Here is a 57671-nt window from a genome sequence, read left to right as displayed (position 1 = left end):
CCAAAGATCTCCTGGAAAGTCTTGGTGCCCCACAGCACAAAATCACTGATGTGACTGAGGCTATCCTGGCAACACACATGCCGCAAAAGCCCAGGAGCCGCATCAGCCAGGTTTTATGTGATGCTGATCTTTACCACCTTTCGACTGAGCAATGCCAGGAAAAATCAAACATGCTGCGTGAGGAATGGAAGGCCTTGGGAACGAAAGAAATGTCTAATGAAGAATGGGTGAATTCAACCATCCAATTCATGGACCAGCACAATTATCACACAGCCTATGGCCAAACTGTTTTGGAACAGCATAAACGACAGAATATTAAGAGGTTAAAGAAGTCACTTAAACCGGAAATCAGTCCGAAAAAGTATAGAAAACTAGAAGAGGAAGTTGAAAAACTTCGGGGCAAACTGGAGAAAGAAAGAACCCTAAAACCTGATCGCGGAATTGAGACCATGTTTCGTACCACCTCGCATAATCACATTATGCTTAGCCAGATGGTCGATAGTAAAGCGAGTATCCTGATCACAATCAATTCTATTATACTTTCGGTTGTTGTTTCTGTACTGATTCGCAAACTGGAAGAGAACTCTTACCTGCTCATACCAACCATATTGCTCATCACCGTATGTTTAGCAACAATGATTTTTTCAATACTTGCCAGCCGTCCGAATGTCTCTTCAGGTAAGTTCACGCGAGAAGACATTAAGAACAAGCAAACCAATTTGTTATTCTTCGGAAACTTCCACGCCATGAAAGTAGAAGATTACGAATGGGGCATGAGAGAAATGATGAAAGACGCGGACTATTTGTACGGTAGCTTAATAAAAGATATTTACTATTTAGGAAAAGTGTTAGGACGAAAGTACCGTTTTTTAAGAATTGCCTATAGCATCTTCATGTATGGATTCGCGATAGCAATTCTATCTTTCATCATCGCGTTTCGGCTATCGGCCCACGCCAGCCTGTGAACGTTTTTTAAGAAAGCAGAAAATACAGATGCCTAGCTGGACGGCTACTGTAGAGACAATCGTTAAAAGTAGTTCCATATTCAGAGTGGTTGTTGATACTTCGAAATTACCGCATCGAGGCAGAGCATTCGTCACCAATTGTTTATTTGACTTATAGTCGCGATGACCTAACCAAATATTCCTTCGAATGGATTTGAAAAAGAGGCTTGAATTGGGACGTTCTGGGACGCAAACGAGTGAAATAGTTGAATATGTGAGTGGTAAGCCAAAGCAATTTAAAGAATTGCTCGAAGTGTTCATGGAAGGTCGCTATCGCCAGTCCCAAACTGCTGCCATGCCTTTAACTATTTGTGTAAAACAGTGGCCCTATTTAATTGATCCTCACATTAAAACATTGATAAAAATATTGGGACATTCAAGCACTCCTCCCGCCATTGTTCGCAACATTATAAGGTTGTTCCAGGTTTTTGACATTTCCAAAGCGTTACCAAGGGGCAGGCCGCAAATCTTTGCTTCAGTTATTTGCTGGATGCCAATGCGGCGATTGCTATTCGAGTCTACGCTATGACTGTACTCAGTCGCATTTCAAAAGGGCAACCGGAAATGGAGCGAGAGTTGAAGATTATTTTGGAAGATCAACTTCCCTACGGAAGCGCGGGATTCAGAAGCCGCGGGTTAAAGATTCTTGAATCTATAAAATCTTAAAATCGTTCATTTTCAATCTTTACCTCATAATGTTTCAACCGTATATGAAGGGTGATCAGTGGCGTGACGTCTTTAAAAATCTAAATTAAGCAGGAAGCATGGACACCATGGAGCTAACATGGAGCTATCATGGAGCTAACATGGACGAGACACGCCTATGCCACTCCGGAACCAATATAGTCAACGGGCTGTCAGCAACTTTTGGATCAGGTCATCCGCCAAACGCTGATCATCGGCTTGGGCCAACTTCCTGAATTGCTTGATGGCTTTAATGGCCTGATCAAATTCTCTGTTCATGGCAAATGTTAGCCCTAGATTGAAATAGCTATTGGGGAATGCCGGTTCCAGCTGGATTGAAATTTCATAATGCGCCTTGGCAAGAGAGAAGTTACCTATTTCGCCATAAAGATTTGCCAAGTTGTAATGAGCTTCAAAATGACGCGGATCTAACTTCAGACATTTGGTAAAACTGTCAATGGCTTTGGCATGGGTTCCCTCCATACACTCTATAATACCTAGGTTGCAATAGGCATCAGCCAGCGAGTCGTCCTGTTCAATAGCTTGGAGATACCCAACTTTTGCGCGTTGTTTATCGCCTTGTTCATCAAGCATTAACGCCTCTTCAAATGCAGTGAGCTGGTTAAGTTTAACTACTTTGCCTCCTGTAAAAAGATTCAATTGACCGCTCGGGTCACGGCGCGGCTCTTTCCTTTTTCGAACCCGTTGAGGTCCAAATTTCTCCGGCGTAGGAATAGGAAATTTGATGATCTTTGCCATGCTCATGCAAAGTTAACTGTTATCTGTTAACAGCAATTGATAATGTTCTGGTTCAGCGAACGAAAATTAACTCGCTTTTCTTCGAACTGTTTTAGCAGGCTTACCCGTTTTTTCTTTTTTGGCCGCTGCACCTTTTGCTTTTTCCATCGGTTTTTTGGCTGCATCTATACTCGCCTTCAAGGCCGTCATGATATCGACAACTTTGGGTGCTTCTTCTTCAATAGAAACAATTTCTTTACCGGCTACTTTGGCATCTATTATTTTCTTGAGTGCGTCGTAATAATGATCCTTCATTTCAATGTTCGAAAACTTAGTGGTCATCGAATCAACCAACGTTTTGGCAAGCTTTAATTGCTCTTTGTCCACCTTTACATCCAAAAGCTGAGGAACCTCCCGCATGTTTCGAACTTCGTGCGGATAGCGTAACCGATACATTACCATGCCACCTTCATGCGGTGAAATCAACACGGGCGTCTCTCGATCACGCAGCACAACTTTACCTACCGCGATCCTTCCAGTTTCTTTTAATGTTTGACTCAACAAGCCATAAGTTTTCGCAGCCATATCACCGTCGGGCCCGATATAGTAGGGTGCCTCATACAATGTAGGGTGAACTTCTTCCTTGTTCACAAAACCTTCAATTTCAATTACCTTCTCGCTCTTCAGTTTTACCTTATCCAGGTCTTCCTGTTCAATAATTACATATTGACCTGGTTCATATTGATATCCCTTTACAATTTCATCAGTCTTTAAAGTCTGACCGGTAACCTTATCTTTCTTCTCATAACTAACCGGGTTATGACCTTCTTTCGAAAGCAAATTAAAACTGATCGTTTGACCGGAGTCAATTGCATTGTAAATCCTAATGGGAATGGTGACTAGCGAAAATTGTATGTGTCCTTTCCAGATTGCTCTCATACACTTGAGTTAGATTAAAAAATGAATCAGGTGCAGCTAAGGTATTGAAAATCTTTTAAGTAAAAAAGTGTTGAGGTGTGGAAATAAAGTGTTGAGGTGTTGACGTTCGAAGTGTTGAAGTTGCCCCGCACAGTGTTGAGGTTCGAGGTGTTGGCGTTACCGTATAACCTCGCAGCCTACGTCTTCATATTTACCAAGGTGTACCGTGAAAGATGTAATCGCTATACAAAGTGTGAGGTGTTGAAGTTCGAAGTGTTGAAGTTGACTATAACACATCAAAACTTAAAACCGCTAATTTACCACGTTGTATTGATCTTCGCTTTCAGGTCGTGAAGAATAGTGTACAATCCAAAGTAGGTACGATTTAGATACACTGCTTCTCCTACTCCGCGCGCTCGTTTTGATTCCCGGAGTTCTTTCATCGTAGAAAGTTTTTCGCCAAATGAATAAAGTTCATTGAAGTAGGCATCGTCTGCAAAGTCAAAAGTTTCCGACTGAAAAGGCCTACCCAAAAGTTCGACCAACTTCATGAAAATTGCAGTGAAAAATTCCTCTTCCTTTTTAGTATCCTGTGGGTGTATGAATCGAAGGTCGCGAAAAGTCTTTTCCCGTTTTTCCAGATTCGTCAATACATCAACTTCAAGTAGCTGAAAATAGATTTTATAAAATTCTTCAGGGATAACTTTAACACAGCCGAAATCTATAATACCCAATTGATAATCGTTCGTAATAATGAAATTGCCCGGATGCGGATCTGCATGCATAGCTTTCAAGGTATGCATTTGAAAATGATAAAAGTCCCAAAGAGCCTGACCAATTTTGTTGCGCTCGGGCTGAGGAATCGGACCATTTAACAATTCGCCAAGAGGCTTTCCCTCGATCCAATCCATGGTTAGAATCTTGTCGGACGAATACGCAGGATAGTAAGTTGGGAATATGATATTTTTAAGATGTTTGGTCCTGGCGGATAGATCCATGGAGCGTTGGAGCTCAAGCGCATAATCAGTTTCTTCCAGCATTCTGGACTCCACTTCCTGAATAAATTCATCATACTCAACAGGATTTAACCTGAACATTGTCAATGCAATAGGCTTGATCATTGCCAAATCAGATTTAACACTATCGCCGACCCCGGGATATTGAATTTTAACGGCCAGTTTCTTTCCTTTTAGCAACGCTTGATGGACCTGACCCATTGATGCAGCGTTCGTGGCTTTGGGGGTAAACGAATCAAAAATTTCGGTTGGTCCTTTTCCGAAATATTTTATGAAGGTCTTTACAACCAAGGGATATGAGAGTGGGGGTGCGCTGTATTGTGCCATGGCAAACTTTTGCTGGTAAGCTGTCGGCAGAATATTTTTATCCATGCTCAACATCTGCGCAACTTTTAACGCCCCACCCTTTAACTCACTTAATGAATTATAAATATCTGTAGCATTATCCAGGTGCAACTCGTCGCGGTCGGCCTCACCGTTAATAAGCTTTTTACCGTAGTGTTTCAGGTAGTTAGATCCAATCTTGGCTCCGGTGGATATAAATTTAGATGCCCGTTGTACTTTGGAAACGGGAATACGATCGTATTCTTTCACGCAGTGTGTTTATTTAGTTTTGTTTTGATACAGAAACTTGGCAAAATCAATCGCTGAGTCAACCGCTCCTTTACCGATAAGGTCAAATGCCAGGTTAACCGATTTCTCAATGGCAGCATCGGTTTTTTCAAAACCGGGACTGCTATCTTCCTTCCAGAATAATAGTATAAAGCCAAGGTGTAACCAGAAAAGCTGGGGATATCGTTTATCCAGAATTGGCCTGTTTGCTACTTCCCCACTTCCTTTTGCTGTATTTAATACTGATTCAAAAAAAGACTCGAATTCCGCTTTAAAACCTCTAACATAGGCTGGTACCAATTCAAACTTTTTGGAATGTTCCAGTTGAAACAGCACATAACTGCGGTTGGATTTCAATTCCTCCAGTAACGTGAAATAAAATGCCAGAATTTTTTCGCGGGTGATAAAAGTATGGAAAGCTTTGTCGCTTTTCAGACGACCGATAGTTTTATCGATAAATCCCTTCCAAATATGATTTTCTAAACCATCAAAGGAACCAAACAGGTTGTAAAACTCTTCCTCTTTTATACCGAGGTCGACACAAAACTTGTAAACTGATACAGGTCTTGTTCCTTGTGTTAACACTGCCTCGATGTATGATGATTTGATTTTATCCTCCAACGTCTTGCTGTCGGATTTACGGGCTGGTTTCTTGGTAGTTTCCATGACCCTATAAACCGTAAATGAGTTGAAATGGTTTGCACTTTGCTTAGGATAATTTCGTTAATTTCAAGATCATGAAATCTTTCTGTCGAAATTGCCTGAACCTAAAATACACGGTCTGCGGAATGAAGTATATAACATTGCTCTTAGTGTACCTGCTTGTCAGTCAAACATTGTTAGCGCAAGACAAGCGGAGCGATTCAAGAAGCTTGTATGAACAAGCAGAGGCTGCGCATCATGCAGGTAATTATAAACTCGCGTTGGAATATCTGAATAAATGCTTGAAAGAAACACCGGGCTTCGCGGATGCATACTATACCAGGGCCTCAGCCCGTGAGCAATTGAAAGACTTGGCAGGCGCTAATACGGATTACAATATTTATCTCGAGTTAAAGCCCGATCAGCCGGAGGCACTTTTGAGCAGGGCTACAGTCCGCTATCAACTCGGATTATACGAGCAATCAAAAACTGATTTTCTGAAACTGCTGACTTTGCCAGCAGGCGAAACCCAGACCGTCTTTTACAATCGATCCGCTGCCCGGGCCGGATCAAATCAAATCATGACGGCGCAAGGGTCCATTACGCCCTTGATATTGAATTACCTAGGACTGGTAGAAACCAAGCTGGGCAATTACAAACAGGCTATTGTGTGGTTAGATTCGGCGATACAATTACAAGAAAAAAATGCTGATTACTTTGTTAACCGCGGAATTGCCAAAGAGAGTATCAACGATTCTACCGCTATGCAAGATTACATGAAGGCAGTCACTTTGCGTCCAGACCACGCGGTTGCGTTGCACAACATCGCTGTTTTAAAACGCAAAAAAGGCGAAACAGTGTCCATGGAAGATGATCTCGAGAAAGCAATTGCAAGTGATTCCAGCATGTTATACCCATACCTGGAACGTGCCTATCAGCGCATGGAAGGTGGATATTACAAGGGCGCTTTGGAAGACTATAACAGTGCGCTGAAAATAGAAGATAAGGATCCTGAAATTTGGTTGAACCGAGGTCACGTAAAAGAAAAACTAAATGATTTGAAAGGTGCCTACACTGATTATACAAAAGCAATTGAGTTGGATGAAAAATTTGACAAAGCCTGGCTTAACCGCGGAAACGTATTGAGCAAACAAGGTCGTATTGAAGATGCTATCGAAGATTACTCCGTAGCCATCACACATAACCCGGATTATGCTGCTGCTTTTTACAATCGTGCCATCGCCAGACAACGGGCAAAGCAATTTGGAGAAGCTTGCCTGGATTTACGAAAGGCAGAATCACTTGGACTTGCGGTCAGCGAAAAAATGCAAAAGGAAATCTGCAAGTAGTTTTAAATAGTCAGGTCAGGCCGCATGCGGATGAACACTGGCTCGCGGAACATTTTATCAGGTGTGAGCTTGGAATAACTTACTTCCGCCATAGCATGGGGCTCGAGCCAAGTGGACACTTTCTCATCTAACAGCTTGCCAACTACATCGGGTCTTTTGACAGCTTTAATTTTTTTTAATGTGGAAGCTATTTCTTTTGCTGTGTCGTCATCGAAGCCTGTGCCCACTTTGCCGCGATAGTGCAATGTATCACCCACTTTTTCAGCAATGTGCATGGCACCAAAAGTTTGACCTCTGTCTCCCTTACCCTTTGTAAATCCGATAATGTAGCATTCACAGGCCTGGCGTACCTTCACCTTTATCCAGCAATCACTTCGCTTTCCTACGGTGTATTTGCTGTCTTTCTTCTTTGCCATAATACCTTCCAGGCCATGACCTTTGGCTGCTTCAAATAACGAATGACCATCGTCCACATGTTCACTGAGACGGTATGGTGTATCAGGGCGGATGGCGTCGGCTAACCATTCCTTGCGCTTTAATAATGGTTCATTGACCAGCGATCTGCCGTCGAGATAAAGACAATCAAAAACATAACAATGGACAGGATTCGTTTTGGTTAATTTTTTAATGGCGGCTTCCCCCGTACTCATCAGTCTGTTGATCACCTTTTTAAATATCGGTTTTCCAGAAGGATCAAGCGTAACGATTTCAGCATCAAACAATCCGTTGGTGGCTCGGAACGCTTTTTCACCGATCAGCAGTTCAGGAAATTGACCTGTAACATCATTCTGATTCCGCGTCCTGATTTTAATCTCTCCGTCTTCAAAAGAGATCAATGCCCGAATTCCATCCCACTTGAGTTCATAAATATAATCGTCACCAACGGGCGGCTTATCCGTCGATTCAGATAACATGGGCATCACTTCATCTTTTAAGAAATCCACCTGTGGCTCGTCGACCCTTTCCAACAGCCATTCTTTCTCTTTCGTTTTATGAATGCGGTACTCGGCGGTGATTTCTTTACTGTTTAGCCGAAAGTAGAAGCCGTCTTTTTTGTCTTTTGTGATTTGATATTTGCCGAGTGCATAGATCCACATTTCGCCGGCACCGTATTGGCCTTTCGGGATTTTGCCATCGAAGGTTAAGTATTCAAGGGGATGATCCTCCGTTTGCACTGCCAGCCGTTTTACTCCGGGATGTGGCGGTAACCCCTTAGGGACAGCCCACGATTTTAAAACGCCATCTTTTTCAAGACGCAAGTCATAATGCAAACGGGATGCATGATGACGGTGAACCACAAACCGATGGCCTTTGTCTTCAACTATTTTTGCTGAAGGCTCCGGCGTTTTATTGAAATCACGCTTTTTGGCATAGGCCTCCAGTTGTTCAGGAGATTTGTGTTTCGGATTTGGTTTTGATACACTTTTTTTTGGTTCACTTTTATTTCTCTTCGTGTGTAAAGGAACAGCATATGCTTCAAATCCTTCCCACGCATCCCCGTCATTTGAAATTTTTTCTACGGCGTTATGGATATTATAATCCAGCGGACTTTCCGCATCCTTTAGTTCATCCCAAGTAAGCGGCATGGATACAGGTGCGCCTTCTCTACCCCGAAGACTATACGGCGAAACGATGCTTTGTCCTGAGCGGATTCGAAAAATATCCACCAGTACCCGGCCCTTGCGTGCATCTTTTTTGATTTGGAGGGTCACTGTGTTCGGGCGTTCTTCAACAAATGGTTTTGCAATAAGGTCTGCAGCTTCAAATACAGAATGAAAATCCCATGATGCTTCAATGGGACAACATATGTGTAGTCCTTTGCCACCTGTAGTTTTCACATAGGGCGTGTAGCCGTACGATTCTATGTACGCTTTGAGTTCAAATGCGATAGGAATTAATTTCTTGAAAGAATATCCCTCCGGAGGATCGAGGTCAAACACCATGTAATCAGGACATTCAAAATTCGGTTGCCTGCTATGCAGTTGATGGAGTTCGATGGCTGCGAGATTTGCCAGCCAAACCAGGAGCGCAGGTTCCGTAGCGATGATATAATCTTTTGCCTCTTTGCCGAGGGTCACAAATTCTATCCATGACGGTGCCCACTCCGGCCGGTTTTTTTGGTAAAAGCTTTCTCCATAGATACCATCCGGAAAACGGATTAAAGTCAGGGCGCGGCCTTTTACATACTTCAACAAAGTCGGTGCTATTTTCAGGTAATATTCAATTACTTGCGCCTTTACAACATGATCATTTGGAAAAAGGACCTTATCAAGGTTTGACAGTTCAACCTCGCGTTTCCCTACTTGAGCCCATTGTGATTTTCGTTTAGCCATTCAGGCTTTCTGATAAAGTATGTTGTTCTTAAAATTAATGAATCCACAACATACTACACCAACTAATAATCCGCTAATGCCGCTAACCACTACGTTACCCAAATTGTAATCGGAGGAATGAATAAAAAAACGAATTCGCAACACGGCGATACCAATTGCAAACACCAAGAGCCAATAGCTAATTTTAGGTGCTACCAAGGCTACATCCTGCACAGGTTTTTTAAAAAGAATGTACAATGTAACGATGGTCATACCCACTGCTGTACTAACTTGTTGAAGAACATAGAAAAGTGGATAGTTCGCTCCTTGAAAAGGCACTGACGTTGATTGATAAATTTCAGCAAATTGTCTCACGAAAAACCTGTTGTTGTGGGTAAAACTATCCCAAAAGATATGAGATGCTGCGCCTATCAATGCCGATGTCAGAAAAATCAACCAGTTTTTTTTCAGATAGTCGAGAAAGTTTAACTGCACCGTATCCTGAAATCGTCTTTGCAAAAACAAGGGCAGGTTTCCGATAAAGTTCGCTTTCACGATCTGATGAAAGACGATGGCGAGCATGATGGTCACCGGCAAGTCAAAATAGAACAGGCCGGCTTTTGTATGACTGTGCAATCCACTCACACTCATTTTAAAAAAGTACTCAAAATCAGGACTTAAGCTCCCAATGATTAATCCAGTCGCAGAAAAATACCTTGACCTTATAAAAGGCAAAATAATTGCAGAGTGAGCTGGTGTAAATGGCATAGCAAAACAAAGTTAATACTATCGTTGTAAGTCAGCCAGTGAAGACTTTTACTCTACAACGTCAGCAACTCTTTTGTTACTGAGGAATATCATTCCGATAATAAAACAAACGGCCGCCACGATAATGGGGTACCATAATCCTGCAAAGGTGTCTCCTCCTGGTGTCGCCGGTGATTTACTGCCCTCATATAAGGATGTTGCAATAAAAGGCGTCAAGCCACCAAAAATTCCGTTCCCTATATGGTAGGGTAATGACATGGAAGTATAGCGTATGCGGGTAGGAAAAAGTTCGACGAGGAAAGCAGCAATAGGCCCATACACCATGGTTACCATGACAAGTTGGATCAATACAAGACCAATCATCAGCCAGAAAGATTCACTACTCAGCAGCACTTCTTTTTTCGTTTCGGTTTTTGATTTAATCTGGCTGTCGCTTCCTGGAACAGTTTTAACCGTTCTATCGATCACAGTGTTGCCTTCAGCATACAATTTAATATGCGATTGCGTTATAATAGAATCTCCTTGTGCTGTAATGACCTTTGATTTTTCAATTCGGCTTTGATCTACAATTTCCTGCTGGCCCGAGACGTCTGCGAGCCCATACATTTGTTTATAAATAGGCCGGTATAGCAGCACAGCCGCAAGCATACCAATCATCATAATCATCTTTCTTCCTATCTTATCAGACAGCCATCCAAAATAAATAAACAATGGTGTCCCAATGAGAAGCGCTACAGCGATAATATTCCGCGTCTGAACAAATTCGACTTTACAAGTCGCTTCGATAAACGTCATAGCATAAAATTGTCCGGTATACCAAACGACGCCCTGGCCCGCCGTTGCTCCGAACAGTGCAATAAGAACGAGTTTAAGATTTTCCTTTTTACCGAAACTTTCCTTGATAGGATTTTTAGAAATTTTTCCCTCAGCTTTAATTTTTGTAAACAATGGAGATTCTTCCATGCGTAATCGAATAAATACGGATACCGCTACCAATATTGCCGATACGAGAAACGGAATACGCCAACCCCACACATTAAATTCTTCAATGCCCATAGTCTGACGCACCGCCAAAATGACACCAATAGAAACAAATAGGCCAAGGGTTGCAGTAGTTTGAATGAAACTCGTGTAGAAACCTCTTTTGGATGCAGGCGCGTGTTCTGCTACATAAGTTGCCGCGCCACCATACTCACCGCCTAATGCCAGACCTTGTAACAAGCGAAGAATTAAAACCAATATAGGTGCAAATATTCCGATCGTACTGTATCCTGGGATGAGGCCAATGGCGAAAGTCGATCCGCCCATAAGGATGAGGGTAATCATGAATGTATACTTTCTGCCCACCAGGTCGCCTAGGCGCCCGAAAACAATAGCTCCAAAAGGCCGGACAATAAAACCTGCAGCGAATGTTGCTAACGTCGAAAGAAACGCGGCTGTCGGATTTGTCTGGGGAAAAAACTGTTCTGAAAGAATGATGGCAAGACTTCCAAAGATGTAAAAATCGTACCATTCGATTAATGTCCCAACGGACGAAGCTGCGATAACAAACCAGAGCTTTGATTTCTCCTGGCGGGTAAGGACGGTAGTTTCCATTTACGTTACACGATTGTCAAGTTGGAAATATAAGTAGAAATAAACCTGTTGCAAACAATAGTTACCTGAGGATAAATGTTAACTGTTGTCTTCTTAAACATTAACCATGACACACCCCGACAGACTCCAAAAAAAGAGGCTGTCAAAGCGCATCGCTTTACAGCCTCCATAAGATCAAGCCAACAAATAAATTCTATTCTACAATCAGTTTTTTCGTCAAGACGTCACCTGAAGCAGCAATCAACTTGAGAACATAAATGCCTGGGTCGAGGTCACTTATCGATACGACGAAATCCCCATTATCGGTATCAAAGCTTTCTGACTTTTTTAAAGTACCCAGGTTGTCATAAAATTTCACTGCATACTTTCCTGCCGCGAGGCTTTCATTGGAAATAGTAATGTGGTCAGTGGCAGGAACCGGGTAGGCACTGATGTGATAGGTTGTGTTCTCGACCTCCGGTATCATGGTTTGGTTCTCTGCAACACGCGGCGACTCGTCTAGTGGAACACATCCTTTTGTGCATGGTGTAGCATCAACGTTCATACTGCCGTGTCCCTTCAATGGTAACCGGCTTCCTTTATATCGCAGTGTTCCCTTATAGGCAAAAGATCCACTTATTCCACGATCCTTATCCCATCCGTTGGCACCCTCGCCTAATTGGAATCCAAGTTTGAAATTAGCTGGTGCATGAGTAAGCTGGAGTTCACCAGAGAGTTCTCCTGTCCCTTTCAAATAGCTTTCGCCCGAAAGCTCCCAGAACGTCCAACGGGTATGTGTTCTTTTTGCCGTTAATATTGCCTCAAGTGTAAGGGCACTATAAGTGCGTCCCTTGTTGCTCCAGGCATTCCAATCGTGTTTGTTTACAAGCTTCAGGTAAACATCAAATCCCATCTTCTTATTTTTGGTATTGACGATGTGGCCTTTGATGTAGGCGGTCTCTCCCTTGTCTACCAACTGCGCAGGACCGTCCCATATGTAATACTGTATCGTTCGGTCAAGCAAAGTAAACGACCAGGGGCAACTCAGGCAAACCGGAGGAAATGGCCTCCATTCTTCAAGCCAGTAAATATCGAAGTTGGGAAGTATTATGCCACCGCGTTCATACGCGCCCATGTCGACGTTGGCACCAAGGATTCTGTCGGCAAGCGCGAAATCTATTGTTATTCCCGCAAGACCGACAGCGAGATTGTTTCCTTCGTTAACTGCGGGCGATGTATTACTTAATCGTAAACCATCATCTCCCGTAGCCGGAACATTATCTGCTCCATCTGGATCGCTTTCATTCACGAAATCAGGATCTTCGTCAATATTATTTCCACCATCCGTTCCGATCGTATTATTCCATCCACCACCGCTTCCACCCGAGCCTTCAATCAAAGAATAGGCAACGATATTGATTCCGCCGGAATTATGAACTTCGGGACCCTGTACTGTCGCTCCATCGTTCCACAGAATAGAATTTTCAATCCTTGAATTTAGAACTTCAACCCCCATGTGAAGGTAGCCATCATTGTAGATGGCGCCGCCCCTGGACCCAGCCTGATTTGCTGTGAAAGTGCAGTTGGTAAATGTTGGCTTCAATTCAGGAACAAATGCTTCGTCATTCAAACCTATTACTCTGGTAAAGTTTGCAATCGCGCCGCCATCATGTTGTGCTTCATTGCCAGAGAAAACACAATTCACATATTTAGGCCTAAGTTGGCCGGCGTCACTCAAGTGAAGCGCAGCGCCACCCCATGCTGCAGTATTTCCATTCGCAACGTTGTTATAAAATCCGCAGTTAATAAATTTTGGCTCCGATGCACCAAGCGTTGTATTTTGTGGCTCATTCGTTGACATATAGACCGCGCCACCACCACCGCCTTCAAAAGCACCCGTGGCATTTCCTGTTGCACTATTACTATCAAAAATACAATGGTTAAAAATGGCATTGGAAGTTGTCATCGCCACGGCGCCACCGGAACCTGGCCTTGTTTCCCCTGGCATAATCACGGTAACGCTATTGCTAAGGAATTTGGTTGAATCTATTGTAATATGGTCGCCTACTAAATAAATCGCACCACCACGTCTGTAGGCTTCATTAGACGTAAATTCCGAACTAACAATGTGCATTTGATAATTGCCTGGCTGAAAGGATCCCAAACTGATTGCACCACCGGCAAAATTTGATTCATTGCTGATGAACTTACAATTCTCGATGAGTGATAGCACAGCACCGCCTGCTAAACCATTTGTGTTATAGATCGCGCCACCTTCTGAAGATGCATAGTTGCCCCGAAAAGTAGTATTCTTGATGGAAGGACTGCTGGCATTTATCACGCCGCTTAGTCTGTTATACCATGCACCGCCATCCTGATTGGCATCGTTGACATCGCCTGCAAATTCGGCCTTCCCTCCGGTTACAATGAATCCATCAAGCGAAGTAGAGCCATTGACGTTCTCCGTATAGATAACGTGATAAGCATTACTGCCTGCCAAATCACCGGTGGTCTCCGCGATATAATTACCGTCAAGGTTAACGTCATTATTATCGATGTCTCCACTGAGAATGGTGACGTTACTTTGCCAATCACGTTCCTCTAAGGTTGCCTCTGTGCCATTGAAGCCTCCGTAAAGTGACACGCCATCAGGAATGCGGAAGGTAGCTTCACGGGCTTCAAGTCCGCCGTTTAAATTAACATCAACCTGGGTTGTAGGTTTATAGACACCCTGTGCAACCCAAATTTGATCACCGTTAACGGCTGATGCGAGGGCGCTGTTAAGAGAAGTATAGGCATTCGCCCAACTGGTTCCGTTGTTCGAGCCAGCGGCCAACGGATTAACATAAATGATAGCAGCGTTCGAGATAAAATAAAAACAGCAGCATACACACAGCAACGCTGTGCGTAGCAAAAGTCTACGATTATAATTCATGTCAGGGGTTGGTTTTAAAAACAAATGTAAAAGAGTGCCCGAGTCTTGTAAACGATCTCAGTCATTACCTGTTGATGACTTTAGGCTTGATCTGCTAAAAGCCTCCATGAAAATGGGGATAAAAAAAATTCGCGCGCAAGAGTTCTGTTCGTGCTCCAGATCGTCAATGATGATTCATCTCGCCGTGCGAGCCGTACCACGACTCCTGAAGCTCATGAAAAAGATCGTGCAGCTTGGTAAGTGATTCCCCTATTGCTTTATCATCGCCCGCCTTTACGACGTCAACGAACGTTGCAGCATCAACTTTTAATTGATTTATTTTAAATTTCACTTCATCATCTTCCTCGAATTTTTCTGGTATAGGAGCTTGTGCCCACTTGTCAGCGGCTTCCATCAACTCGGCAGCGTTTTGTTTTGCTGGCTCCAAATTCGACGAATCTTTATAGGGATGAAAGGCTTCAGCCATCACCATGTGAAAGTCATCCATTTCTTTCCAATCTTCACCCATTGCCTCATGATCTTGATGATCGTTGCCAGATTCTTTATTCTTGGTCGAGCAACCAAATGCCATTATTAACGACAGCGACAGTACTGGAATGAAAAGATTTTTGGTCATGATCAAAATAGTTAGTTACAATATTCAGGTTAATGAAATTATTCTTTTGGTTTCCTTTTGTATCTCCGGTTCCCTTCAAGCTTGGTGACAATTTGTTTTAACACATCAAAGTAGAGTGTGATAAAAAGAACAACCGTCATCGACCAGATAACAACAATGTTAAAATATAACGTGTTCCAGTAAACGCCACCAAAATGTTTTGTTGGCTGGTAAAGATTTGCTGAAAAATCTAAAACATGTTTAGGCTTATGATCGTCTTGAAAGATGGGATAAATCTTTTGAATTAATGCACCGTTGTATTCAAGAATTCTTTGTGTGGCAGAAACATTCATGACCGCATCCGTAACTGCATCATTCGTATAATTCATTCTGTCTGCCTCGTACAATAGATTCTTTGTAGGGGTCGATGTTAAATCAGCAACACGCCGATCTTTTTCTTCGGTTGCTTTTTGCAGTTTAATGCCATAATATTTTCTAAGTGTAGAAAGAAAAGCTGCCGTGCCTTCATAGGCTGTAGAATCAAATTTTCCAATGGTTAAATTATCGAGATATTTAAAATGTTCTGTTCCAATAAATTTCAATTCGTTACCAATTTCGCTTTTTAACAACGATAGCGCTGCTGTCATCTGGGTATTGCGTGAATTTCTCCACTGGGACCGGTTATGTAGACAATAAGCCAATTTGGATTCCAATGCCGGTATGTAGTATATGCGTTTATATTCGGCGTCTCCTATTGTTTTATCCAGATCATAAAATTTCTTTTCAAATTTATTGTCACGGAATTGCGTCACCATAAACGCTTCAAAAGCCCAACGGGATGCCATTATCTCGCCCGCCAACGGTACCCCAATGGGCTCGGTTACACGCGGATTGAATTTATCAAAACTGATAACAACACCACTTAGTAACAATTGAGGAATGATCAACAACGGAATAAGAATATAAATGGTGACTGCAGAATTAAAAGATGCAGATATATTTAATCCCAGCATATTGGCAAAACATGAACAAGTAAAAAGAATTACCCAATAACGCGCTTCCTGCAGCGGAATTTCCAGAATGCTGTTACCCACTAATATGAATAAAAAGGTCTGGATAGCAGATATAAAAAACATGACAGCAACCTTCGAAACAAGATAACTGCTCCGGCTTAGATGCAGAAATTTTTCACGCTTAAGGATTTTACGATCTTTAAAAATTTCTTCAGCACTCATGGTAAGTCCAAAGAATAGGGCCACCACCACACTCATAAAAAAATAGACGGGTATATTCTTATTGTGGTAGAAACTATAGGCTCCGGTGCCTTCCGTCGTATTGTAATACTTCACCATAAAGGCTATGAAAAAAGCAAGTACCGGACCTTCAAATAGGTTGATGTACAGGTATTGTTTGTTCGCAAGCTTGGCAAGAACGTCTCTGGTGATGAATATCCGAAGTTGCTTCAGCCAATTGGGAATTTCCTGCACAACAGGCAAGGTTTCCCTGACATGCTCGATCTTTGGTGGCTTAATTTTCTGTTTGAAATATTGATACCACTGACCTGGCGAAACTTTTCGTGTTTGCGTTAACCTGCCATATTCATTAACAACGCGGGTCTCGATGATGCTAAAAATTTGTTCCGGATTGATGTTACCACATTCGGGGCAAGCGCCTTGGGTCTTATTGGCGGCGTTGATGATATCCCTAAAATAGATAACAGATTCAATCGGGTTTCCATAATAAATTTGGAAACCACCGACATCCATAATGATCAATGTGTCAAACATTTTAAATATGTCGGAAGAGGGTTGGTGGATAACAACAAACACCATTTTTCCACGCAAACTCAATTCCTTTAACAAGTCCATGATGTTTTCAGAGTCCCTCGAGGATAGGCCTGACGTTGGTTCATCAACAAAAAGGATGGTTGGTTCACGGAGTAGTTCCAATCCGATATTCAATCTTTTCCGCTGGCCGCCGCTGATAGTTTTTTCCAGCGGAGACCCTACTTTCAAATTTCGTATTTCAGTAAGTCCAAGGCTTGACAATACTTTCAGGACGAGTTCTATGATCTCATTTTCCGAATAGTGTCCAAAACAAAGTTTTGCAGCATAATACAGGTTTTCAAAAACGGTTAATTCTTCAATCAGCAAATCATCCTGAGGAACGTAGCCGATAATGCCCTGCACATCGTTGGGCCTCTCGTGAATATCAATTCCGTTTACAAATACCCTTCCACTCGATGGTTTTTCTGTTCCGTTAAGTACATTCAGCAACGTAGACTTTCCCGACCCGCTGGCTCCCATCAAACCGATTAGCTTGCCTCCTTTTTCCGCGATGTTTATATTTTGGAGGCCCGCTCTCCCTGTTTTAAAATGATAGAAAATGTGGTCGGCGGTAAATGTTATCTTCGTCTGGCTTTCATCGGTAAGAAACTTGCCAATAATATCGCTGTAATAAATAGGCCCTACCTTATCACCCCGTATAGTGCTACCGGTCGGAAACACATCAATTTTCCGGCTTTTAAGGATAATGCTGTTAAGATAAAGTGTTGTGATGCCGAGGTATTTGATAAAGTAAATCTCTGAGTCTTGCAGGCGGATGATAGCAATAAGACCCGTGAGATCCTTTTCAATAATCCGAGGTCCCGGATATTCTCCTGATCCTTCATCGATGATTAAAACATTCTTTGAAGCAAGATCATCAATGTCTTTTCCGATTACAAAAGATTGTAATGCCTGAACATCTGCCAAAGGAATTTTCAGCGACTGCCCGATATAAAAAACGAGATTTGCCTGTCGTTCGGAAATATGCTCATCGGCATATACAAGCTCAATAGTCTTCACAATCAACACTACCTTCTGTTGCATGGTCAACGCCTGGTTAACCTGCTTCACAATTTGCATGATCTTCGCCCAGTCGTCAACGAACTGCTGTGTGTCAGCATCCACGTTGGTCAAATCCTGTCGCTTATCGATTTGTGTGGAGGAGGCAAATTCATCAAACAGTTTTAGATAGTAATTGATGGAATCTCTATTCAGATGGAGACTCAGGAATTCTTTAATGTTACTGCGTTCGGCTTCCGTAACATGTTCACGAGCAACAATAGCAAAAAGTTGTAAAATCGCTTTGAGTAATTCTTCACTCATGAGGTTTCTTTATGGCTCGCTCAAAAATAAAGTTTAAAATATGAATTAATGAGCGATTCCAGCAAACCTAAAAATAAAAAAGGCAGGTAATCCTCCTGCCTTTTTTATGATGTCAAACGTTTATCAGCCCAACTTAGTCGTAATCAAATCGCTTAGCACAAACAGTCCTTCCCGGAGGTATTCATCATCCATCTCCATCAGGTCTGTTGGTGTACCTTCTTTACCCACGATTTTTGTATTTAATTTGTTCGCTGCCTTTTTCTTCTCAGCTTCCTCCATTTCTTTCTTACGGGCCACTTCATTCAATGAGACTCTGGTCTCTTTATAACTTTTACTGGTTTCTTGAGTTTCACTCACAAAACGTTGCAGCGATGCATCAGACTTCAATCGATCCTCATAAGATTTTGTGAGATTCGTTATGACCTTGTCATTGATCATCGGGGTCTTTTGATATAACGTGCCTCTGATTTCATCCCATGGCAGCGCACTTGGACTAGAGCTTTCTCCAAACTGTTCGGGGCTTAGCGGTGTAGGTAATTTAATATCTGGCGTAACGCCTTTGTGCTGAGTGCTGCTTCCAGTTACTCTGTAAAATTTCTGGAATGTTATTTTGAGTTCACCAACCTGGTTATTAGGGTCATTGATAAATCGGTTCAAATTGATGACCGTTTGAACAGTTCCCTTGCCGTAACTGGATTCACCTACGATTACACCGCGGTGGTAATCCTGGATGGCACCGGCGAAAATTTCAGAAGCTGAAGCGCTGAAACGATTTGTTAACACCACCAGCGGACCATTATATATCAAAGAAGGATTGTCGTCGGTTAACGTTTCAATTTTATTCGCGGAGTTTTTCACCTGAACGACGGGCCCATCTTTTATAAATAGTCCTGTTAAGTCAATTGCTTCTGTTAAAGAACCGCCACCGTTGTTTCTAAGATCCAACACAATTCCTGCTACATTTTCAGCCTGAAGTTCCTTCACTAGTTTTTGAACATCGCGCGTGGTACTCGTATAGTTGGGATCACCCTTTTGATAGGCTTCAAAATCCATGTAAAAAGTCGGTAAGGTAATGACGCCCAATTTCTGATCTTTACCATCCTTTTGATAGTGAATTACACTTTTCTTTGCTTGTTGATCCTCCAGTTTGATTTTATCCCGAACGATCGTGATCATTTTTGAAGGTCCGTTAATACCGGTTTCAGCTGGCAGGATTTGTAGCCTTACCGTGGTGCCTTTGGGACCTTTAATTAATTTAACAACTTCATCTATTCTCCAGCCGATTACGTCGACGACTTCGCCGCTGGCGCCTTGTCCTACGCCAATAATCCTATCGCTCACATGAATGAGGTCGCTCTTTTCAGCAGGCCCACCGGTAATTATTTCAGCAACTTTGGTATAGTCATTTTCCGTTTGCAGCCTGGCGCCAATGCCTTCCAACGACAAACTCATTTGTTGCTTAAATAAGTCAGCTGCTTTTGGCGACAAGTAATTCGTGTGCGGATCGTAAGATTCGGTTACCGAATTCATGTACATGCTGAAAACATCTTCGCTATTAAATTGCTTGATGGATTTGGCAAATCGCTCGTAGCGTTCTTTCAATGTCTTCTCAATGTCAGGCTGTGACTTTCCAGCTAATTTTAAACTGAGTGCCTGGCTCTTGATCGCCTTCCTCCAAACTTCATTCAACTCAGCCTCCGATTTACACCAGGGTTCTTTGTCCCTGTCAGTTTCATAATATTCTTCGACCGAATAATCAAATTGCTGGTTGACGAGTTGCGTCATGATATAATTCATTCTTTCGTCGAAGCGCTTTCTGAATGCATTGTAAATCAGATAGGCAACTTCAACATTTTCAGCGCGAATAAGGTCGTCCATCTTTGTACGATACTTTTCAAACTGCTGTAGGTCGGCCGTTGTAAAATACGTCTTATTATTATCCAGGCTTTTAATGTATTCGTCGAGGATAACCGATGACAGTGAATCATCCAATTTGATTTTTCGGTAGTGATTATTATCCAGGATATAGGTTATTACTTTTGCTTCCTTTCCGTAAACAGGTTTTGATCGCAATGTGGTGGTATCTGCGACTGCTCCAAAAGAAAGTTGGCAGGCCAACAAAGCGACCACACTGAACCCTGCAAAAAATAGTTTTTTCATTGTCATTGGATTTAACTTTTCATATACACATGGCAAATGTCATGCCCTCCCCTACAAACGCAAATTCATTCAAATAGATTACGGATAGTAGCAGAGATCTGTCAAAAAATTCTATATGCGGTTATTTAGCGGTTTTATTCAGGACACTTTTTCAGTATCGTATCCATCTAAAAATTTCTGTGCTTGGCCAATGGTCTGGAACTCAAAAAACTTTTTACCACCGGTAGAACTATGAATTTCAACTCTCACTAAGTCAATGTCCCGGTTTTTCTTAAAATTGTGTTTTGCCATGCTTCTATAATCATCGGCTTCCCGTGTTGAAATATTAAACGCAGTGGCCCTGACTGATTTGCAATAGTAACATTGATAGTGCTTGATGAGTTCGCCTGTGACATCCTTTCCCGGCTGGCGGGTGATTTCCTCCCGGACCACTTTCATGGTGTAAAAACCACAGCTGTTGCACTTTAAGGCCTGCAGATGTCCAGGATATTTTTCAATCTTGACTTCCCCTGTCTTTTCGTCTATCCAAACATCGTAGTCAATTGAAAAGACATTCTCTTCCGCGCGCATCCCTTCGGCCAGATGAACATCTTCTTCCTCTTCGCTTAACAACCTAAGCGGCGTTCCTGAGCTCCCAATTCTTGGCATGTATCTCCATTTGTTGAGCTTTCGGTTCAACACTGTTGGATAATAATATTCCAATATTAAAAATGCCACGTATGCTACCAGCGTGCCCCCGGCAACGGAAATAAATAGCCTCACAAAAAACCAAACACCAATGCTATGAAGCTTTCCCATGCCATACATGTTGATGAGCAGCATGCTGGCAAGTCCAAGGCATACAAATACGCGCTTGTAGTTCTTAATCTCATGCTCACTGATATAATTGAATTTGCCCTTGTAGTCCTTTATCGTCGACACCCGGATGTTGTGCATGACATAAATGATGATTGCAGCAGCGGTCATCACAATTGCGCCGGTGATCATCGCTAAATGCCAAAGATTTAAGAAAGGACTTGAGGGTACGTTTTCCATAAGCAGTTGAGAATTTTAAATATAATAATTAAAACGAATTAGTTGGTTTATGCATATCCGAAGGTGCAGATTTATGGACGTAAGGTGCTTTCGGTATTATAAAAAAAATGAAGCTGATTCAATTTTTGTCCATTCAAAAGAGAAAAATATAATAGAATTTACCTTCGGTGTTTTCATTAAAAACTTTCTAATAACCTTATCAATTCTCTTTTATTCAGAGGGTTACGAAACCGTAGTAAAGCTAAAAAGTAAATAAACAGGTGAGCATACCTATAAAACTTCCGTGCAATATTTCACACAAAAAGTTTCAACAGAGGCTTTCAATTTGCTATAATTGTGTATTAATGCACAATATATGGCAACACTGAATCGAAAAGAAGCCGATCATGAGCTAAAAAGGTTTACCTCCCGTAATTTTGAAAAGCCAGCAGATTGTAAGGATTTAGAGCAAATACGCTTTTACGTGCGCGAATTGTGCATCAAAATCGAAGAACTGGAAAAACGATTTGAGTATGTACCCAACTCAGCATATGCCCTGCTGGCACAGTATAACTCCATGCAAAACTCAATTATAAGTAAGGACTTTAGTAATTCATATAAGTAAATATGAGGTACATTCCCTCGCCTATTGGGTTACAGTTCAGCTACCTGTATAGTGCTACTGCGAATTCATCCGGAAGGATGCAATACCATCGCATTAAACCCGGGCAAAGCAAATTGCGGATAAGCCGAACAGAATTCATTAAGGCATACAATGATTCGCATATACTTGCTATTAACCCGTTACAGATGCGCGGCCAGGACACGGTATTCCAGTTCGAGTTTTATGTTTAACTTTTATGATAGCCCTAAACAGTATGCATTCCAAGTACATATAACTTCTTTCCGCGAACGGTCTAGCCAAGAATAATTTTGTCCAGACTTGCGGGACTATAATTAATCGACTTCAGCGTCTTATTATCCACCTTTCGATAGATGAGCCATAAGTCTCCTTCTTTGTGATAATAGCATTCTGTACCATCCTTTTTCTTATAGTGTTCCACTGTAGCTATCGCTTCCTCTTCTGATTTGCATGCCTTGCTCATATTGGACCGTTGTACTTCCTCAAATAGTGTTTTGAACTTTTCACCCAATCCAAATTCCAGAATGGCGCCGGAAAGCACATATTGAATATCGCATAACGCGTCGGCTACTGCTACAATGTCTTTTTCAAGGATCGCAACTTCTAATTCTTTTAATTCTTCAGCAATTAACGCCACACGCAGCTTACACCGATTTTCATCAGGAATCGTGGGGGTCGAAAGAATGGGATGTTTAAAAGTCTTGTGAAACTCGGCTACGAGCTCTAATGATTCAGGCTGTTTCATAAAGATGTTCAACTGTTGGGTGGTGCAGATAAGGTTGTTACTTAATAATTGATTTGTGTATTCAAAGGGAAAGATTCTATGCGACACACGATTGAAACTTTCATTTCTTTTAGTCGTTTCATTGAAAGCAATATCAATTCATACATGATCTGAGAATCGGTTTCAAAAATAAACTAATCTGAGAATGTATGGTTAAATATTATTGTTTGTCAGGCGCATCTTTTAAATCAAACGGATTAACCGGGTTTTTATCCGGTGGAAAGACCGTTTGAATAACGGAATAGTTGTAACGAATAAAAAAAGGTATTTTTGCAGCATGTTGATTTTTAGAAACTCCTTATTCAAGAATATCGCGACCGTTTTTACGGGCCTGATTTTTCTTAATATGAGTTTTTTCTTGTTTGAAGTTTCTGCGCTGAAACTTAATCAGGATAAGGATATGGTAGCAAACATCGCGAAGCTTATTTCCAGCAGTGCTGCCGAGGAAGAAAAAGATGTTTTCGGTGGCGCAGATGAGGATCATTCTGCTAAAGAAATTGATTTGATCTTCAGCTATGCAGCGCACACCATTCACAGTTTCAATGTACAGATAAGTAAGAAGAGATCGGTATTTAATCAAGGTATACCGCTCTTTGGAAGTTACGAAATATACAGCCCCCCTCCCGAAGTCTAGTTAGTTTCCAACCATTTTGACGAAAGCGTTTTCGTCGCTTAACATTCTATTTCGGCTCATTTCAACAGGTAATCAAACTTGATTGGGTCCGCTGCCAAGTGAATGTTAAAATTTTGATTGATCAAAATCAGAAGTAAGCAAAATCTATAACAGGTTAAACTAACTAAAATGAAATTATATAATTCATTACTTGAAGGTAATAAAGAGTGGGTTAAAAAGAGACTCCAGCAAGATCCCGAATTTTTTGACAAATTGTCTAGAGGACAAAGCCCTCAATTTCTTTGGATAGGCTGTTCCGATAGCCGAGTACCCGCCAATGAAATTACAAACACCCAGCCCGGTGACATATTTGTTCACCGAAATATTGCCAACATGGTTGTGCATTCTGATATGAATTTGCTTAGTGTATTGGATTATGCTGTCAATATTTTAAAAGTAAAACATGTGATCGTTTGTGGTCATTATGGATGCGGAGGCGTAAAAGCCGCTATGCAAAATGAACAATACGGTCTGGTGGATAATTGGCTTCGCTTTATCAAAGATGTCTACCGCACACACAGTGACGAACTGAATTCGATCAAGGATGAGGAAAAACGGTTTGACAGATTCGTTGAGCTAAATGTCATTGAGCAAGTGCTGGATTTGACCAAAACTACAATTATTCAAAACGCCTGGCAAGAAAGAAATGAACCGAAGGTTCATGGCTGGGTATACAGTCTCAAGACTGGTTTAATAAAAGATCTTGGTGTGAGTTTCGACAGTTCGGCAAAATTGGAGCCCATCTTCCGCGTGGAAAACAAGTATGTCCCGGTTACACCAGTTGAAGCAGAGGAGGTTTAAATGAGTGCTGATCAATTTAATCCGTTAAAGAATTTTAAGCACGACCTGCCATCCAGTATAGTCGTATTTCTGGTAGCCTTGCCACTCTGTTTAGGAGTGGCACTGGCTTCAGGAGCACCATTATTTTCTGGTATCATCGCAGGTGTTGTGGGAGGAATTGTTGTAGGTTCTTTGAGTGGCTCCGCCTTGAGTGTAAGTGGCCCGGCCGCGGGACTCACCACGATCGTTCTTGCTTCAATTACAAAGCTTGGCTCCTTTGAAGCGTTTCTCGTCGCCGTTTTTTTGGGAGGACTTATTCAATTCATCTTAGGCTTTTTGAAGGCCGGTACAATTGGAAATTATTTTCCTTCCGCCGTTATCAAGGGTATGCTTTCGGCGATTGGAATTATTTTGATCCTAAAGCAGATTCCGCATGCCCTAGGCTATGATAAAGATTTTGTTGGAGATGAAAGTTTTGTACAGGCTGATGGTGAAAATACGTTTACTGAACTTTTGAATGCCATCAATTACGTAAGCCTAGGAGCTGTTATCATTTTCCTACTTTCGATGTTTATTCTCATCCTCTGGGAAAAGCCGTTCATCAGAGACAAAAAGTTTTCAACGATCATACCGGGACCTCTCATTGTCGTTGCACTGGGCGTTCTGGTAAATCTGTTATTCACAAGTGCCTTTTCAGACATCGCTCTTGGTAAGGAGCATCTTGTGTTATTGCCGGTTTCAGACAGCGTTTCTTCATTTATCAGTCAGTTTACATTTCCGGACTTCTCTAATGTCATGAACGGAACGATATGGACAGTAGCTTTTACCATTGCAATCGTGGCTAGCCTGGAAAGTCTTTTGAGCATTGATGCGGTGGACAAGCTTGATCCTTTTAAGCGGTCAAGTCCATTGAACCAGGAATTAAAAGCGCAAGGAATGGCTAATATGGTTAGTGGATTGATTGGAGGTTTGCCGGTGACTGCGGTAATTGTAAGAAGTTCAGCCAACGTGGCGGCTGGAGCACGAACAAAGGCTTCAACCATCATACACGGCATCCTGCTTCTGCTTACGGCCTTTCTTATTCCAAATGCACTTAACCAAATTCCATTAGCGTCGCTGGCTGCCATTCTCATTATGGTAGGTTATAAGCTTGCCAAACCATCGCTTTTCCAGAGCATGTATTCCAAAGGCAAAGATCAGTTTATACCTTTTGTCGTAACGATATTGGCAATTCTTGTAACGGATCTTCTAATTGGAATCACCATTGGTATTCTCGTGGGATTATTCTTTGTCTTAAAATCTAATTTCCATAAGGCATTATTCAGTGTAAATGAAAAAAATAATTACCTGATCCGTCTGACAAAGGATGTTTCGTTTCTAAATAAGGCGTTGTTGCGCCAAACGTTCAAAGATATTCCTGCTGGCAGCAAGGTCATTATTGATGGCTCGAGGTCAGTATTTATTGATCAGGATATTTTGGAGACCATCAATGATTTCCGTGAGTCTGCATCCAACAGGGATATATCAGTAGAACTAAAGCAGTCCGTCGCCGCTAACAATTCAATATTTAAAGCATGACAGCAAAAGAAAAAATGTTTTTGGAAAGTAAGGCCTGGGCATTGGAAAAGCTCAGCCTGGATGAAAATTATTTTCACCGTTTAGCCGCAGTAAGTAATCCGGAAATATTTTGGATTGGCTCCCTCGATAACTTGGTGCCCGTGCGTGAATTAATCAGCTCGGGTCCTGGCGACTTATTAGTATACAGAAATATTGGAACGCAGGTAAGAGAGGATGATGCCAGTTTAATGGCAACCCTCGAAATGGCGGTTCAGGTTTATGATGTAAAACACATCATCGTTTGTGGTTACAGCCACTGCACGGGGATCAACGAAGTGCTATCTGAAAATCACCAGACTCCCCATCTCAAAAAATGGCTTGAGGAACTGCGTGAAATTTATGAGGTAAACTTTGAAAAATTCCGCGGCCTCGACCTGGATCAAAAAAAACAGCTTTTATCTGAGCTGAATATCAAAGCACAGATCCTTAAACTGAGCCAGTTCGAAGTCATTCAAAAGTCCTGGGAGAAAAGTGATCATCCTATTTTGCTGGGTTGGTATTTCGATTTAATCAGCGGTGGCTTGAAAGAAATTTTTACAATGGAAGAGAATCACCGCGTGGAACAGGTTGCAACATTGACTCAAAACATTTAGATCCACACCGTTGCTTTTTTATATTTGTGCCAAATTTCAAAAATGGCGGCTAAAAATTTTGTGGAAGAACTTCGGTGGCGTGGCATGTTGCATGATCTCATGCCCGGCACCGAAGATCTTTTAATAAAGGAGCAGGTTTCAGGATATATCGGGTTTGATCCGACTGCTGATTCTCTTCATATCGGGCATTTAGCTCAAATCATGACCCTTTTAAACTTTCAGCGTGCGGGTCACAAACCTTATGCCCTGGTAGGAGGCGCGACGGGTATGGTCGGCGATCCTTCTGGAAAATCCGCTGAAAGAAATTTGCTATCAGAAGATGTCTTGCAACACAACGTCGCTTGTGTGAAGCAACAGCTGGAGAAGTTCCTGGATTTTAGTGGTACAAACGCAGCGGAGATGGTGAACAATTACGATTGGTTCAAGAATTTTACATTCCTGGATTTTATTCGTGAAGTTGGTAAGCATATTACTGTGAATTATATGATGGCAAAGGATTCCGTTCAAAAGCGACTGGAGTCCGGCTTATCATTTACAGAATTTACTTACCAGTTGGTTCAGGGTTTTGATTTTTATTGGCTCTACACAAACAAGAATTGTAAGATTCAAATGGGGGGCTCGGATCAATGGGGAAACATTGTAACGGGCACTGAACTCATCAGAAGAAAATGTAACGGAGAAGCCTTTGCATTAACAACTAATCTGATTACAAAAGCGGATGGCACCAAGTTCGGAAAGACAGAATCCGGTAACATCTGGCTGGACCCGAAGAAGACATCACCGTACAAATTTTACCAGTATTGGCTGAACACCTCCGATGAGGATGCTGCAAACTTTATCAAGGTATTTACTCAATTATCGCGGGAAGAAATTGAAAGCTTGTTAAAGGATCATGCGTCTGCTCCACACTTGCGGAAGCTTCAACAGGTTTTGGCCAAAGATATCACCACCCGTGTTCATACCGAGGCGGAATACACCCTGGCAGTCAAAGCATCAAACATTTTATTTGGCAATTCTACTACGGAGGAATTGCAAAGCCTTAATGAAGAAACCCTCTTGTCGGTGTTCGAAGGTGTTCCACAAACGACGATCAGCAGTGCTGCGTTTGAAAGTTATGCTAACGTAACCGATTTATTGTCCGTAACAACGAATGGGCTGGTGTTCAGCTCAAAAGGTGAGGCGCGAAAAATGATCCAGGCGGGAGGTGTAAGTATTAATAAAATAAAAGTTGAAGACGCAAATAGTAAGGGGTCGTTTTCATTATTGCAGAATAAATACCTGCTGGCGCAAAAAGGGAAAAAGAATTACTATTTGATCAAGGTCGATTAGATAAAAAAAAAACCACCCGAAGGTGGTCTCTTTCTTTCGCTTAAAATCAATTACCTGATCTGAACAACTTATAGCCTACTGAAAATTGCCACACTTGGTTCTTAACACTACCAGGTGCTGCACCGCTATTAATGTCGGACAGCCCCCAATTATACCGGCCATCGATGGTTAACCCGAACGGCAAATCCCATCCCACCCCAAGGGCTAAACTTATATCGGTTTTCTTCAGGTCATCCTTAATATCTTGAGTACCTGTCGGCAGTTCTTGTTTAGCCGATGTCAAAAAACCTATCTGAGGACCTACCTGCAAATTGATACCCGCTATTGTATAGAGTTTTAGAATGAGCGGAATATTCATATAACTAAAATTGGTTTTAATATCAGGATTACCGCTGTATTTTAGTTTGGATCCCTGTTGTGAGAATAACACTTCCGGTTGAAAACCGACCCTCTCCCCTTTTATTAATGCGAACGCACCTAAGTGAAAACCAGTCCTGGCATTGTAATTTTCCCCAGCACTCGCATCAGTGTTGATGTTAGCAAAATTAGGCCCTCCTTTTATACCAATAGCAAACTGAGTTTGCCCAAAGGAATAAAGGGAGGCTCCTGCAAATAATAACGTGATAATAATCTTTTTCATAGATGAATAGTTTTTTGAATACCTTAATCAAAGATGATGCCTTAAAAAAAAAGACCTCTGCTATAACAGAGGTCTAAACGTTTTATTGTACGATAGGTTATTTGTTCCCGAGATAAATTTGGAATCCTATGCGCATGAATATTCCGGAGTTGATATCTTTTGTGTTCGAGTCGTCCGCTTTTGACTTGGTGGTACCATATCCAACCTCGGGTTCCAAGGCAACATTATCTGTCAGGAAGATCACATATCCAGCTGATAGTGCGAAATTTGAAGTATTGTATTTGTAATCTGCAAAAGAGTCATCGTATGAAGTTTTTGACGTCCCTAAGCCAAATTTTCCTTGAAAGAAAATGCCCATGGGCAAATAGTACCGGACAAATGGACTGAAGGTAACGGCTGTTCCCGTGTAATCCGCGCTGTTATTATTTTTAGAATTCCATTTGCTAAGGGTCAAACCAAGCTCAGCTCCAATGGCTAGGTTATCAATGATGAAATATCCAAAATCCGGTGAAACGGTAAACCTTGTTTGGGTACCTTGAGTGACAGTGGTAGATCCGTTTTTGTCTTTATTGGTGTTTGTACTAAATTCTGCACTTCCTCCAACCAACATTCTACCTTGATTGAATTGGGCGAACGCCCCGACTGTTGCAAACAATGTGATGGCTAAGATTGGAAATTTTTTCATGCGCTTTGGTTATAGTTTTAAAATACAAAGCTAGTAAAACAGCTCTTGTAAATTGATCGAATCTACAAAGCAGCACTATGACGGTTAAAAATCATTTAATTACGACTAACCGTCAATGGTGGTTGTGTATTAAAATCCTCAGCCTGGTGTGAAGAATTATGGTCATTATAAACTTTGTAAGTTATTTTCACACCACTGACATGAGCAATGTTAATAGCGCGCAACGGTTTAGGTACTGTTTAATTGGGTCTTGCTCCTTTCATTTTAATTGCGCTAGGTAAGGTCGCGCCTACAGCAAAATAAAAAAAGGACCCCTATGGCTAGAGGCCCTTCTTATTATGGCTAATTGCGTTCTTATTTGTTACCAAGATAAGCTTGTATACCTACGCGTACAAAAAGTCCATTATTGATATCTTTGTAATCGGCATCTTTGTATTTGTCACCGCTTGATCCGTAACCAATCATTGGTTCGATAGCGATGTTGTCATTCAGGAAGATCGCATAACCTACTGCACCTGCAAAACTAGTTCTGGTAAATTTTTCCTCGTCAACATTCCCATCTTCATCATCCTTGTACTTACCTGTACCGATTCCAAATTGACCTTGGAAAAATACACCCATAGGAAGATAGTAACGTACGGTGGGTTGGAATTCTAAAATGGTAGCGGTGCTCTCATAATCTCCATCGTCGTCTTTCCATTTAGAAAGTGTTACGTCTAACGTAGCGCCTACTGCCAGGTTGTCAATTACAAAATAACCAAACTGCGGTGCGATCGAAAAGTCAGTACTTTTACCTTCCGTAGTAGTTTGTCCATCGAATTTGTATTTACTAGTAACGGATTGAAATGCGAGTGAACCCCCTACTAACATCCGCCCTTGATTAAATTGGGCATAAGCCCCTACCGTTGCACACATCGCAATCATTAAAATTGTAATCTTTTTCATATTGTTGGTTATAGTTTTAATTGATGTGTTGTACGGAGAACTTTAAAAAGGGTTTACTAAAAGTTCCACTAATAAAGATTTTTTTTCCGGTGCGCATGGACTGCCAATCACTCGAAATCTTCTTTTACAAAATTCCTCAACATAAATTCATAACCGACGTTAAATAAATTCCGCGCACTGCGGACATCAAATGCACTGATATTCCCCAACTCGGTAGGCTCAATTAAAATATCACAAATATTTTTACTATTGATTGTATTTCCGCTGATTGCTATCAGTAAACTTCTTTCAACAACCGATCGAAAATTCTTTACGTCAAATTGGTTGCTGATAAAATTGCAGTGCGATCCGATTAATAACTCGCATTGGTTTCGAAGGCATTGCGTTGGAAGGTTATCCACAATACCACCATCTACGTATACACCTCCATTGAATTGGATGGGATTAAAAAGTACAGGCACACACGACGATGCCAAAACTGCTGGAATTAAATCTCCCGTGGTAAAATATTCGGCCTTTCCCTGGTTTAAGTTAGTAGCCACAACGGTGACGGGAATTTTTAACGATGCAAAATTATTTTCCGGAATGAATTTTAAAATCAAATCCTTAAGCCCATTCATGCTTACAAGTCCGGTTAATGTCCAGGCGGGACGTAGTGAAGCAAAAAACCTTGTGCCGATAATTGCGTCCAGAATTTTTTCTGGCGACAATCCATAAGCGTACAGCGCACCTACCAACGCACCCGTGCTGGTGCCTGCGATGCAATCTATTTTAACCCCGAATTCGTCGAGTGCTTTTAGAACACCTAAGTGGGAAATCCCTCTTGCACCGCCCCCGGATAATGCGAGTCCTATTTTCATAGTGCTAACAATCTCTGTTTAATTAAAAATTTCTTAAAGGTAATGAAAAGCCTACAGCAGTTGCCCTACGCTTCAGGCGCTACGATTACAGAGATCTTATTGTCGATAATGGCTTTTAGACGGAAGCCTCCTGTAAGGCTTCCCTTAATTTAAAGGTGCGGTCTAATCGAACCCCTTTTTCGGTGTGCTTCACGGTGCAGCATTCGTTAACGGCATCATGCTCAAAAAAAAGAATGTATTGTTTGTCCGCCGCTTCATTTAAAAACTTTTCCTTTTCTTCTAAGGTGATCAACGGCCTCACGTCGTAGCCCATTACATACGGTAAGGGTATGTGCCCGACTGACGGAAGCAGATCAGCCATATAACAAATTGTTTTTCCATTAACCTTGATTTTTGGAATCATCATCTTCTCGGTATGTCCGGACGTATAAAAAATATCGAATTGTGGAAAAGGAGAAATCCCGGGGTCAATGAATTTCAAATGACCGCTTTCTTTCATCGGCAAAATGTTTTCTTTCAGAAAGCTGGCCTTTTCACGGGCATTAGGTTTTACCGCCCAATTCCATTGATCAGCATTCGACCAATATTGTGCGTTCTTAAATGTGAGCTCAGGCTTACCGTTGGCCAGCTTCACCCCTCCTCCACAATGGTCAAAATGAAGGTGCGTGAGAAACATGTCGGTAACATCATCTTCACTGAAGCCTGCCGCACGAATGGATTGTATAAGATTGTCATCACCATGAAGGTAGTAATGACTCAAAAATTTTTCATCTTGTTTAGTGCCGATTCCATTGTCAATCAGGATCACCTTATTGCCATCCTCAATCAACAGGCAACGCATGGCCCAGGTACACAAATTTTTCTCATCTGCCGGATTCGTCTTTTGCCAGATCGATTTCGGCACGACGCCGAACATTGCCCCACCATCAAGCTTAAAAAATCCAGTTTCTATGATATGAAGTTTCATGGATGTAAAGTGTTGGAGTGCGAAGTGTTGGAGTGTTGGGGTTCTGAGTGTTGAAGTCTGCAGTCTGAAGGTGACGCTTATTTAAAAAAAAACCAACTCACCCATCCGATCACTCGATCACCTGATTACCGATAACCCAAACCTGATTACCTGATTACCCGATTACTGATTACCTTACCCACTACTCCTTCACCACTCCCATTGCCGTAAACTTTGCAATGCGTTGTTCTATAAGTTGTTCAGTAGGCAGTTTAAGAAGTTCACTAGTTTTTATAAGGATCACCTTTTTGACTTCGTTCGCCATCCATTTTACATCGACATGCGCACCACCGAGTGGCTCTTTTACAATTCCATCGATGAGTTTGTTTGACAGCATATCTTTGGCGGTAAGCTTTAATACTTCCGCGGCCTGTTCTTTATAGTCCCAGCTCCGCCATAAAATAGATGAGCATGATTCGGGTGAGATCACAGAATACCAGGTATTTTCGAGCATCAACACGCGGTCGCCAATAGCAATACCCAGTGCACCACCTGAGGCCCCCTCTCCGATGATTAAACAAATTACAGGCACTTTCAGCATGAACATCTCTTTCAGGTTTCGCGCAATCGCTTCACCCTGCCCACGCTCCTCCGCTTCGAGGCCAGGGAAGGCTCCTGGAGTGTCTATGAAAGTAACGATAGGCTTATTGAACTTCTCGGCCATCTTCATCAGCCGAAGCGCTTTTCTGTATCCTTCGGGATTTGCCATTCCGAAGTTTCGCATCTGCCGTTGTTTCGTGTTTCTGCCTTTTTGGTGGCCAATCAACATAAAAGTCTGGCCATCAATGCTACCGAAACCACCTACCATGGCTTTGTCATCGCCCACGTTTCTATCTCCATGAATTTCAATGAAGTCAGTTGTGATCTCATAAATATAATCCAGGGTATAAGGCCGGTCAGGATGCCTGGACAACTGCACACGCTGCCATCCCGTAAGGTTAGCAAACGTCTCCTTCTTTAACTCTAATATTTTCTTTTCCAGCGCCTTTACGGCGGCTTGGACTTCCGGATCGCTGTTGCTGGTCAGATGCGTCATATCACCGAGTTTCGCTTCCAGCTCCGCGATTGGCTTCTCAAAATCCAATAGCATAGGGTTTATTATGTGGGCACAAAGTTAGAAGGATTGCGAAATATCCGTAATTAATTGGGATAGAATTGCCAAATGAGCTCTTTTTACTTTTCATTCAACATCCTTAAGGCCTTTAAAACGCCTGCTTCCGACCCAGACCACATTTGATGCCTTCCTCAGCTAATTCGTCATTTCTTCCACCAGGATGGCCGTACATTGGTTGCATCTCCGAAGGGATATTCTAAACAATATTTACAAGGACACGCTGGGTACGCCGGCGTTGGCTCGGGACATCCGGGGGCGGGAGGACCATAATACACTTCGCATCCCTCTTTAAAAGCGTTTTTAACGGGGTAGCTTAACTGACTTTTATTGAAATACCACCTTGTAGCCTGCTCCTGTACAACTCCAAAATATCCAATAATCTTTTTCTCGCCCGAGAGTGATTTAAAATTGGACTGCAAATTAAAGGGTGGCTTGTCTACCAAAACATTTCCTTCATTTTGGTCATACATTTCTTTCCAAAAGAAATAGTTGTTTTCTGTCATCGCGTATTGCTGTATCAGAACCGAAAAGTCATCCAGAATCCTTTCGTTAGCGATAGTGGGAATACTGAACAGGTCTTTATCATATCCGCCGGCATTGTCGACTTGAAGCGAATATGTTTTCAGATAATCGCGACTCGTTACCCAGCAGATGTAACCTGGTCTTGTTTTACTAGGCGACAAAGGTGCAATGAAGACCCACATGGGCGTAAGTTTCCACCTGTAGTAAATCGTTTCTCCTGAATTATTTTCATTTATAGAGATGTGTGTTTTTATTTCTTTGATCGTACGCAATACACTTTCATTGGCTTCGATAACGTATTTCTGACTTTCAGTTTCTTCAAATCCAACGGTTCCGATAGGCGGCACGTGGGTATTGGGCATCGCTTCCCAGGAAGATTCGTAGGTCTCCTCTTCTGTAGATATCCGTATTTTATACTTAACCCCTGCCTTTGCCTCAAAGGCAGAATCATATAATTCGTATAAACCACGTTCGGCAAAAGACTCCTGGTATGACCATTCTTCATTTGCATCACTAATGAGTTTAACGCCAGCATCAGAAACTGGAGTAGGCCTCACGTTAGTAACGTTGCTGGTGGTGGTGAGTTTGATAGTGAAATACCTTCCATCCGATGGATAGGTACGCGTATCATTAAAAGATTGATCTGAAATATAACCTTCCACCACGAGCGCAGGTGATTCGTCGGTGATCACAAAATGATATGGTTCTATACAGCTAAATACAATTAAAAAGATTCCGAAAAATTTAAAGGCCCGCATGACTTATTCTTAACCCCCACTTATACGTTAAAGTATGAACCAAGATATGTAAAACACCTTTAAAATAATATCCAAAAAAAGGAGTTTCTAAAAACGGGCGTGTGCCCTCCAGCACATAGATTTCATAAGCCCATCCCAACAATATAATCTCAGCCTTGTTAGCCCATTCGAGAGCGTCTGTTTATTCATATTTTATTAATTATTGAATTTCATAAATCAAAACCACAATGGAAACGATGGACATTGCAAAAAAACTAGTTGCCTATTGCCGTAAGGCTAATTGGGAGGGTGCGCACAACGAATTATATGCTGACGATGTCGTGAGCATTGAACCTTACAGCACCCCGGAATTTGATAAAGAAACCAGGGGCCTGAATGCCATACGGGAGAAAGGTCGTAAGTTCGACGCTATGGTTGAAAAGATGCACAGCATTGAAACTTCAGAACCTTTGGTCGCCGGCAACAGCATTGCCTTTACCTTAACAATGGATATGACCATGAAAGGCAAAGGTCGGATGAAGTCGCCGGAGCTTTGTGTTTACCAGGTTAAGGATGGAAAAATAATTTCCGAAGAGTTTTTCGTCTAAGGCCTCACGCTGCCAAGATGTGCATAGCGCCACCACTTGAGATCGGTAAGAACTTTTAGGTTGAATGTCTAAATCTAGTCGACCTGAAGTCAATTCCAAGATCACCCAAAAAGGTTATTGAAGGAAATGGTATTCCGTTGTAGCTTTAGACAATTCAATCCTTTCAGTTCTTTCCTTCAATCAAAGCGTGTTTATGGTTAACCGGTTACAATTCTTTTTACTTACTTTATTTATAACACTGGTTTGCCTGAACTTAAATTTCAGCAACGCCTTAGCACAAACTAGTCGCCCAAATATTATTTATATCATGGCAGATGATTTGGGCTATGCGGACTTGAGTTGTTACGGACGTAAAGATTATGAAACACCTCACCTCGACAAGCTTGCCTCGGAAGGGATTAAATTTTTGAATGCCTATTCAGCTGCGCCCATCTGCACACCTTCACGTGTAGCATTCATGACTGGTCTTTATCCCGCGCGAACAACTGTTGGTCTATATGAACCATTGCGAGGAAGTCCAAAGGAAGCAGCTGTAGGATTAAAACCAGATTCGAAATCCGTTGCAGGCATGTTGAAGCAAGCTGGATATGAAACGGTGCTGATTGGGAAATGGCACCTTGGTTTAAAGGAACAATTCCATCCAGTAAACAACGGCTTTGATCAGTTTTTTGGATTTCATCCTGGCGCAATAGATTATATATCGCATAAAGTAAAAGGCAAACCTGCGCTATACAAAAACTCAACAGTCATCCAGGAAGAAGGATATATCACTGATGTGTTCGCTAAGCATGCCGCCGAATACATCGGACAAAAACATTCAAAACCATTTTTTTTAAGCTTGCAATTCAACGCACCGCATTGGCCCTGGATGGCGCCGGGTGATGAACCACTGGATAGTTCGTTAGTTGGCCCGGCTATGAGGGAAGGAGGATCGCCCGACAAGTATAAAGCCATGATGACAAGCCTTGATAATGCCGTAGGTAAAATTATGTTGGCTTTGGATCAGGCGAATCTATCACGCAATACATTGGTGATTTTTACCAGCGACAATGGTGGTGAAAAATTTTCAGACATGGGCCCATACGCCGGGTATAAGACTGAGTTGAAAGAAGGTGGTATCCGGGTGCCAGCGTTTCTACGATGGACAGGTACAATACCTGCAAATACTACTACAGATCAATTGGCCATTACGATGGATTGGACCGCCACCATTCTTGCCGCAGCAAATGCATCCAGTATAGCCAATACGTTGGATGGTGTAAACTTGCTGCCGGTTTGCATCGGAAAGCAGAAAATTTTTGATCGTACCTTTTATTGGAGAACTTTTCAAATTGGGAATCAAAAAGCAATTAGAGAAGGAAAATGGAAATATCTGATGAATGATGAAGGAGAATATCTTTTTGATCTTATAGCCGATCCAGGCGAAAAAAATAATCTTAAAGAAGGTAACCAAAAGATGTTTGAAACGCTAAAAAACAAGCACAACGTTTGGCAAAGATCAGTGTTACAACCTATTCCACTTTGAGGGTCATTTTGATGTCAAAAATGACCATTTTTCGTAAGTCCAATTCGACCTGAATTTTGTTCCTTTCGCCGAGGTAAAATCCAATTCCCTGTATAATGGTGAAGTGCGCCCTGGTTACCCTGTATACAGAGCAAACTAACCACTATGAAACGATACAATACTATTTTAATTGGGCTTCTATGCCTGCTCTTTGCTACAGACGCGCTAGCAACGAAGCGAAAAAAGAAAAGTAGTCCTTCGTGTAGTAACGAAAGTTACTCTTCTGAAATCGTAAAACAGACACCAGTTTCTGAAACGTGTGTTGAATACGAGATCAAAGTATCCTATGATGGTGCACGCACCTATGGACTTTCACATTATTCAATTGCAATACCTTGCGGTGAAATAAAAAATGCGACGAATTCTGAAAACTGGAAAATGGTTTTTGGAAAAGATCGCACGACAGGCGTATATGGATTGAAGGTTGATGACATTAGTGGCTTTAATCCAGGTGAGAGTTTCACGATTAAATTTACTTGGTGCTCCAGTGGCACTTGTACAAAAGAATTAGGCATAGTGGCTGCCAAATTCGGACAATGCGTTGACATCGATACATTGCAACAAGAACAGCCGGAACCTCCTCAAAATTGTTCTGCGCTGTTAGCTACAATACAAAAGAAAAATTTAACCTGCCCCACAGGTAATGATGGCGAAATGCAAGTCATCATTCAGGAAGGTCAGGAGCCATACACCTATTCATGGTCAAATGGATCGATGGCTGCCACCGCACAAAATCTTACTGCCGGCAACTATGCTGTAACGATTAAAGATGCTAAAGGCAATACGCTTACATTAACCGATCAGATTACCTCGCCTGCACCTATACTCATTAGCGAGTCGATTATTAATCCTTCATGTTCGGGCGTTGGAAACGGTATGATAGACCTCAACGTTAGTGGTGGGACTGGAAGTTATTCATTTGCATGGAGCAATGGCGCATCTCTTCAAAACCTGACTAGTCTTGTCAGTGGTTTATACACAGTAACGGTTACAGATTCATTGGGCTGTTCAGTACAAAAAACGTTTATGCTGACCAACAGTTCATTGTTAACACTAGGATCATCGTTGCGTCACGCATCATGTTCTAAAACTGATGGCGCCATTGACATCACTCCATTCGGTGGAGTCGCTCCTTATACTTACTTATGGAGTACAGGTGCTACCACTGAAGACCTTCAAAATGCAGGAGCAGGAACTTACACGGTGAAAGCAACTGATGCGTTGGGATGTTCAGTGGAAAGGTCGTATACGCTTCGGGTTAACAATTCAATGTCGGTTACTTTTATAGTGACACCAACAAGCTGCTTAGGCGATAACTCAGGTGCAATTGATTTAAGTGTATCAGGTGGAACTGCGCCTTATACCATTCAGTGGCAAGACGGTCCTACATCAGAAGATCGTTCAGGATTGGTTGCAGGTAACTACAAAGTGACTGTTACCGATGCCGGCGGTTGTTCAGTACAACAAACCATCAGTGTGTTTAAAAAACCATTACAGGTTAGCAGCATCGTTAACCAACCTACATGTTCGGGCGACCTTGGTACCATTACCGTAACCCCTACCGATGGCGTTGCTCCTTACACGTATACATGGTCGAATGGTGACACAGACAATACCATTAGCGGCCTGGTGAATGGCATTTATTCAGTTACGGTTACTGACGCCAGCGGATGTACCCGTACATTATTCTTTGCCATCTTAACACCTACTCCTATTGAGGTGACGAGTGCCGTAAACAATTCACAATGCGGACAAGAAGGTTCTTATGCAATTGATCTTACAGTTATGGGCGGAAAATTCCCTTACACTTACAACTGGTCTACAGGTGCGACAACACAAGATGTTACTGGCCTGAACACAGGTACCTACTCCGTTGACATAAAGGACGGATCAGGTTGTGTGGTTACAAAACAATTTGTTGTTGAACCTGCATCTGTCAGCTGGTCATGTTTGATCACGCCGATTACAACTCCAGTAGTTTGTAAGTCTGCCGGTAATGTGCTTTCAACCGGTGTCGTCGGAGCATCTGCATTCGAGTGGACAGTAGCAAGTACCGATGGTAGCTGGGCTATTACTTCCGGAAGCGGCGATTCTACAGCAGTATTTACTGCAGGTAATGCAGGAAGCACCGCGACGTTTACACTGACGATTACGAAAAACGGATGTACACAAACTTGTTCTTATACCGTATCCGGCGGATGTATAGTTCGGGATAATACCGGTGGTGGTGATCCTTCTTCAAGCGAGCCATGTGTGGTTACACAGCCTCCTCCAGTAGATCCATTACCTGAAGAACCGCAAGAAGAACCTGAACATTCATGCAAGCCGAAGATCCATGTATATCCTAATCCTTTCAAGGACAAGGTTAAGTTTGAGTACAAAGCCTCAGCAAATGATAAGGTTCGCCTCGAGATATACGATGCACGTGGTAAACGTATCGCAGTAGTATACGAAGGACATGTTAGCGCAGGCAAGACTTACTCCTTCGATTGGTCAGCCATCGGTTGTGGAAAAGACAAGTTCTATTACTATCGCCTGACTACCTCGAAGTCGGTAGATCACGGAAAACTGGTTAGAAAGTAAAATAGATTGAATTTTGAAAAGGCCTGCCGGATGCAAATCTGGCAGGCTTTTTTTTGAGTGTATTGAGTCAGCAGTTTACGGGACTAACAAGTGCAATGGAGTTCATCTTTGTCTCGCATGGTATCGTTCAGCTACACATAATGCATCAGATATTAAATCGTTAAAGGTGGACAGCCCTGGTGCCGTAGGCATTAGATATTGGTAGCACGTTATTAACAGTTGAGTCGAAGTGCCGTAGGCATGATATACACACGCACGCGGTAACCTGATTTATCAAATCCTATTGGTCTTGCATTGTTCAGGTACTACACCTACGCCCATGTGCGTGTTTCTCACCAACAAGCGCAGACACTTGGCGTACCACAAACGAGCCTCGCGCTCGCTTCGTTGAAATCCGTCTTCGGTTAACATTTTCTACCTCAATGTCGCGCTCCCCTACGCAGGAAGACTCATATGCACTGCAGTAGATGAATAGTAGTAAAAAACACTTGCAGTAGCGGTGGTTCTGCTGGCATGGAGCAATCCTGAGGACACTCGCCTTCTAACAGCTTTCCTATGGTGCAGACAGTGTGGAGAAAGAGTGGAGCGAGAGTGGAACCAAGCTAAGGTTTCCGATCGGTCTTAATTCTATTGAATGACTAATAATGAATACTTTACAAGATAATAAAAATCAGAATCGGGCTCCCAAAAAGCATTAATATGCTCAAAAGAAAATATAACATGAGAATCGTCATTTTAAAGGCCTGAGCGACAAGCATGGAGACATCGCTTTTTCCGCATGCCGTGATGGGAAGAATTTGAATCATCGCCTTTCAACACTATAGGTACTTGCGACGCAAGTAAAGAATCAATTTGGATATACGATAGTTTGTGCCGCTTTTAAAGATGCCAGTTTGGTTACAGTCAGCACGTTGTCTGAGTACAAGAGGCGGGAATTAACTTTTAGTCGATTTCGGCACTTCGACGCAACCCGTGAGATATGTAACATTGAACTCAATAATTGTAACGAATCTCGTCGTGGAACCGCGACCTTCGCAACCGACGAATAAATCCGTTTATTAAATGAAACATATTATGAAAAAATTTATCATGCTTTTAGTTTTAGGGTCAGCGTTGGTCATAGGCCAAAGTTGCACATCTAAGGTAGAAGAATCCACAAGTGACACGACCGAGGAAGAGAATGAAGCAGCTGAAGGAACTGAAGGGGAAGAAGCAGAAGCAGCTGTTGATGTGTCCAAATCGGACGAAATCGTAGCTAAAAGAGAAAAGATTGCCAAGGCTAGTGTTGAAAAAGAAGCACAAAGAAAACTGGCAATGGAAGAGAAGGCAAAGTCTTCGCCTACATACAAAGATGCTACTGGGAAAACTGTTTATTATAAAGCAGAAATTTCCCCGACATACGTTGGAGGAATGAAGGAATTGAAAAAGTATCTCAGCAAAAATTTGAAATATCCTGAGGAAGCTCGCCAAAATGGTGTTGAAGGAACTGTTTTTGTTGACTTTGTTATTGATGAAAAGGGACAGGTGAGAGAAATCGTTGCATCTGATGTTGTTGGCGAAGTAGTAGATGCTTCTTTTAAAGAGGAGTCTGTGCGTGTAGTGGCAGCGATGCCAGCATGGGAACCTGGTCGTCAACATGGAAAGGCAGTCGACGCTTCATACAGTATTCCAATCACTTTTGAGATAGGAAATTAATTTGATTTATTGACCGATCGGCTGGCGTGTAGAGATGCTAGACCCATAGTTTTCTACGCGCCAACTTCGGACAAATGTTAGCATAATCTTTAACTGCCATATTCAAACGATTCTATCTTTCCATCGCATCCGCGAAGAGGATTTAATTAGGCATCTTGAAATGCTCAATCTCATAAATGATTTTTCAGGCTGGAAGTTTTTTAGGTAAGAAAACCTTCTCTCCCTCTCGGTCAAACCTTTGGTTATTAAACATGCCGGTGGAACCGGATATGTAATTCCAGGCAGATGGTACAGACTTGCAACGCCGCCTGAGGAATATGCGTATAATTTTGCGCAGTTCTACCAATCCCGCCTACCCATGCCATAATATCCACCGATCAATCAGATGTACAAACTCGGTGCCGCTAGGCATCAAATATGGGTAGCACGTTTGGCAAATTGAGCGAAGTGCCGTAGGCATGATATATAAAGTGCCGCGAAAGGTATTAGACGGAAATCGCTCTGTTCCATAGCAGGACCATCAAATTGAAAAATAGATTTAAGTGAGCGCAGATATCTCCCGTGGCTGTCTAGCAAGTAGCTTCTTTTTTGCCCGCAACGGGTATTTTGGCTTTATGATAAGCGATTAATTGCTCAACGCTTTATCAGCCCGCTGCAGAACCAATGCCCATTTCTCAAGAATAATAATGAGATCTTCAATTTTGATAGGTTTACTGGTATAGTCATTCATCCCGGACTGAAGGCACGCTTCTTTGTCACCTTGCATTGCATTAGCAGTCATTGCGACTATAACTGGCTGTGATTGCTTTAAAAGGCGGATTCGCCGTGTTGCTTCTAGCCCATCCATTTCAGGCATTTGAACATCCATGAGAATTATGTCAAATTGTTTTTGTTGGACTGCTTCAACGGCAAGTACTCCATTAGTAGCTTTATCTACTGTATATCCAAGTTTGCTAAGAACCCGTTCAGCAAGTTTAAAGTTTACCGGATTGTCTTCGGCAATAAGAATACGCAGCGGGTATTGGCGCGCGAAATCAACAGAAAGTTTCTTCTTATCATTAGTATCTTCAAAGGTTAACTTCTCCTCTTTGAGCTGCATGAGGATATGTTTGCAAAGTGTGCTCTGCCTTACTGGTTTTGTTAAGACAGATGAAAATAGTTCGGGATGAAATTTACAACGATCATCACCAACCGAACTCAATAAGATAATGGGAATTCTCTTGTTAAAATTTCTGACCGATCTTGCCAACTCCATACCATCCATTTCTGGCATTTGCATGTCCGTCAACAACAGATCAAAATCAGTAGATTGTGACAATATTTCGAGTGCCTGTTTCCCTGAAGTGGCCAACGTTGGTGTTAGCTTCCAGGATTCAAGTTGGCTTTTGAGAATACTGCGGTTTGTAGAATTGTCGTCGATTACTAAAATTCTTTTCCCTTCCAAGGCGGATGTATTGTAATGCACATAGGTTCGGGTTGATTGGTTACTTACTTTCGTTTTCATAGTAAAGGTAAATGTCGTCCCATACCCCACGACGCTCTCCACCAGTATTCTTCCACCCATTAATTCAACAAGTTTCTCGCAGATCACTAATCCTAAACCTGTGCCACCATATTTACGTGTTGTGGAAGAATCCACCTGAGAAAACGCTTTAAATAGCCGATCAACTTTATCTGACGGGATTCCAATCCCTGTGTCTCTCACTTCAATCCCTAAATCAACCTGATCATCTTTGGAATTTAAAAGATGAACACCCACAAAAATTTCCCCGCGCTCGGTGAACTTTATGGAGTTACCTACGAGATTCATCAAAACCTGTCTAAGCCTGAGTGAATCTCCAATGATCTGTGTAGGTACATTGTAATCAATTTGATAAATTAAATCCAATCCGACAGCGGCCGCTTTTCCTGCAAACACATCGAGAACTTCTTCAATGCATGTTCGCAGATCGAAGTCTTTCTCTTCCAGTTCCATTTTGCCGGATTCTATTTTTGAATAGTCCAGTATATCGTTAATGACTCCAAGAAGACTTTCACCGCAGCTCTTAATTGTTTCGGTGTATTCAAATTGCTCTTCACTTAAATTTGTTTCTGAAAGAAGCGACGCCATTCCGATTACGCCATTCATCGGCGTGCGTATTTCGTGACTCATGGTAGCAAGGAATACACTTTTCGCCTGATTGGCTCGTTCAGCTTCAGCTTTTGCTCTCTCAGCCTCCGCCCGTGATCTCTCCGCTTCAATTTGTGCACGCTCCGCCTGCCCTCTTGCCTTTTCAGCTTCCTGTTGTTGCTGCAATATTTCTTCCCGTTGCTTTATCAGGGTGTTATTGGCGGTTTGCAAATATTCAGATTGTGTTAGTAGATCTTCTTTTTGTTGAACGACTTCCTTGGTTCTTTCTTGTACTTGTTGTTCGAGTTCATCTTGTTGTCGTCGGATTGCTTTCATTCTAATACCATAAAATGAAACAGCAGCGCCTGTAACCAATACGAAAAGGCCAGACCTAAACCACCATGTACTCCAATAAGCAGGCGTAACGGTAATTTGTAATCGAATTTCCTGTTTTGACCAGTCGCCGGTACTGTTTAATGTTCGCACGCGAAAAGTATAATGTCCGGCATCTAAGTTTGTGTAGGTTGCACTATGCTTATCCGAAACAGTGTTCCATTCACTTTCGAAGCCTTCCAATTTATAGGAATATAATTTTCGGACTTTGCCATAATCCAGGCAGCTGAAATCGAACGTAACAACGTACTGGTCATACGCTAGCGTCATTTCTTTTGTGTCTGTAATATTTTTCTTTAAAGGTCCATTTTCCGTGGAATCCACCCGAACAGGTTTATTGAAGATGTGGAAGCCTGTCAATACGAGTGGAGACTCGTGGTTGTTGTCTTTTATGCTATCCGGGTGAAACTCATTGAAGCCATTTGCTCCACCAAAGAATAATTTTCCTGTGCGACTTTTCCACGCGCTCTTTTTAAATTCTGTCCCTTGTAAACCATCGTTCACGCTGAAATTTTTAAAACTTTTTATTGATGGATTATATTTGGAAAGACCATTATTCGTACTGATCCAAACGTTTTCCTTGTCGTCGATCAACAAACCAAAAATTGTATTTCCCGGGAGCCCATCGCTTAAAAAATAATTGGTAAAAGTATTCGAAGCTCTGTCAAAATAATTGAGGCCTACTTCGGTACCTATCCATAAATTGCCTTTCCGGTCTTCAATAATACAAAACACGTGATCATTGCTAATGCTATTTGATTTCTCATCGTGCGAGAATTTGGTGAAAGTTTCATCTTTTGCATTAAATAAATTCAAACCGCCGTTTGTTCCTATCCATAATAAATTATTTCTATCCTCATAAAAATAACTTACGGTGTTACTACTTATACTCAAAGGATTAGAACGACTATGTCGGTAATGAATAAAGCGATCTTTTTCTCGGTCGTACCGGTTTACACCACCACCATAAGTGCCCAACCACATATTATTTTTTGAATCCTTAAAAACCGTCCATACATTAGGACTGCTCAGACTGCCAGGATCAGACCGGTCGCTTTTAAAATGCTTGAAAGTATTTTTTTCGGGATTGAAAATCGAAAGTCCATTTCCCCAGGTTCCTAGCCAAAGATTTCCTTCATTATCTTCAGCAATACTTAAAACATAATTACCCGTGATGCTGGGTTTTGAGGGATGATGTTTGAAAGAGGTGAAAGTAGATGTCTTTGGATCAAATTTATTGAGCCCGCCGCCGTCAGTTCCTATCCATAAATTCTCTTTGGAATCTTCCACGATGGACCACACACTGTTGTGGCTCAGGCTTTGTGAAGAAGATGTGTGCCTATAGTGGACAAACTTATTGGCATCATGGTTTACAAAATTTATCCCTCCACTAAAAGTGCCAACCCACATGTTACCTGTTTTGTCTTTATAGAGCGACCAGATCGAATTATTGTTTAAACTTATTTTATCAACATCATCCTGCAAATAATTATCAGATTTTCCGCTCTGCGGATTTAAGATGCTTAAACCACCGTTTTCTGTTCCGATCCAAATGTTTCCGCGATCATCTTCAGCGAGCGAAAGAATAACGTTACCACCTATGCTGCTATAGTCCGCAGGGTCGTTTCTAAAATGGGTGAATGTCTCTTTTTCCTTATCAAATAAATCAAGTCCTTCACGTGTACCAACCCAAAGTCGATTCTTTTTGTCCAATAGAAGTACGGTCCCGCCATCAGCAATCAGCGAGTTATTATCTGTAGGGTCATTCTGAAATGTCCTGAATGAATTTATCTTTGTATTAAAAAAACTTATACCGCCATCGGAAGTACTTATCCAGAGGTTATGCTCATTATCTTCTATGACATCATTGACCGAATTACCGCTCAAGCTGTTTTTATCGCCCGGCTGATTTCGATATACAGAGAAATTTTTAGTGTGTTTGTCGTAGATATATAATCCGTTACCAGCAGTGCCAATCCACAGATTACCTTTGTGATCCTGCAGAATTGAATGCAAGTAGTTTGTGGCATAGATGTCGGGGCTAAGGGGATGATGGACGAACTTCTCTTTTTGCCAATCAAACATATTGAGCCCGCCTCCGAACGTCGTAACCCATATGTTGCCGTCAAAATCCTCGATGATATCTGTGATATAATTGTGGCTCAGGCTATTTTTGTCATCGGGAATATTTTTATACACAGTAAAGTTGTAGCCATCGTATTTGTTCAAGCCATCTCTCGTGCCAAGCCACATAAATCCTCTACTATCTTGAAAGATTCGGGTGATGTTGCTTTGCGATAAACCCTCATCCGTTCCGATATGATCAAATTTTAAGTTATTAGCTTGAGCATGCGCAGCATAACTGATAATTTGGAAAAGAAGTGCAATTAAATAGGAATGCGATTTCATGATGTGCCTTACCCCACTAATAGAGCCAATAGCGATTATGTAAAAAATGAATTAGCCCCACTGCTCCACTTCAAAAATCGCTGTTAAAACCGACGTTTCTATTAGGGCAAACCCTGATTTGACAGAATCAGGGAATAGAGAAAAATGTTTATACAACGTCGATTCAGGCGTGGAATATTTAACCCGCACTGTTACTTGATGTCATTAAGCATCAAATATCGGTAGCAAGTCGTTGGAAATTTGAGAAGAATGCCGCAGCATGAAATATAACGGCAACGGAGTCCAAACACTTCATGGGTGCAAAATGAAAAAGCCTCAATTCAAAACGAATCAAGGCTTTTTTCTGCGGACCGGACGGGACTCGAACCCGCGACCTCCTGCGTGACAGGCAGGCATTCTAACCAGCTGAACTACCGGTCCATTCTATTTTTCCCATTGAGCTTCGACTAAGCCCGTAAAAGGGAGTGCAAAGATAGCTTTGCCTTCGTTTTCTCCAAAATTTCGAAGAAAAACTTTCGAATTTAGCGCCATTAATTAAAACCGGAAGTAAAACTCGCCAATGATGTTGGAGCTGTCCCACGTATTTTGACGGTTTCCTGAAAGGCGAAGCACATTGGCCCTCACGTCTTTAAATACCTGCTCAATGGTAAGGCCGGGCTTGCGTATCGACTTAATGAGCTCTTGGGTGTAAAGTCCGTTTCTACCCGTTCCATCCGATGCGACTGACCCAGGGGCTGTAGCAAATGCCATAAACGAGCCACGTGCCCGCTTCATTTCTCCCAGTCCTTGTTCACCTGCTGATCGGGTCAACGCCGGAAATGGGTTATTGCGACAAGCATCGAGGATAACGATATTCATCCTGGAATTGGAGCGTTCCATATTCGCCAGCACCATGCGCTGCACAGCAAAACAGTAGCGGGCGATATCATCTTCGAATTCAATGGTAGCATCGATCGGTACCAGATAATTCTCGTCTTCATGTTGAAGTCCATGGCCAGCAAAGTAAAATAATGCGACAGTTTTGTCGCGGTCGTTTGCATCCACTTTTTCTTTAAACTTCAACATAGCGGCCCGCATTTGTCCGTAGGTAGCATTGGTTAACAATTGCACATCAAAGTTGGATAGCTCGAGTTCTTTTGCAAAATCGGTTGCATCGTTCACTGGGTTTTTCAGCAAACCAATAGATTTAGGATAATTGGAATTACCGATAACCAATGCAAAACGTTTTTCGTCCTTATAAAAGTCAGCGAGCGTATTGGCAACTACCGCGGATGGCGTCGCCGTTGTGCCGGAGGTTGTTATGACCTGCTTTGTAGTTGAACTCTCCGTTTTTGCAACATCAGCTTGGGCAACAACTTCTTCTTTTTTTACAGGGTTTTCAGTTTTGATTGTGTTTTGTTTTGCAGGAACATCAGCTTTGGCAGTACTTTGATTTACCGGTGTATGTTCTTTTTTCGTATCCGCGTTCTTTACCACTCCCCCGTCCCTAGTGGTTTCCGGTGTGGGCGTGTTATTATGTGCTATGCCATGCTTCTCTAACTTATCTAGTTCACGTTTGATGTCATGATTTGCAGGATTCAACGTATGGCCTATCTTCAAATCGTTATAAGCAAGCGCCTGCTCTCCTAACTTGAGGTGCATGTGTGCGCGCTCCGAAAAGAGTTTTGCTTTTGATTCTTTGTTGTCATTCAATTCTCTTAGGGCATTGGTGTAGGCACCGATAGCTTCCTTGGTGTTACCCATATGGTCATAAGCTTTAGCCATGAACCAATAGATGTTTCCTTTATTTTTATGATCTAATAAAATAGTCTCCTCGAAATCGGGAATTGAATTTTTATAATCGCCGGACTTATAATAAGAAAGTGCACGCAAGTAAAAAACTTCCACATCAAGGGACTTGTCGCGTGTGGGCTTGGTTAGATATTGTGAGAAATTGATGATCGCATCCTGATATTTTCCAGCCGTATAACTATCATGACCTTTCTCATAAAGTTTGAATTGAGCAAAGGACTGAATGCTCAGCAGGGCAAGGAAAAATATTTTAATACAATTTGAAAGCATAACCAACTACACCAATTCTAATTTACGAAACTCAAAAGTTAAAAGATACTCCGAACTGAAGATTTACAGAGGGAAATCCTTTTTTAACCATAGGAAATTCCTCATCAAAATAAGAGTCTACCGTTGGCTCGTACGATCTCGTCGCTACATAAGTGATCGGAAAGGTATATCCAAAGGCCGCCTGCACATAAAACGACACTGCTTTCGCAGGTGAGATTTCAATGCCAGGCCCTATGAAAATTCCGCCCGTGATTTCCGTGTCAGATTTCAATGCATCGTAATCATCAGGTCCCCAGGTACTCGAGGTACCATCAGGATACCATGTATCATCTCCTTGATTGTAGTACAAGATATCATCGTTGGTCTGGGCCGTGTTCTGGTCATCGACATAAGTCTCATAAGCGTAACGCACTGCTGATCCATTCACCTCTTTTCGCATGGCAAGCGTCACAAAAGGCTTTGCAAATCCATACACCGATATTTTTGAGTTATCCCGGATAGGCACAAAATTAAACTTCAAATTTACAGCGAGGGAAAGCAAGCTTAAATCTCCGCCTTCCAGGTTCAGAACATATCCGTAGTCATAATTCAGATTAGGCACGCCAGTAAATGTTGTACGCCAATTATTCGGGTCTCCATAACCAACATAAGCGCCTCCCTCTTCTGTGGTTATCTCAGGATCATATTGGAAATACATATAAGAAATAGAAGGTCCTATAGATAAAACTCTATTGAGTCTTTTCTGAAAACCTGCTTCCACATTAAATCCAACACTATAGTCGCCAATATTTTTACCTAAGGTGAACGATGGACCTAGTCCAATAAAAATCCCTTTGTTTCGATCAATCCTCGATCTCTTTTCAATAACTCCTTCTTCCTGCGCCATCAACGCATAAGCACTTAACAACATGCAGCCAGCCAGACAAATAAATTTTTTCATTCGTATAAGTTTAGTTCATTCAATTTGTGTTGATATGGAATTTAAAAAAGATGGGAAACGGTCACGAATTCTTGCAATGATTCCTGCATGACACCATGATACGTAAATCCGGCACGTAAGGTACAATCGCTTTTGGAATTTTTGAATTAGAATTTTTACTACTGGAGTTTAAAATAGAATTCCCCAATAATATTTGAGCTGTCCCACGTGTACTGCTTATCACCGGAAAGGCGGAGTACATTCATCCGAACATCTTTAAAAACCTGCTCAATGGTGAGATTTGGTTTTCGTAGGGCCTTTAAAAGTTCCTGGGTATAAAGCCCGTTTCTACCCGAACCATCGGAAGCAACCGATCCCGGCGACGTGGCATACGCTATGAAAGATCCGCGCGCGCGTTTCATTTCGCCTAAACCTGATGACACTGACCGCGTCGTCGCGGGGAATGGATTATTTCGACAGGCGTCGAGAATGACGATATTCATCCGTGTGTTAGACCGCTCCATGTTTGCCAATACCATGCGCTGCACCGGAAAACACATCCGCAGGATATCATCTTCAAATTTCACATCCGCATCTATGGGAACCAGGTAATTTTCATCCTGGTATGCAACACCATGGCCGGCATAGTAGAACAATCCAACTGTCTGATCTTTTGGGCCATTCGTTAATTTCTCATGAAACTTCCGCATGGCTTCGCGCAACTGTACATACGTACAATTAGTGACCAGTTGAACTTCGAAATCGGATTTCCGTAACTCTGTTGCTACATCTGTCGCATCGTTCACCGGATTCTTCAGTATGCCAATATCTTTATTGTAGTTGCTATTGCCGATCACCAGCGCATACCTTTTCTCATCCTTATAAGCCGTCGCTAGCGCGGGCACCAAGCCTGTATTAACTTGTTGTACCGCGGTAGACTGATTTTGAGGGGCGCTTGCTGCGGGCGTTTCTTGTTTCTTAGTCTGGCTGGAATTGTTCTTGACAATCACCTGCGTGTTTTTCTTCTCTTCACCCGTGTTTCGTGAAGGGACGTTTGCAGTAGGCTTCACCTTAGACGCATTGACCGTTGTGCCGGCGATCTCTTTGTTCGATGGGTCCAGGCTTTTTGCTAAGGCCAAGTCCTCATCGGCGGCCTGCTTGTCACCATGTTTAGCATGAAAGTTTGCACGATCAGCCAGAATCTGTGCCCTGACTTTTTTATTTTTTTCAGCGTAAGAAAGCGCCTGCTTATAATTCGATTCTGCCTCGCTTTTTTTACCGAGGCCGTCGTAACAACGCGCCTTATACCAATGGATAACGCCCAGATTGTAGTGTTTCAAAAGGATGCTTTGCTCCAGGTCATCCAATGATTTTTGGTACTCATCCTTGTGATAGTAAGATTGGCCGCGATAAAAGTATAAATCCTCATCCAGCTTTTTGTTGTGCGATGGATTTGATAGTATCTGTGAAAACGATTCAATCACAGCCTCATAATCCTTCGCCCTGAATTTTGCAACACCTTGATCAAATTCCTGAAAATCCTGGGCAATACCCAAGGTTGTTATCATCACTAAAACAAAAAGACTAAAAAGTGCAGGTTTCATGGTAGTGTTGAAGTGTTGGCGTTCGATTTATTGAAGTTACTATTATGAAGATTATTTTAAAGGTAGTTATACGGTAAAAATTAATGAATCGTTTCTTTAAAAGAAGTTAGCGCCCCAATGCCCAAAAATGCTATTTTTAGGGTTTCCAATACATGAAAAGAATCCTTTTATACGTTTTCCTGTCACTTTTCCTCCTGCCCTCCTGCAGCAAACGAACCGGCTCAACATCTACGGTGGTCAAACCCAAATACCATCACCGCTGGTACGATCGCAAAAAAGACAAACGAACCAAACGAACAAAATCCCTTCGCGTCCAGAGCTGATTTTCCTGCGTGAATATCGTTTTTGAGCGAAAGGTAAACCTGTGGGGAGTGGTGATCAGGTAATTGGTGAAAAGGTAATCAGGTAGGAAGGTATTCGGTAATCGGGTGAACAGGTAATCGGTAATCATGGTATTCTAGTGAAAATCCGACCACAGTTTGTAATCGGTGGGGGCTTCGTAATATTTGCACCAGGAAGGGTATTACCGGAGGGAATGGCTTATTCGGTTGGATTCCATTGATTTTATACCTTTAACCACCCGATCACCAACCACCTGACTACCGATCACCTGATTACCCGATTACCTGATTACCCGATTACCACCCTAAACCAACCCCCTCATCACCCCATCAACATTTTTTCTAAAAAACATTTTAACCGGACTTAACTGACGCAATCTTGCCGTAACAATGCCGCCCATGAACACCGTTGTAAAAAGATTTGCTATGTCTTGCGTGCTTGTCGTTTTTGTGATTTCTTTTCTGAATATGGCTTCGAGAATAAACTTTTCAAGCATTTGTTCGAGGGAGAGAATTTCAATGGTGGTTACGGAAGGCACATGAGGAAAGAGTAACTTCTTTTCTTCAGCCTTTACCGGAAACGGTTTGGGTGATCGCTTATAGTTAGAGAGGTAGCCCAGCAAGCTTAGCATCAGTCCAGGATAGTTTTCGTATGCTTCGGCCATTTTATCAAATACATAATAGATTCCTTGTAAACCTTCTTTCGGTTTGGTCGCCAATTCCACCGAACGATACAGGCACCAGATGCGGAAATAATAAAGTAAAATATCTTCTTTCTGAGGAAAGTATTTGAACAATGTCACTTTTGAAATTTTAACTTTATCACACAACGCATCGATGTATAAGTCCTCAAACGATTTCTTTCCAATTAATTTAAGGGTATGCTCCAGAACCTGCACTTTTATTCGTGCCGCCTTTTCTTTTCTAAGATTCATCTATCATCAAAGTTTACCGGAATTAATACTTTTATAAACAATTTAAAGAATCCACGTGATGAAGCTATACATTTTTCTTTCATTCCTGATAGTTGCCGGATGCAGTCAACAGACAAGTCGAACAAATACTGTGGGCATACTGGCAGATTCAGCGATGGTAGTTTCAGCGCACCCACTTGCTTCTCACGTCGGAGCAACAATACTTCGAAAGGGCGGTAATGCAGTCGACGCAGCCATTGCTACCCAATTTGCGCTGGCAGTCGTCTATCCTTCGGCAGGCAATATTGGCGGCGGCGGATTTATGGTGTTGCGCCAAAAAGATGGTACAGCCACTACGTTAGATTATCGTGAAAAAGCTCCGGCTGCAGCGTCAGCCATCATGTATCTCGATAGCGCGGGGGAAGTGCTGGAAGATCTGAGTGCGCGAGGCCATTTGGCCAGCGGCGTGCCTGGTACAGTTGCTGGTCTGGCAGAAGCTCATGTAAAATACGGGTCTCTACCGTGGAAAGATCTTGTGCAACCTGCCATCGACATTGCACTTAAAGGTTTCGTGCTGACCGAACGGGAAGCGAAAAGTCTGAACAATCTTCAAGAGGATCTAAAGGAGTTTAATTCTATCGAGCCTACGTTTCTCATAAAAGAATGGAAAGGCGGCGACAGCATCTTCTACACCGACCTTGGCCATACGCTCGAACGTATCCGGGACAACGGGGCCGCTGGATTTTATGAAGGGAAAACTGCGGACGACCTGGTCGCTGAGATGCAACGCGGCAATGGTCTAATCACCCATCAGGATTTAAAAACATACAAAGCTACCTGGCGTGAACCTTTGAGATTCAAGTATAAAGAATACAACGTTATATCTATGGGTCCACCTTCCAGCGGAGGCATAGCCCTGGCCCAGTTGCTGAAATCTGTCGAACCTTATCCGATTGCTAAGTGGGGACACAATTCGGCACCAACCGTACATTTAATGACCGAGGCAGAACGGCGCGCTTATGCTGACCGCTCGGTGTACCTGGGCGATCCTGACTTTTTTGACGTACCCGCTGAAGAGCTACTCTCCCCGATGTACATCGCAGAGCGCATGAAAAACTTTAACCCTGAGCGTGCAACGCCGAGTCACGAAATTAAAGAAGGTTCTATTGCAGATCACGAATCAAAACAAACTACGCACTTATCAGTTGTCGATTCGAAAGGTAATGCCGTAGCAGTAACAACAACGTTGAATGATAGCTACGGTTCCCGGGTAATCGTAGCGGGTTCCGGTTTTTTTCTAAATGACGAGATGGATGACTTCAGTGTAAAACCCGGAGTTCCGAACATGTATGGCGCTATCGGTGGTGAAGCGAATAAAATCGAACCTGGCAAAAGAATGCTCAGTTCCATGACGCCTACCATCCTGGAGAAGAACGGCAAATTATTTATGGTTGTAGGAACACCGGGCGGTACCACCATTATTACTTCCGTCTTTCAGACAATACTTAATGTCATTGAACACAAAATGACTATGCAGGAGGCTGTAGCGGCAAAACGTATCCACAGCCAATGGTTACCAGATTCTATTTTTGCAGAGACTGGCGCACTGTTGGCAGACGACAGCGTTTCGTTATCCAGGTTAGGTCATGCCATTCATTTACGCACCGATGGTATAGGTCGTGTCGATGCGATACTGGTACAACCCAATGGAAAATTGGAAGGCGGCGCTGACCCGCGAGGTGATGATACCGCGGAGGGATTTTAGAAGTGTTGAGGTGTTGAAGTTCCAAAGGTTGAAGACCTCGAGTCGGCAATTTTGAATTTTAGAGCCTGGGCCGGTGCGCACGAAAAAAAGTAAATCGCGAAGCAGGCCGTGATAATACCTATGACAATGAAAAATATCCTTCGCATAATCGTCCCTTTAAATGTCAAGAAAAGATACGATGGGAACAGGCGAAAAGAAATCGTTCTGTCCTGATGATGGCATATACCTTCCAGTCAGCCTTTACCAAACGACAAATGTTGTTGGGGGGTGTGAACAGGAATTTAGACAAGTGAAACAAACCCTTCAGGCGAAGAATTATTCCGCTTCCGAAAACTTCGCGTTATTTGAGGTTGGTTAACTCGTTTACACTTGAAACGGAAATTAGACTGGCTTTTTCGAAATCGAATCCTGCAGCATATATTGTTCTGGGTTGCGCATGTCGTTTTTTATGCCTGGTTGTACGGTTCGTTCGAAGATAAGTATCAGCAATATTTTTTCGAAGAACTCATCTATCTCCCCGGAAAGATGTTGTTCACCTATTTCGTCTTGTATTTTTTACTTCCTAAATTTTTATTAACGGGTAAATACGGAGGTTTCGTCACGTGGCTTATTGTTTCATCCTTTGTTATTGGAATTTTTCAGCGGTATGTCGCAATGACGTTCGATTATCCTATTTATTATCCAATTGCGATAGCCGATCCCTTCTTTTACTTTCCTAAGATTGTAAAAATGTTTGTAGCGATATATCCCGTTACCTTTGTGGCGGTTGCCATCAAGCTGCTAAAATTCTGGTACGCCAATCAACAGGCACAGCAGGTTTTAACACGCGAAAAGCTGGAGGCGGAACTGAAATTTTTAAAGACACAGATCCACCCCCATTTTCTTTTCAACACTTTAAACAATCTGTATGCATTAACTTTAAAGAAGTCGCCGCTTGCACCGGAGATGGTTCTTAAATTATCCGAGCTTATCAACTACATGTTATATGAATGCAACAGCGACGAGGTTCCCCTGGAAAAAGAAATAAAATTCATTCGCAATTACGCGGATATTGAGAAACTTCGATATGGTGATAAACTCGATATTGATATCCGCGTTACAGGAGATGTAAAAGATAGAAAAATTGCCCCGTTGGTGTTATTACCTTTTGTTGAAAATTGCTTCAAGCATGGTGCAAGTGAAGATCTACAACAATCATGGGTAAAAGTGAGTATTGATGTGCAGCCTCATGCAACGATCACTAAAGTAGAAAACAATAAGGCAACTGAAAACGGTATCAGCAGAAAAGAAGGCATTGGTATTCAGAATGTAAAACGACGGCTTGACCTGATATATCCTGATCAACACGAATTAAAAATCATGAATGGTGAGGAAACTTTTCTGGTCATTCTTACAATACAAAATCTACAATAAAATTAATAGACGTATGGGTGTAAGATGTATCATCGTAGATGATGAACCTTTGGCTATAGAGATTCTGGAATCTTATGTTAAAAAAGTTGAGCAGTTACAACTTGTTGGTACTTTTCGAAATGCCGTTGCCGCGTTTACTTTTTTACAACAGCATTCTGTCGATTTAATTTTTTTGGATATTCAGATGCCAAAGCTCTCAGGCATCGATTTTCTAAAAACACTACAACAGCCGCCAAAAGTTATTTTCACCACCGCATTCAGAGATTATGCGGTACAAGGTTTTGAACTGGAAATTGTTGACTACCTCTTGAAGCCAATTCCGTTCGAGCGTTTCTTAAAAGCGGTTGCTAAGGTATTACACCAGCCTGCCAGTCAGGCAACGCCAGCCGCAAAAGAGGTCGCACCCGACAACTATGTCTACTTCAAAGTGGACAAAAAAATGATCAAAACGAAAATGGCAGACGTGCTGTTCATCGAAAGCATCAAAGATTATGTGAAAGTCAAAACGCCTGACAAAGAGATTGTAACGCAACAAAAGATAAGCTACCTCGAAGAAAGTTTGCCGCGCGAACAGTTTCTGCGCATCCACCGTTCCTTTATTGTAAACCTTGAAAAAATCGATGCGTATTCAGCCACCGATGTAGAGATCGGAAAACATAGTATTCCTATTGGGCGGAACTACAAAAATGATGTTATGAAGATATTAGCGAAGAATATTTTTTAGGGCTTCATTCACCAATATTTTTTCTACTCGGTGATTGCCTGATAAATCAAAGCGCGCAACTGCAATTGATCCGGTACAATGGAACTAGGCCGCACTTGTGTGAAATACACGACAACCATTTGTTCAGCTGGATCTACCCAGTAAGTAGAACCATAAGCGCCTCCCCATCTGAATTCGCCTAGAGAACCTGGAGTACCACGTTGGCCTATATCTTGCACAACTTCAAACCCTAATCCAAATCCAAGGCCTCGACCAAAATTTACCAATTTATCCAAGTGATTTACCGTCATCAAGCGAACTGTTGAAGGGGCAAGGATTCTTTTACCATTCAGTTCCCCACCATTCGCTATCATCTGAAGGAAGAGGTAATAATCTTTTGCAGTGGAAAGAAGTCCTGCTCCTCCGGAAAAGCTCTTGCGTGGACCGTTTACATATTCACCCTGCGCATCCATGGTTCCTTTTTCAGGTGCCGGTTTTAAAGGTTGACCCTCTTGCGGTGTATAAACTTTGGTGAGCCTGGATACTTTTTCTTTGGGAAGATAGAATTGGGTATCATTCATACCAAGGGGATCAAAAATCCGCGTTTTAAGGAATTGATCCAACAGCATCCCTGAAGCACGTTCGATTACCACGCCAAGAATGTCTGTAGCATAACCGTATACAAATTGTTCGCCGGGTTGTGCCTCCATCGGCAGCGCGGCCATTCTCTTAATGGTTTCTGCAATGGGCTCATTGCGGTGAGCAAAATACCATCCCTGTATGTCAGCCTTTTTCCACTCTTCCGCAGCTGCTCCACCACCATATCCAACGCCGGCGGTATGCGTCAAAAGATCACGAAGGGTTATTTCGCGTTTGGCTTTTACCACGTCATATCCACCTCCTTCTTTGCGGACAGCAACTGTCGTTTCTTTAAACTCGGGAATAAAACGGCTCACCGGATCCTGGATAAGAAGCTTACCTTCTTCCTGTAGAATCATGATTCCCGCACTGACGATGGCTTTCGACTGAGAAGCTATTCTGAATATCGATCCTAACTCCATCTTGGCATTGGATTCTTTATCCCGAAAACCAAAAGCTTTGTAATATCCCACTTTCCCTTTTCGCGCTACCAGGATTACACTACCTGCCAATTTATTTTCAGTCACATACGCATTGAATTTTTCATCCAGTCTGGCAAGCCGGTCACTGGAGAACCCAAGCTCTTCCGGCTTAGCGCTAGGAAGCTCCTGTGCTATAACGGCGAGGAATGTAAATGAAAGAATAAACGAGGCAAGGAAGAATCTTAGCGAGAAGTGTTTCATGGTTATCAATTTTTAAGCAACCTAATTATAGGAATAGTTGGCTTAAAAACCGATCCGCTGTATAAATATTTTTAGCGTTGAAGTTGGAAGTGTTGAAGTGTTGAGGTTCGAAGTGTTGAAGTTCGGATCGCTCGAGGTGGCTGTTGAAAGTTAATTGGCAAGTGTGCCATGTGCAGCGATGAAGGAGTTATGTGAAGTAGTTTCGACTTAATCTGACAGTTGGGTTAACTTAGAAGTGCAAACTATCAAAAGTTGAACCCTTTAAACTGTCAGAAAAATGAGAACAGAAACGAAGTTAATCAAAACGAAATTAGGTCTTATCAATTTAGCTGAGCATTTAGGTAATGTCAGCCAAGCATGTCGCATGATGGGTTATTCGCGCGACAGTTTTTACAGAATCAAAGAACTTTATGATACCGGTGGAGAGCTCGCTCTAAAGGAAGTGAGTCGTAGAAAAGCTATTCCTAAGAATAGAGTCGAGCCCGAAGTCGAAGAGGCCGTTGTTCAGATTGCCATTGAACAACCCGCACTGGGTCAAGTACGTGTGTCCAATGAACTTCGTAAGCGAGGCGTATTCATTTCTCCATGTGGAGTCCGTTGTGTTTGGCAACGGCACGATATGGAAACATTTCCAAAACGCTTGGCAGCACTAGAAGCAAAAGTGGCTCAGGACGGACTCATCCTTACAGAAGCGCAGATGATTGCTATGGAGCGTAAGAGAGAAAAACGGGAAGCTTTTGGAGAAATTGAAACTGAGCATCCGGGTTATCTTGGAGCTCAAGACACTTACTACGTTGGTAACATCAAAGGCGTTGGACGAATTTATCAACAGACATTCATCGATACCTATTCCAAAGTTGCTTTTGCT

At 42.2% G+C, this 57671-nt stretch carries 44 protein-coding genes and 1 tRNA gene (1 of these 45 running past the window's edge); 18 read left to right on the top strand and 27 right to left on the bottom strand.

Going from position 1 to position 57671, the window contains the following annotated elements:
* Positions 1–965, top strand: partial view of a Pycsar system effector family protein gene (locus tag P2W71_RS15035; protein ID WP_276372092.1) — the 3' portion only. 247 nt of this gene lie to the left of the window's left edge; 965 of the gene's 1212 nt are visible here — the last part of the coding sequence; its start codon lies off the left edge, out of view; it ends in the stop codon at positions 963–965.
* Between the two features lie 187 nt (positions 966–1152).
* Complete coding sequence (locus P2W71_RS15030; protein ID WP_276372091.1) at positions 1153–1533, top strand: hypothetical protein; 381 nt, start codon at positions 1153–1155, stop codon at positions 1531–1533.
* Positions 1534–1850: 317 nt separating this feature from the next.
* Here the strand turns inward: P2W71_RS15030 and P2W71_RS15025 are convergent, their stop codons facing one another.
* The 4 genes from P2W71_RS15025 to P2W71_RS15010 all read right to left on the bottom strand — a co-directional run bounded on the left by P2W71_RS15025 (position 1851) and on the right by P2W71_RS15010 (position 5638).
* Complete coding sequence (locus tag P2W71_RS15025) at positions 1851–2447, bottom strand: tetratricopeptide repeat protein (RefSeq protein ID WP_276372090.1); 597 nt, start codon at positions 2445–2447, stop codon at positions 1851–1853.
* A 66-nt stretch (positions 2448–2513) separates the two neighbouring features.
* Positions 2514–3365 carry a Ku protein gene (locus P2W71_RS15020; protein WP_276372089.1) on the bottom strand — a complete coding sequence of 284 codons (852 nt, stop codon included), beginning with the start codon at positions 3363–3365 and terminating at the stop codon, positions 2514–2516.
* A gap of 296 nt (positions 3366–3661) precedes the next feature.
* Positions 3662–4954, bottom strand: a complete 1293-nt coding sequence (locus P2W71_RS15015) for an AarF/UbiB family protein (protein ID WP_276372088.1) — start codon at positions 4952–4954, stop codon at positions 3662–3664.
* A gap of 9 nt (positions 4955–4963) precedes the next feature.
* A complete protein-coding gene (locus tag P2W71_RS15010; RefSeq protein ID WP_276372087.1) occupies positions 4964–5638 on the bottom strand; it encodes a TetR family transcriptional regulator C-terminal domain-containing protein in 675 nt (224 codons plus the stop codon).
* Positions 5639–5760: 122 nt separating this feature from the next.
* Here P2W71_RS15010 and P2W71_RS15005 point away from each other — a divergent pair, with 122 nt between their 5' ends.
* Positions 5761–6963, top strand: coding sequence for a tetratricopeptide repeat protein (locus tag P2W71_RS15005; RefSeq protein WP_276372086.1), 1203 nt, complete (start codon positions 5761–5763; stop codon positions 6961–6963).
* Between the two features lie 2 nt (positions 6964–6965).
* Here P2W71_RS15005 and ligD read toward each other — a convergent pair whose 3' ends face one another.
* The 8 genes from ligD to P2W71_RS14965 all read right to left on the bottom strand — a co-directional run bounded on the left by ligD (position 6966) and on the right by P2W71_RS14965 (position 21492).
* Complete coding sequence (ligD, locus tag P2W71_RS15000) at positions 6966–9296, bottom strand: non-homologous end-joining DNA ligase (protein WP_276372085.1); 2331 nt, start codon at positions 9294–9296, stop codon at positions 6966–6968.
* On the bottom strand, positions 9297–10043 hold the full coding sequence (locus P2W71_RS14995) for a DUF4184 family protein (protein WP_276372084.1): 747 nt from the start codon (positions 10041–10043) through the stop codon (positions 9297–9299). It abuts the gene before it with no gap.
* 48 nt (positions 10044–10091) lie between these two features.
* Complete coding sequence (locus tag P2W71_RS14990; RefSeq protein ID WP_276372083.1) at positions 10092–11639, bottom strand: MFS transporter; 1548 nt, start codon at positions 11637–11639, stop codon at positions 10092–10094.
* Between the two features lie 193 nt (positions 11640–11832).
* Positions 11833–14553 (bottom strand): T9SS type A sorting domain-containing protein, encoded by a 2721-nt coding sequence (locus P2W71_RS14985; protein WP_276372082.1) that lies wholly within the window; start codon positions 14551–14553, stop codon positions 11833–11835.
* Between the two features lie 163 nt (positions 14554–14716).
* The gene (locus tag P2W71_RS14980) at positions 14717–15169 is read right to left on the bottom strand and encodes a hypothetical protein (RefSeq protein ID WP_276372081.1); all 453 of its coding nucleotides are present in this window, start codon (positions 15167–15169) and stop codon (positions 14717–14719) included.
* A gap of 38 nt (positions 15170–15207) precedes the next feature.
* Positions 15208–18297, bottom strand: a complete 3090-nt coding sequence (locus P2W71_RS14975) for an ATP-binding cassette domain-containing protein (RefSeq protein WP_276372080.1) — start codon at positions 18295–18297, stop codon at positions 15208–15210.
* 123 nt (positions 18298–18420) lie between these two features.
* Positions 18421–20457 carry a carboxy terminal-processing peptidase gene (locus P2W71_RS14970; protein WP_276372079.1) on the bottom strand — a complete coding sequence of 679 codons (2037 nt, stop codon included), beginning with the start codon at positions 20455–20457 and terminating at the stop codon, positions 18421–18423.
* Positions 20458–20595: 138 nt separating this feature from the next.
* Positions 20596–21492, bottom strand: a complete 897-nt coding sequence (locus P2W71_RS14965) for a hypothetical protein (RefSeq protein WP_276372078.1) — start codon at positions 21490–21492, stop codon at positions 20596–20598.
* 355 nt (positions 21493–21847) lie between these two features.
* Here P2W71_RS14965 and P2W71_RS14960 point away from each other — a divergent pair, with 355 nt between their 5' ends.
* Positions 21848–22096, top strand: a complete 249-nt coding sequence (locus tag P2W71_RS14960) for a hypothetical protein (RefSeq protein WP_276372077.1) — start codon at positions 21848–21850, stop codon at positions 22094–22096.
* Between the two features lie 292 nt (positions 22097–22388).
* Here the strand turns inward: P2W71_RS14960 and P2W71_RS14955 are convergent, their stop codons facing one another.
* Positions 22389–22859: a nucleoside triphosphate pyrophosphohydrolase family protein gene (locus P2W71_RS14955; RefSeq protein WP_276372076.1), complete on the bottom strand. Its 471-nt coding sequence runs from the start codon at positions 22857–22859 to the stop codon at positions 22389–22391.
* A 385-nt stretch (positions 22860–23244) separates the two neighbouring features.
* Between P2W71_RS14955 and P2W71_RS14950 the strand changes: the two genes are divergently transcribed.
* The 5 genes from P2W71_RS14950 to tyrS all read left to right on the top strand — a co-directional run bounded on the left by P2W71_RS14950 (position 23245) and on the right by tyrS (position 27890).
* Entirely contained in the window at positions 23245–23532 is a 288-nt protein-coding gene (locus P2W71_RS14950; protein WP_276372075.1) for a hypothetical protein, read from the top strand.
* A 168-nt stretch (positions 23533–23700) separates the two neighbouring features.
* Positions 23701–24372: a carbonate dehydratase gene (can, locus tag P2W71_RS14945; RefSeq protein WP_276372074.1), complete on the top strand. Its 672-nt coding sequence runs from the start codon at positions 23701–23703 to the stop codon at positions 24370–24372.
* On the top strand, positions 24373–25929 hold the full coding sequence (locus P2W71_RS14940; protein ID WP_276372073.1) for a SulP family inorganic anion transporter: 1557 nt from the start codon (positions 24373–24375) through the stop codon (positions 25927–25929).
* Positions 25926–26561, top strand: a complete 636-nt coding sequence (locus tag P2W71_RS14935) for a carbonic anhydrase (RefSeq protein ID WP_276372072.1) — start codon at positions 25926–25928, stop codon at positions 26559–26561. The genes P2W71_RS14940 and P2W71_RS14935 overlap by 4 nt, the downstream gene beginning before the upstream one ends.
* 42 nt (positions 26562–26603) lie before the next feature.
* Entirely contained in the window at positions 26604–27890 is a 1287-nt protein-coding gene (gene tyrS / locus P2W71_RS14930) for a tyrosine--tRNA ligase (RefSeq protein WP_276372071.1), read from the top strand.
* A gap of 46 nt (positions 27891–27936) precedes the next feature.
* Here tyrS and P2W71_RS14925 read toward each other — a convergent pair whose 3' ends face one another.
* The 7 genes from P2W71_RS14925 to P2W71_RS14895 all read right to left on the bottom strand — a co-directional run bounded on the left by P2W71_RS14925 (position 27937) and on the right by P2W71_RS14895 (position 34420).
* Entirely contained in the window at positions 27937–28530 is a 594-nt protein-coding gene (locus tag P2W71_RS14925) for a porin family protein (protein ID WP_276372070.1), read from the bottom strand.
* Between the two features lie 97 nt (positions 28531–28627).
* Positions 28628–29215, bottom strand: coding sequence for an outer membrane beta-barrel protein (locus P2W71_RS14920; protein WP_276372069.1), 588 nt, complete (start codon positions 29213–29215; stop codon positions 28628–28630).
* A gap of 354 nt (positions 29216–29569) precedes the next feature.
* Positions 29570–30160 carry an outer membrane beta-barrel protein gene (locus P2W71_RS14915; protein ID WP_276372068.1) on the bottom strand — a complete coding sequence of 197 codons (591 nt, stop codon included), beginning with the start codon at positions 30158–30160 and terminating at the stop codon, positions 29570–29572.
* A gap of 107 nt (positions 30161–30267) precedes the next feature.
* The gene (locus tag P2W71_RS14910; RefSeq protein ID WP_276372067.1) at positions 30268–31020 is read right to left on the bottom strand and encodes a patatin-like phospholipase family protein; all 753 of its coding nucleotides are present in this window, start codon (positions 31018–31020) and stop codon (positions 30268–30270) included.
* A gap of 115 nt (positions 31021–31135) precedes the next feature.
* Positions 31136–31987 carry an MBL fold metallo-hydrolase gene (locus tag P2W71_RS14905; protein ID WP_276372066.1) on the bottom strand — a complete coding sequence of 284 codons (852 nt, stop codon included), beginning with the start codon at positions 31985–31987 and terminating at the stop codon, positions 31136–31138.
* A 181-nt stretch (positions 31988–32168) separates the two neighbouring features.
* Positions 32169–33116, bottom strand: a complete 948-nt coding sequence (locus P2W71_RS14900) for an acetyl-CoA carboxylase carboxyltransferase subunit alpha (RefSeq protein WP_276372065.1) — start codon at positions 33114–33116, stop codon at positions 32169–32171.
* Positions 33117–33283: 167 nt separating this feature from the next.
* On the bottom strand, positions 33284–34420 hold the full coding sequence (locus tag P2W71_RS14895; protein WP_276372064.1) for a DUF4249 domain-containing protein: 1137 nt from the start codon (positions 34418–34420) through the stop codon (positions 33284–33286).
* A gap of 227 nt (positions 34421–34647) precedes the next feature.
* Between P2W71_RS14895 and P2W71_RS14890 the strand changes: the two genes are divergently transcribed.
* From P2W71_RS14890 to P2W71_RS14875, 4 genes are all read left to right on the top strand, one after another.
* Entirely contained in the window at positions 34648–35007 is a 360-nt protein-coding gene (locus P2W71_RS14890) for a nuclear transport factor 2 family protein (RefSeq protein ID WP_276372063.1), read from the top strand.
* 193 nt (positions 35008–35200) lie between these two features.
* Positions 35201–36532, top strand: a complete 1332-nt coding sequence (locus P2W71_RS14885) for a sulfatase-like hydrolase/transferase (RefSeq protein ID WP_276372062.1) — start codon at positions 35201–35203, stop codon at positions 36530–36532.
* Positions 36533–36676: 144 nt separating this feature from the next.
* On the top strand, positions 36677–39154 hold the full coding sequence (locus tag P2W71_RS14880) for a T9SS type A sorting domain-containing protein (protein WP_276372061.1): 2478 nt from the start codon (positions 36677–36679) through the stop codon (positions 39152–39154).
* 1074 nt (positions 39155–40228) lie between these two features.
* Positions 40229–40849 (top strand): energy transducer TonB, encoded by a 621-nt coding sequence (locus P2W71_RS14875; RefSeq protein ID WP_276372060.1) that lies wholly within the window; start codon positions 40229–40231, stop codon positions 40847–40849.
* Positions 40850–41474: 625 nt separating this feature from the next.
* Here the strand turns inward: P2W71_RS14875 and P2W71_RS14870 are convergent.
* The 6 genes from P2W71_RS14870 to P2W71_RS14845 form a co-directional block, all read right to left on the bottom strand.
* A complete protein-coding gene (locus P2W71_RS14870) occupies positions 41475–45761 on the bottom strand; it encodes a two-component regulator propeller domain-containing protein (RefSeq protein WP_276372059.1) in 4287 nt (1428 codons plus the stop codon).
* Positions 45762–46107: 346 nt separating this feature from the next.
* A tRNA-Asp gene (locus tag P2W71_RS14865) sits at positions 46108–46181 on the bottom strand.
* Between the two features lie 114 nt (positions 46182–46295).
* Positions 46296–47822, bottom strand: a complete 1527-nt coding sequence (locus tag P2W71_RS14860) for a caspase family protein (protein WP_276372058.1) — start codon at positions 47820–47822, stop codon at positions 46296–46298.
* A gap of 31 nt (positions 47823–47853) precedes the next feature.
* Complete coding sequence (locus P2W71_RS14855; protein ID WP_276372057.1) at positions 47854–48762, bottom strand: hypothetical protein; 909 nt, start codon at positions 48760–48762, stop codon at positions 47854–47856.
* A 158-nt stretch (positions 48763–48920) separates the two neighbouring features.
* Entirely contained in the window at positions 48921–50345 is a 1425-nt protein-coding gene (locus P2W71_RS14850; RefSeq protein WP_276372056.1) for a caspase family protein, read from the bottom strand.
* 646 nt (positions 50346–50991) lie between these two features.
* On the bottom strand, positions 50992–51621 hold the full coding sequence (locus tag P2W71_RS14845) for a TetR/AcrR family transcriptional regulator (protein ID WP_276372055.1): 630 nt from the start codon (positions 51619–51621) through the stop codon (positions 50992–50994).
* Between the two features lie 58 nt (positions 51622–51679).
* On the opposite strand from P2W71_RS14845, the gene ggt reads away from it, so the two are divergent.
* From ggt to P2W71_RS14825, 4 genes are all read left to right on the top strand, one after another.
* Positions 51680–53365: a gamma-glutamyltransferase gene (gene ggt / locus P2W71_RS14840; RefSeq protein WP_276372054.1), complete on the top strand. Its 1686-nt coding sequence runs from the start codon at positions 51680–51682 to the stop codon at positions 53363–53365.
* 160 nt (positions 53366–53525) lie between these two features.
* On the top strand, positions 53526–53723 hold the full coding sequence (locus P2W71_RS14835; RefSeq protein ID WP_276372053.1) for a hypothetical protein: 198 nt from the start codon (positions 53526–53528) through the stop codon (positions 53721–53723).
* An 11-nt stretch (positions 53724–53734) separates the two neighbouring features.
* The gene (locus P2W71_RS14830; RefSeq protein WP_276372052.1) at positions 53735–54778 is read left to right on the top strand and encodes a histidine kinase; all 1044 of its coding nucleotides are present in this window, start codon (positions 53735–53737) and stop codon (positions 54776–54778) included.
* 13 nt (positions 54779–54791) lie between these two features.
* The gene (locus P2W71_RS14825) at positions 54792–55502 is read left to right on the top strand and encodes a LytTR family DNA-binding domain-containing protein (RefSeq protein WP_276372051.1); all 711 of its coding nucleotides are present in this window, start codon (positions 54792–54794) and stop codon (positions 55500–55502) included.
* A 23-nt stretch (positions 55503–55525) separates the two neighbouring features.
* On the opposite strand, the gene P2W71_RS14820 is transcribed toward P2W71_RS14825, so the two are convergent.
* A complete protein-coding gene (locus P2W71_RS14820; RefSeq protein WP_276372050.1) occupies positions 55526–56803 on the bottom strand; it encodes a serine hydrolase domain-containing protein in 1278 nt (425 codons plus the stop codon).
* 277 nt (positions 56804–57080) lie between these two features.
* Between P2W71_RS14820 and P2W71_RS14815 the strand changes: the two genes are divergently transcribed.
* A partial coding sequence (locus P2W71_RS14815; protein ID WP_276372049.1) for a helix-turn-helix domain-containing protein occupies positions 57081–57671 on the top strand: 591 nt, incomplete at its 3' end.

This window comes from Chryseolinea sp. H1M3-3 (genome assembly GCF_029360725.1).
Classification (GTDB): domain Bacteria; phylum Bacteroidota; class Bacteroidia; order Cytophagales; family Cyclobacteriaceae; genus Chryseolinea.
This window is presented reverse-complemented; position numbering and strand designations above follow the sequence as displayed.

Excerpts from the sequence above, each read along its gene's own strand:
- P2W71_RS15030 (WP_276372091.1), top strand. The coding sequence starts at position 1,153 with ATGGATTTGAAAAAGAGGCTTGAATTGGGACGTTCTGGGACGCAAACG.
- P2W71_RS15025 (WP_276372090.1), bottom strand. The coding sequence starts at position 2,447 with ATGGCAAAGATCATCAAATTTCCTATTCCTACGCCGGAGAAATTTGGA.
- P2W71_RS15020 (WP_276372089.1), bottom strand. The coding sequence starts at position 3,365 with ATGAGAGCAATCTGGAAAGGACACATACAATTTTCGCTAGTCACCATT.
- P2W71_RS15010 (WP_276372087.1), bottom strand. The coding sequence starts at position 5,638 with ATGGAAACTACCAAGAAACCAGCCCGTAAATCCGACAGCAAGACGTTG.
- P2W71_RS15005 (WP_276372086.1), top strand. The coding sequence starts at position 5,761 with ATGAAGTATATAACATTGCTCTTAGTGTACCTGCTTGTCAGTCAAACA.
- ligD (WP_276372085.1), bottom strand. The coding sequence starts at position 9,296 with ATGGCTAAACGAAAATCACAATGGGCTCAAGTAGGGAAACGCGAGGTT.
- P2W71_RS14995 (WP_276372084.1), bottom strand. The coding sequence starts at position 10,043 with ATGCCATTTACACCAGCTCACTCTGCAATTATTTTGCCTTTTATAAGG.
- P2W71_RS14990 (WP_276372083.1), bottom strand. The coding sequence starts at position 11,639 with ATGGAAACTACCGTCCTTACCCGCCAGGAGAAATCAAAGCTCTGGTTT.
- P2W71_RS14985 (WP_276372082.1), bottom strand. The coding sequence starts at position 14,553 with ATGAATTATAATCGTAGACTTTTGCTACGCACAGCGTTGCTGTGTGTA.
- P2W71_RS14980 (WP_276372081.1), bottom strand. The coding sequence starts at position 15,169 with ATGACCAAAAATCTTTTCATTCCAGTACTGTCGCTGTCGTTAATAATG.
- P2W71_RS14975 (WP_276372080.1), bottom strand. The coding sequence starts at position 18,297 with ATGAGTGAAGAATTACTCAAAGCGATTTTACAACTTTTTGCTATTGTT.
- P2W71_RS14970 (WP_276372079.1), bottom strand. The coding sequence starts at position 20,457 with ATGAAAAAACTATTTTTTGCAGGGTTCAGTGTGGTCGCTTTGTTGGCC.
- P2W71_RS14965 (WP_276372078.1), bottom strand. The coding sequence starts at position 21,492 with ATGGAAAACGTACCCTCAAGTCCTTTCTTAAATCTTTGGCATTTAGCG.
- P2W71_RS14960 (WP_276372077.1), top strand. The coding sequence starts at position 21,848 with ATGGCAACACTGAATCGAAAAGAAGCCGATCATGAGCTAAAAAGGTTT.
- P2W71_RS14955 (WP_276372076.1), bottom strand. The coding sequence starts at position 22,859 with ATGAAACAGCCTGAATCATTAGAGCTCGTAGCCGAGTTTCACAAGACT.
- P2W71_RS14950 (WP_276372075.1), top strand. The coding sequence starts at position 23,245 with ATGAGTTTTTTCTTGTTTGAAGTTTCTGCGCTGAAACTTAATCAGGAT.
- can (WP_276372074.1), top strand. The coding sequence starts at position 23,701 with ATGAAATTATATAATTCATTACTTGAAGGTAATAAAGAGTGGGTTAAA.
- P2W71_RS14940 (WP_276372073.1), top strand. The coding sequence starts at position 24,373 with ATGAGTGCTGATCAATTTAATCCGTTAAAGAATTTTAAGCACGACCTG.
- P2W71_RS14935 (WP_276372072.1), top strand. The coding sequence starts at position 25,926 with ATGACAGCAAAAGAAAAAATGTTTTTGGAAAGTAAGGCCTGGGCATTG.
- tyrS (WP_276372071.1), top strand. The coding sequence starts at position 26,604 with ATGGCGGCTAAAAATTTTGTGGAAGAACTTCGGTGGCGTGGCATGTTG.
- P2W71_RS14925 (WP_276372070.1), bottom strand. The coding sequence starts at position 28,530 with ATGAAAAAGATTATTATCACGTTATTATTTGCAGGAGCCTCCCTTTAT.
- P2W71_RS14920 (WP_276372069.1), bottom strand. The coding sequence starts at position 29,215 with ATGAAAAAATTTCCAATCTTAGCCATCACATTGTTTGCAACAGTCGGG.
- P2W71_RS14915 (WP_276372068.1), bottom strand. The coding sequence starts at position 30,160 with ATGAAAAAGATTACAATTTTAATGATTGCGATGTGTGCAACGGTAGGG.
- P2W71_RS14910 (WP_276372067.1), bottom strand. The coding sequence starts at position 31,020 with ATGAAAATAGGACTCGCATTATCCGGGGGCGGTGCAAGAGGGATTTCC.
- P2W71_RS14905 (WP_276372066.1), bottom strand. The coding sequence starts at position 31,987 with ATGAAACTTCATATCATAGAAACTGGATTTTTTAAGCTTGATGGTGGG.
- P2W71_RS14900 (WP_276372065.1), bottom strand. The coding sequence starts at position 33,116 with ATGCTATTGGATTTTGAGAAGCCAATCGCGGAGCTGGAAGCGAAACTC.
- P2W71_RS14895 (WP_276372064.1), bottom strand. The coding sequence starts at position 34,420 with ATGCGGGCCTTTAAATTTTTCGGAATCTTTTTAATTGTATTTAGCTGT.
- P2W71_RS14890 (WP_276372063.1), top strand. The coding sequence starts at position 34,648 with ATGGAAACGATGGACATTGCAAAAAAACTAGTTGCCTATTGCCGTAAG.
- P2W71_RS14885 (WP_276372062.1), top strand. The coding sequence starts at position 35,201 with ATGGTTAACCGGTTACAATTCTTTTTACTTACTTTATTTATAACACTG.
- P2W71_RS14880 (WP_276372061.1), top strand. The coding sequence starts at position 36,677 with ATGAAACGATACAATACTATTTTAATTGGGCTTCTATGCCTGCTCTTT.
- P2W71_RS14875 (WP_276372060.1), top strand. The coding sequence starts at position 40,229 with ATGAAAAAATTTATCATGCTTTTAGTTTTAGGGTCAGCGTTGGTCATA.
- P2W71_RS14870 (WP_276372059.1), bottom strand. The coding sequence starts at position 45,761 with ATGAAATCGCATTCCTATTTAATTGCACTTCTTTTCCAAATTATCAGT.
- P2W71_RS14860 (WP_276372058.1), bottom strand. The coding sequence starts at position 47,822 with ATGCTTTCAAATTGTATTAAAATATTTTTCCTTGCCCTGCTGAGCATT.
- P2W71_RS14855 (WP_276372057.1), bottom strand. The coding sequence starts at position 48,762 with ATGAAAAAATTTATTTGTCTGGCTGGCTGCATGTTGTTAAGTGCTTAT.
- P2W71_RS14850 (WP_276372056.1), bottom strand. The coding sequence starts at position 50,345 with ATGAAACCTGCACTTTTTAGTCTTTTTGTTTTAGTGATGATAACAACC.
- P2W71_RS14845 (WP_276372055.1), bottom strand. The coding sequence starts at position 51,621 with ATGAATCTTAGAAAAGAAAAGGCGGCACGAATAAAAGTGCAGGTTCTG.
- ggt (WP_276372054.1), top strand. The coding sequence starts at position 51,680 with ATGAAGCTATACATTTTTCTTTCATTCCTGATAGTTGCCGGATGCAGT.
- P2W71_RS14835 (WP_276372053.1), top strand. The coding sequence starts at position 53,526 with ATGTCAAGAAAAGATACGATGGGAACAGGCGAAAAGAAATCGTTCTGT.
- P2W71_RS14825 (WP_276372051.1), top strand. The coding sequence starts at position 54,792 with ATGGGTGTAAGATGTATCATCGTAGATGATGAACCTTTGGCTATAGAG.
- P2W71_RS14820 (WP_276372050.1), bottom strand. The coding sequence starts at position 56,803 with ATGAAACACTTCTCGCTAAGATTCTTCCTTGCCTCGTTTATTCTTTCA.